The organism is Poseidonibacter parvus (assembly GCF_001956695.1).
GTDB lineage: Bacteria > Campylobacterota > Campylobacteria > Campylobacterales > Arcobacteraceae > Poseidonibacter > Poseidonibacter parvus.
Map to the genome: position 1 here is coordinate 1672474 of NZ_CP019070.1, position 57671 is coordinate 1730144.

Sequence of the window (57671 nt, forward strand, 5' to 3'; positions counted from 1 at the left end):
GACGGTCTTCAATCCTCAGATTTATTGTCACTCTACCTTGCTTAAAAGTTGCGTTTCCTTTCGCCAAATGGGTTGCTTTAGTTAAATTAGGTGTTATTCGACTATCAGGATCAAAATAATCGCTTGATGTTGTTTCAATTTCCTCATCAATCTCTTCCCTCATACTTGGGTCTTCTGTTATAACTACAGTATACGAACAACGAAAAATATTCAAATCAGTAGCGACCATGCCTGACAAGCCTCTCCCTTCCCATGAAGCATATTTTCCGTTCATAGTAACAGTAAAATCAGCAGGATTGTAACCAATTGCTACTTGTTCACTTGAGGAAGCTTCCAGAACATTTACACTGCATATAAGTAACAATCCTAATATCAATTTTTGTATGTATGCAAATATATTATTCATCATAAACTCCTTTATCATATTTTTCAAAGAGACCCTTTAGCATCTCTTCAGCAGTTTTTGTATCTTTTGAATTTTCTTCACTTTGTGAAGCACCTCCATCAAATAAACCTCCAAGAGATTTCAATGCATCATCAGCCGTAACTTTTGATTTTTCAACAGGAACAAACTTACTCAAATCAAATACAGCTTTTGAAAACTCTACTAAATCTACTTTATCATTTCTTGTTGTTGTCATGGTTAGCATGGCATTTTCAAGTCTAATATCCATAGCATCATGTTTAGATTTTTTTAGATACGCAGCCTGATAACGCTTTCCTTGAATCTTTCCTTTTTTGTAGTTCTGTATCTCCATATCATTGATTCTATATTTTGCAACCATTCCTTTTTCATCTTCAATATTAATTGAAAGATTGATATGAATATAGTAATCAGCTTTTTGATAAATAGCATTTTCAATTTTCGTCTTCATCATATTCATACAAGTAGCACTAGAAAGCTGTTTCCAACCATTTGCTTCAGGTTTTAACATTTCTAAGAGTTGTTGGGCTTCTCCATGAGATCCAACTAATGGACAAAGAGATGGTTTCTTTACAGAAACTTCTGTTTTTTTGTCTACATTCATAGAAGCAGGTAAAGCATATACTGAGTCAGAAATTCCCGTATCATCAAACTTCAACAATTCCATACCCTCAAAAGCTATAGTTACATACCCTTTCTCAATGCTCATAATTGAAGAAAGACCATCATCTTCATCTGCACTTCCTTCACTAAATTTCGTCATAACATTCATATACTTATGTACTGCATCTACTACTTTGTCATCGTCTGTAACAACCAAATCTAACTGTTCTTTTTTACCCTCTTCCTCATACTCAACCGTCCAAACCTGACCTTTGATGCCTGCAACAGTTTTACTTTCACCTTTTTTAACTATTTTAAAATCAGGTACTTGAGACTCTTCTTCCTCAACTTCTCCTGGCATACCACCATATTTAGCAGACATCTGTTTCATCTGTTCCATCATGACATCCATATCCATATATTTGCTCTTACTACCTTGTTTCATCACCATATAACGTTTATCACCAAGCAATAACTGAGACGCTTGTTCCCCTTCACCACCTGTTGTAATCATCACATGTTGTGCATCCTTATACTGGACAAGCTGATTCATGTTCTCATCCATTTTATACTCTAAGGTAAAGTCTGCGTATAACATCGAAGTTAGTAACACTGTCGCTAATATTATTTTTGCTTTCATTGTTTCTCCTCTAGGTATTATTTTATAATTCAACAACAAACTCAAACATCTCTTTTATCTCCATTTCATGAGAAATCAAAAATATCTGTCGATACTGTTCTTTTATAGTATGGAAGGCTTCTAGTATTTCTAAACGTCTTGCTTCATCTTGACTTCCAAAAACTTCATCAAAAGCTAAGAACCCTACAGAACTTGTACCACTTAGTTCGCCTAGTGTTTTTGATATGGCGATTCTAAGAACCAAGTTTGCAAGGTCTACTTCACCACCACTGAATCTCTCGATTGGGTATTTTTTCCCTTCATCATAAATAAAGAAGTCAAAATCATTTGATACTTCTATGTGTTGGTATTTTCCTTTTGTGATTATTGCATACATTTCTGAAGCTATTGTAGATATTCTTGGGGCTATTTTTGAGTTTAGTTTTGTTTTAAACTCTCCTAGGCTTACTTTGATTTTTTCGTAGTCAGTCAAATCATCTTTTTTTGTTTGTACTTTGCTTAGTTGTTTTGTATTATCATCTAAGCTTTGTTGGATTGTTTGGATTTGTCCGTTTATTGTGGCTATTTGTACTTTTAGATTATTTAAAATGTTTGATTGTTCTTCTTTTTGTTTTTTAACCTCATCAAAGTTTTTCTCTTTCTCTTTGTGTTTTACCTCATCATAGTTGATTTGTTTATACTCTAGCTCTAAGGCTTCATATTTTTTACTTAAGTCATCTATTGTTGTAGTCACACTATTTAGTTCGTCTTGAACTTTATCTAAACGTAAAAGCATAGTTTCTAATCCTAGAACATACTCGTACTTTGATTTTAACTCTTTTTGTTTTTCTAGTGCGTTAGTATGAGCTGTTTCATCATAGATAAAAGTACTTATCTTTTCTAGTTCACTTTTGTTTTTAAGTCCATGAGCTTTTACTTTTTCAAAGTGTTCTTCTTCTTTTACTAGGTCACGTTTTTTACTCTCTATTAGATTTACACTCTTTGAGGTAGTAAAGTACTCATGATTTGTACTCTCATAACTTTTTTGTACTTCTTCTTTTTGTTTCTTTAAAGCTTCAAGTTCTTCTTTATGTTTTTGTATCTTTTCGTTTTTCGTTTGTTTTACTATATCTTCTAGACTTTCAAGTACATTATCATACTCATCTAGTAGTGGTCTTGTACATGTAGGACAGTTTGATTCACGTCCTAGGTCTTTTATCTTTTTTATTTTTGTATTTACATCTGCTATTAGTTTATCTTCACCTGCTATAGTTTTTTCTATACTCTTTTCTTCTTGTATTTTTAGCTCTAGCTTTTGTTTATACTCTACTATATACTTTTCTAGTTCTTTTTCTTTTTCTATTAGTGTTTTATGCTCTTTAGTTTGCTCTTTTAACTCAACAATAGATTCTTTTGATTTAGTATATTGTTCTCTTAAACTTATCTGCTCAGTTATTAAACCTTCTTTTCTTATATGGTGTTCTTTTAACTTCTCTTGTTCTTTTATACTATCATGTACTTTTACATACTCTTGTTTAATGCTTTCTAAGCCTTTTAGTTCATTTTGTTTTAGCTTTAGAGTATTTACATCATCACTTAGTTTTGCTTGATTTCTTATATGTGAGTTTATACTAGTTTTTAATATCTCACATTGTGAAGCGTGATTTAGTTTTTGCTCTTTTGTTTTTAAGAAAATTGCTAGTTCTTTTTGTATCTCTACTTCTAATAGTTTAGATTGATTTATTTCTTTTGTTTTTATATCTACTTGATTTTGTAATTGTGTTGTTTGTTCTTTATACTCTACTATATGCGATTTCTTAACTTCTACATCTTCACTTGAAAGTAAAACCTCATCAAAAGCCTTTATTTCTCGATTTAGTTGTCTACTTTTTTCTATTAGCTCTTTTTCTACAAAATCTATCTTTTCAAGTCCTAGAAGTTTTCTAATCATCTTCTTTCTATCTTCTGGCTTTTGATTACTTAAAGAGGTTAACTCTTTTTGTGAAGCAAACAGTGTATGTAAAAATGCATCCTTACTCATACGTGTTAGTTTTACAATTGAAATTGTTACTTCTTTTGCTCCTGTAGTTATAAGTTCATTGTTTTTATAAAACTTTGCATTTGCACTTAAAGCCTTTCCTCTAAACTCTCTACTTACTTTATACTCAACACTGTCAAACTCAAACTCTAGTTCTACAATTACAGCTTCTTTAGTACTAGCATTTGCATTTCGTATTACTTCTTTATAGCCTTTGTTTTTAAGCTCACCATATAGTGCAAATAGTATTGCTTCAAATATAGTAGACTTTCCACTACCATTTTTTCCTATGATTCCTACAAGGCCCTCTTTAAACTCTATTGAGTAAGAAGTATATCTTTTGAAATTTTCTAGAGTTAGTTTAGTTAGTATCATTAGTACTTTCCTCATATAAAGAAAACAACTCTTGCACTTTGTTTTTTAATCTATCATATTCTTCTTTTTTACTATCATCTTGTATATGCTCTAAGAAATACTCTTCTAAACTTAAAGCTTCTATATCTTCTACTTTAGAATCACTAGAGCTGTTTTTAAACTCTCTTTTTATATTTACACTCATGGCATCTGGAAATAGTTCTTTTATACTAGAGTTTTGTATGTCTATTGATTGAAGTGAGCTTAGGTTTGTTAGTTTCACATCTACAATAGCATTTAGAGTATCACTAGAGTCAATATTTTGTATTGACTGCTCATAATCACTACAATCAATTTCTTTTACTCTTATAGGTCTTATATTAATTTGTTTATACTCTACATGTAAGGTATTTAATAAATCATCTTCAATATCAAGAACTACAAAACCTTTTTCATTTCTTTTATCGTTTAAACTAGTTCGCTCTAAGCTACCACTATAAAAAACATTTTCGTACTTTTCTTTTGTACCTTTTATACTTACTGCTCCAAAACCATGCCAGTGACCAAGTGCAACATAATCCATCTTTTCAAAGATATATTCTTTATCGCTTGGATATACCCACTCTCCATACTCATTCATAAGATACCAAGCACCAACAGTACAATGCATCATCATAATATTTTTTTTACGAGTATCGATACTACTTTCACATAGTTCTATTTGATCTAGTGCAATACTGTCATCATTCATATGTGGTAGTGTATGAAACACTACATCATCAAACTCTATTTTTTTATATTCTTGAGAGTATGAAGCATATACATTTTTAAAGTTTTCAAATATCTTCAAAATTGGTGAGCTTAGATTTGTACGTGGAGTTGAGTGATTACCTGCTATTAGTATAAAAGGTATATCTAAGTTATCTATTATTTTAAACTGTTCAAGTGCAAAAGTAATAGCTCTATTACTTGGAGAACTTCTATGAAATAAATCACCTGTGTGAATTATGAAATCAGGTTTAATTTTTATGATTTGATTTACTACTTGAGTAAAGGCATCATAAAAGTCTGCTTCTCTTTGGTTTATATTATTTTCATCTAAAATATCAAGATCGTTATATCCTAAGTGGGTATCACTAAAATGAAGAATTTTCAAGTTTTTCCTTTTCCAGCTTTTCTCTTTCTATTTTTTCTCTTTTTCTTTGCTTTTTATCATTTATCTTTTCTAAAAGTGCTGAGGTAAAAATACTTCCAGGAATTGCATAAAAAGCAATACCTAAAAAGCTTACAAAAGTTGTAAGTATTCTTCCCATAAGTGTAATAGGATACATATCTCCATATCCAACTGTTGTAAAAGTAATAACTGTCCACCACATAGTCGTACCCATACTTATGAAAACTTCAGGCTGTGCATCTTTTTCAAAATAATAAACTAAAGGTGTAATAGTAATAAGTAATACGATAAGAGTAATAGCTATAAAAATAAATTCTTCTTTTTTTTCTTTTACTATTGATACAACTAAACCATCGAACTCAGCAAATTTTGTCAATCTAAATAGTTTAAAGATACGAAGAATACGTAAAGCTCTTAAGAAACCAAAGTCAAGATTAAATAAAGATAGATAAAAAGGAAGAATTGCTATTAAATCAATTAGCATCATAGGTCTAGTCATATATTTAAATCTATTTATTCTTGCATTAAAACCAAGAGCATAAACTCTTGCAAGATATTCAAGAGTAAAAAGCATTACATTTGTAAAGTTTATTATTGAAAAAATATCATAATACTCTAATAAGGATTTTTCAGTTTGTAAAAACATGACAATAATACTTATAAAAATATTTGTAAATATCAAAATTTGAATTAACATTCCATACTTATGCCTACGGGGATATTCAAATATCGTGTGTAGTTGTTTTTTTAGATTCATATATTCTCTTTTATTGTAATTATTAATTATATAATAATCTTATAAAAACAAATATATATTATACAAAACTATAAAAACATTTAATAATATAAAAGCTTTTTTATTAAATATTGAGCTAAAAGATAAAAGTACAAAAATAATAAACAACTCAAATGTAATTCCAACCTCAAAGGTATAAAACTCATATGATAAAAAAGAGAGTAAATATTTATCAAAAATATGTGCAAAACTAAATATATGAGCAAAAAGTTCAAGTGGATAAAAAAAAGTAAAAACAATAGTCATAAAAGGAGAGTACAGTTGTTCATAGGTAGTAGTTTCAAAAAAGTAGTGAACAATTGGGTTCATCGCAAAATATATCCAAAAATTAAAAAATAAAAGCTGCAAGACTTTACTTTTCAAATCTTTAAAATACTTAATAAATAAAAATATATAAAATACTCCAAACATAGAAAACCATAAAGATAAAGAAAATATAAATTTTGGGAAAATTGATATTATTATTAAAAAAGCAAAAAATAAATTTGTAAAAGTGATTAGTTTTATCTTCGATCGAAGTAAATATATTCCTAAATATAACATTACAAAAGCCCTTAAAAGTGAAGCTACGACATTTGTAAGAAGCAAATATGAAAATAAAAATACAAGTGCAATTAAAAGCAAATCATATTTTTTATTTCTATATGGGAAATATCTTGTATGAAAAAAACTATAAGGAAAATAGAAAATCCAATAAATCAAAAAAGATAAAACAGCCAAGTGAAAACCAGATAAAGCAACTAAATGACTAATGCCATAATTTGTAAAAACTTCTCTTGTTTGTGTAGATAAAGGAATTGCTAAAAACAGTGCTTCAAATACTTCACTAATTTGAGTATTTTGATGATTAGCTCTTATTTTTTCTATAATTTTATCTTTGAAGCTTGTCTTTTTTGTAAGCTTATCAAAATATATTGTATTAGTATAAAAGCCTTTTAAGTATTTAATAAAATCGATTTTTTCTGTAATTATTGCAATATTTAATAAATCACGTTTTTTTATATCATGAGATTTAGGAAAAGATGTGAAAAAATCAAAATTCTTTGATTTTAATTTTAATACATCATATTTTTCTTTTTTATAAATATTTATAACTTCAACTTTTGTTTCATAAACCTCCTCGTATACTAACTCTTGATACTTAGTATATTCAATAGAAAGGCTTATACAAAAAATCATAAATAACAATAATATAAATTTTAAGTTTATAGACTCAAGCTGTTTTTTATTTAAAATAATCATATAAATTATTATAGTGAGTTTTATATATGTTATACTAATTTGATAACTTTATTATTTATAAAAGGAGCCATAATGAGCGAGAAATTAGTCTTAGGTCCTTTATTATCAGTAGAAGATGATAATAAATATATTGTCTGTTTTTTAAGTAAAACTAATCTTGATTATTCTGTTATATTTAATAACACAATAGTAAAAGCTACAAAATTTGCAAATTTAAATAGTGGATATTTTTATAGAGCAGAATATAATATAAAACAATCAAAAAATTCTAGAATAATCAAATATCAAATACAAAATGAAAAAGGTATTCTAGAAGATTTTAATAAGCGTGATTTTTGGGAGTTTTATATTCCAGCAAAAGATGAAAAACCAAAGTTTGCTTATGGGTCTTGTAATGGTTTTTCAAGTCCTGACCTTCTTGCAAAAATTGATGTTCCATATAAATTATGGGAAAAACTAGAAATTGCTCATAAACAAGAGCCCTTTTCTGTTCTTATAATGGGTGGTGATCAAGTTTATGCAGATGAATTATGGTCAAAAGTTTTAGAACTTGAAAAATGGTCAAAACTTAAGATGAGTGAGAAAGTAAAAAGAAACGCTTCTAAAACTATGATTAGGCAGTTAAATGATTTTTATGAAAAACTCTATATAAAAAAATGGAGTGATAAATCAATGTCCTTAGCACTTGCATCTATTCCAACAGTTATGATGTGGGATGACCATGACATATTTGATGGTTGGGGTTCATACCCTGAAGAACTACAAACATGCAATGTATACAATAATATTTTTAATGTTGCAAAAAAGTATTTTGAAATATTCCAAATTAGAACAATTAAAAATCATACCCTACTTTCTAAAAAAAGAGACCATTTTTCTTTTGCACTAAAATTTAGAAACTATCATATTTTAGGACTTGATAATAGAGCTCAAAGAAGTATATATTCTGTAATGGGAAATGAGCAATGGAAAGATATAAACAATTATCTTGATGAAAATGCTTTGAATGATAACTTACTTGTATTATCAGCTGTTCCTGTTGTTTATAGAGATTTTTCTTGTACTGAAGATTTAGTTGATTTTACATCATGGCAAGAAGAGTTAACAGATGATTTAAAAGATCACTGGAGAGCAAAAGAGCATCAAGGTGAGAGAATGCGACTTATTATGCGTTTATTTATGAATATACAAAAAAGAAAATCAAATAAAAAAAATACAAGAACAGTGATTTTATCAGGTGATGTTCATGTAGGTTCTTTGGGAGTTATTAATGATCATGAAAATAAAGATAAAATTCATCAAGTAGTATCTTCAGGTATTGTACACACACCTCCTTCATATATTGAATGGTTAGGAATTTGTGCTGTTACAAATGATAGAAATGAGTTTTTAAATGAAGATAAAACCATTGAGACTTCAATGCTAACACCAATTGGTTCAGCTAAGTATCTAAGAGTTAGAAATTTTGTAACATTAAATGAAGGAACAGATGAAAAGTTATGGATAAATTGGGTTTGTGATAATAAAGACAAACCTTGTTATGCCTTAAATTAAATAAAATATTTGTTTTTATTAAAATATAAAGTTATAATTTAAAAAAGATAGTATAAGGATTAACATGAAATCTAAAATAGAAAATATACTTAAAAAAAGTATCATAAAATTGAATAATTTAAATAAGAGTGATATTTATTATATAACTGGCGTTGTAAGTGTTTTAACAGCTTTTATAGGTACTTTTGCATTTGTATTTGGAAATATTATATTGTTGTCTTTATCACCATTAATACTATTAACATCTTATCATTGTAATTTTTTAATGGAAAATAAAATTTAAAGTTAAAAGAAAAAAGCCTAAGCTTTTTTCTTCCAAATTGACATTTGAGAAACTGAATGTTGATACTTTCTATTTGTTTCTTTAATTACAAAAGGAACATCAATAGTTTCTTGTAATTCAAAATCTTGAAGTTCAGTTTTTAAAGTTTCTAGCGTTGAAACTTCTTTATTGTCTTTAATATATCCACCTAACCAGTTCTCTTTTGGTGTATACTCTTCAAGCCATGTATATGGGCTTAATAAAACTAATAAACCATTATCATTTACTCTTGAAGGAATATCATCAATAAACTTTTGTGGATAATATAATCTATCTATTAAGTTTGAACAAAAAATCAAATCATATCCAGTATAAATATCTTTTAAATTACAGGCATCACCTTGCATAAAAGATACTTTTTCTTGAGTTTCTTCTAAACCAAAATCTTTTAATGATACTGTTTTTTCAGTTGAGATATCACCTTCATTTTTTACTCTAAAAGTTAATGAATCATATTTCATAAGTTTAACGCCAACGTTTATAAAGTTTGCAGAAAAATCAATTCCTGTTACTTCATCAAAAGTTTTTGCTAATTCAAAAGTACTTCGTCCTACTGAACAACCTAAGTCTAATGCTTTATTCGTTTTATTTTTTTCTAAATAAGGTTTTAATAATTCAACTGAGTTTACACAGAAGTTTTTAACTCCAAAGTTTTCTTCACCATAATGGAACTCACAATATTGAGCTATTGAGTCATCTGTTTCATAAACATTGTCATTTAATTTTGTTCTATATTCGTTATCTGATTTCACGTATCTAAATCCTGCATGTTGGAAGAAATGCTTTCTAAAAGCATATCTAGCTTCTCTTAAGATCTCATTTCCTAAAGAAATAAAAGATCCACCTTTCATAAGTGCGTGTCTATCATCGAATGTTGGAGTTGTAAAGTCATCATATATTGGATGTACTTTAAAATCATCAAATGGATAAGTAGGAGTTAAACTCCACTGCCATACATTTCCTCTAACATCGTAGAATTCATCAAACTTATACTTATCAACAGGACTTTGATTAAATTGTTTTAATCCAATATTTGCGTCTTTTTGTCCTGCATTAACATAATCATATAATCTATAATATTCATCTTCACTTGGAAGTCTTACTTCATATCCTAATTTTGCACTTTTAAATTTACAAAAAGCTTCTGCTTCATAAACATTTATATCAACTGGATAATTTAAAGGTAAAGCAATTACTCTATTTATTTCTCTCAAGAAATATTTTCCGTCAACCTTACTCCAAAAAACAGGATGCTTAGCTTGTGTAAAGTCTAACCATTCTTTTCCTTCTTTTGTAAACATTTCAGGTTTACTGTATCCACCATCTTTTACAAACTCTAAAAACTCTCCATTTGATACTAAATACTTAGAAGCTTTAAAATCTTTTATATATGCTTTGTGGAATGAAAATTCATTATCCCAACCATAGTAAATAGGGTTTTCTCTATTTTTTTCTATTACAACCTCACCTGCTTTTACATCAAGTAATTCATTTTGAGGGAAAGTTTGACTCTCTTCATTTACATATTCAAAAATTTCATTTTCTATTAATCTTTTATTATCAAGTTCTCGAAGTAAAACAGATGATGTTTCTATGTGAATATTTTCATGTTCAATTCCCATTAAAATTATCCACATAGGACTTTCCCAGTTAATTGGCATTGTAAAAGGAATTGTATCAATTAATTCTAAAACCATCTCTTTTACTTGCTGTCTATACTTTTTTGTTTCTTCAATAGTTGGCCAAGCATAATGTTTTGATTCTAAATCATCCCATGACATTTCATCAACGCCAATTGCAAAAATTGATTCAAAATCTTTGTTTACTCTATTTTTTAAAATATTTGCTAATGTTAATTTATTTACAAAAAATGTTGCAGTATGTCCAAAATAAAAAATTAGGGGATGTCTTAAACTATTTGGTTGTTTATATATACATTTTTCATCTTTTAATAAATCAAATAGTTTTTCGTCTAGTGCGTATGTTTGAAGAAAATATTCTTTAATTTCTTCTCTTTTTTCCTCGATTGTTCCTGTAGTTAAATTTATGGTATTTTTTATGTAATCCATTCTTTTCCTTATTAGAAATTGTAAATATTATATTATGTTTAAATTATATTAAAATTAATTATCTAGATAATCTAATCTTGCTATTTTATCGACTTTTATAAACTCTTTGTACAAACTATTTAGTTGTTTAGTCTCATTCTCATCCAAAAATGACAAATGATTTTTTAATCTAATTGATATAGCACTTGTATCTTCTTGTAAAAAACATTTCGCAATATAGTTTTCAATTAAAAGCATTCCTAGTCTTTTTATAGAATTTGTTTTATCTAAAATAAAAATTGCTTCATTTGTAATAGTAACAACTTCTTTGTATAACTTTTCATCTTCATTACTATTTAACATTTTTGATAAAATATTTAAAGCTTGATTATGTAAAACTATTGGCATTTCATCTCTGTCACCAACTGATTGCTTTAAAAATACTCCAAGTTTACCAATACTAATAGACTTATCAATAATATCAAAGTTTTGTGTACTAGATGTTAAATATTTAAATCTATAAGAAATTGCCATATTTACAAAAGTTGCTCCATATTCAAAAGCACCTAAAGTTGGTATTGCTAAACATTTTTTAAAATTTTCTATTGATAAATCATAATCTTCATTCCACTCTGCATAATTTGCTTTTATATTGTAGTAATGCCATAACCAAAGAGGTTCATTATCATCATTATGTGAAAAAATCAACTCTTTTAAATTTTCAAGTGCTTTTAAACCCTCTTCTTTTAATTCATCTTTTCTTTGACTTACAACTATCCAGGCTTTTCTTTGAAAGTATCTAATTTCAGTATCACTTGGTTTACTATTTTTTCCTAAATTTAACTTTAAAGGTAAACTATCATAAGCTTTTTCAAATTGTCCCATTCTTTCATGTAATGAGCAAATTGTAACTGAGTATTTATTTGGATTAATTTCATATAAATACTTACATATTAAAACAGCTTGCTGGTAATATCCATTTCTTTCAAATAAGAAAACTAGTTTATTTAGAGCCTCAATTGAAAGTTTTCTATAAAAAGAACTATTTGTTTTTTCAAAAGACTCCAAAGATGAAGAATCAAACATCTCTCCTGCAATATTAAACCAATAATCTTCTATCAATTCATATTGTTGCTTTTTATCAATTGTTTCAATAAATTTTTCTAGTATTGATATTGTTCTTTTTTCATCTAAAACAATATCTTTTACATAATAATATAAAATTAATAGTGAAATAGGATTATCAAAATATGAAATACAATCTTCAATATGATTTCTTAAGTAATATGATAATCTTTTTTCTTCATCTTCTAAATCTTTAAAGTTTGATTGTTTTGTAAAGTAAATTTGCTGTGATTTTTCTTGAGAAATAAAATTAAAATCATCAAAACTTCTATTTATAAAATTTTGAAAACCTGATATTAATTGTTCTTTTGAACCTTTTTGGTCTTCAAAAAAGTTTCTACCACAGTATTCAAATAACTCTAATGAAATAAAAACACTTTTATTCTGAGTATTTAAAAGCTTTGTTGAACTAAGCTGCATTAATGAGAATAACTTTTGTTCTTTACTTGAAAGAATAAAACTTATATCACCTTTATTTGTTTGTTTTTTTGTTTTAATTACTTCAATATTTAAAACATCAAAGGCTTCAAGCTTTTTTTCAATACTTTTTATTTGGTCATTTCTAATAAATAAATTTATTGTATAAAATCTATTTATTAAGGTTTTAAGTAAAAGTCTATTTATCCAATGTTCTTCATCTTCTAAATCAAAGTTGTATAAATTTATAATAGTTTTTTTATCATAAATTGAAAAACCTAATTTTAATCTTTTTAATTTTCTAATGTCCTTATTAAACCATGAAGATAAATTGTTTTTAAACTCATTTCCTTCTGCATCTAAAAGTGAAGGCATCATCATTAAACCAAAAAAGAAAATCAATACGAAACTTAAAGAAACAGTATCATTTATCTGCCAATCAAAAGGCAAGCTGAAAATCACTTTTTTTAATAAATCCTCATAAATAGAGGCAGAAATCAAAGCAAACATGATTACAAGTACTGAAATTATTGAAATAAATGCAGTTGAAAATCTTTTTTTAAAAAAATAAAGAAAAGAGTTTCCTCGAAGTTCATTTAAATCATTTTCAAATGTTTCTAAAGAATCACCTTCACAAAAAGTAATATGTATTTCATTTTGTTCTTTTGAAATGATTTTGTCGCTTTTTGATTTTCTTTTTGTTTCACAAAGTTTTGAAGTATAAATATTACAACTATTTTGACTTGACAGAATCAACTCCTTGCTTTGCAAACTTATTTTGAACAGGATCACTAAAAGTATATGTTCCTTGTTTTACTTCAAAAGGATAATTTTCTAAACAACTTGAATATTTTGTTTTAAACTCTTCATTATATGAAGGAAAAGCATTTGTTAAAATATCAATATATTTAGCAGGAATAAAACAATTTTCATCACCTTTTTTTGCTATTTTATCTTCTTTTGTAGTCATAAAAGCGATTATATCTTCATCCAATTCTATATTGGCATTTGAAGCTTTTATTGTAATACAAGTATAATTTTTTTCTCTAAGTTTTAATAACTCTAACTCTTCATCTGTAATTTTGATAATGACACCATTTGTAGAAGTATTTGAGTTTTTTTGTAAATTTAAAAAAACACCATTTACATCTAGTCCATCAAATTGAATATTTTCAATCGAATTCCAAACTTTTTCAAAACCATTTATATTTACAGGAAGTAAATCTTCTTGTTTTAAAACTCTTTTAAAAGATTTCTGAGCACTTAATAAATTGATTAAAGAACCATATCCAAAAAGATACATAACTAAACTAACTTCTCTTTTGAAATCACAATTCCATCAGGATCAACATATACATAGTCACCCTCTTTAATATCTACACCATCAATATTTAAAGGTTCATTTATTTTTCCTTCTTGAACTGGAATATACTTTTTAGGACAAGTTCCAATAGCTAACAGTCCAACTTCAAACTCTTTAGTTGTAACAGTATCTCTTACATATCCGTTTACAATAATTCCTTCATAGTTATTATCACTTGCAAATTTCATTAAATTGTCACCAACAACTGCGTAATATTTTTTATCAACGTCTACAACTACAACTTTACCTTTTCCATCTTTATCTTTTAAAAGTACTGCTAAATCTTTATTATTTTTGTCTAATTTAACTGTAATTGCAGTACCTCTAAACTTTACACTTCCTCCATATGATTTAAAATCAGGCCCTAAAACTTCTGTTTTATCACTAAAATCATCACATAAATCTGCTGTAAAAAATCCCATATTAATCCTTGTTATTATAATCTTTAAAATAAGTTATAATTATCTCATTTTACTATTAATCTATTCTTATTAAATCACATTGATTACACAAAAAAGATATAATATCTTTTTAGAAAAAGGAATCTTCATGCAAAATATCTATAAATCCATTTTATTTTTACTATTTTTATTTTTAATAACAGGTTGTAGTTCAAAAAAATTAACTATAAAATCACTTCATCCTTCAAAAATACCAAATGAAAAAATACATTCAATATATATAGAAGATTTTGTAAATGACAATTTATATCAAAGTTTAAAAATTCAAAATAAATTAGCAAACAAAAATATAAATGGAAAGAACGTTTTTAAAGTATTAAATAATTACAATAAAACGGATGCAAGAGTAGAAGGTATAGTTGATTCAAGTTTAAATTATTATACTTATTATGAAGAAGAAATCGATTATAGAAGATGTAGATCATATAGATATGAAGGAAAGAAAGGTAAAAAAGGAAAAAGAAAGTGTATGGAGTATCATGTTCGCTTAATTCCTTGCGAAAATAGAGTTTATAATGTTCAAACAAATATTAAAGTTTTAAAAGACTCTACAAGTGAAATACTTTTTGCAAAAACTTATAATAGATCAAGAAGTATAAGAGAATGTTTTAGACACCACTATTATGCTTATCATACAATTCCTAGAAATAAAAGAGAGATAAATACAAAACTTGCAGACTTAATTGCAAGTGATTTTTTAGATGATATTTCTCCTCATTATGTGTACTTTGATATAAATATGATTGAAGAGTTAAATGAAAAAAATCTAATTTTTACAGATAATCAAAGTAAAAGATTTGAGAAAGTTACTGAATTAATGGAAAATAGAAATTTAGAATTATCTTTAAGTGAACTAGAAAAACTTAATCAAGAATTTAATTACAAAAGTTATGAAGTTCTTTATAATATGGGATTAATTTATGAAGCAAATGCAAACTTATTTCAAGCAAATAAACTTTATAAAGAAGCAAAATTACTTGTAAATGATTTAGATGATTTAAGCCTGATTAACGCTGCAGTATTAAGAACAAAGCAAAACTTAGAGGAAAAAATAAAAGCAAAATCTCAACTGCCGTAACAATACTATTAAGACTTATTTGATAGAATCACAACTTAAAATAAAAAGGTTGTGAAAATTTAATGACTATATATGATTTGAAACCAAAATTTCAAGATTTACTTCGTCCTATTGTAAGGAAATGTGCTAGTAAAGGCTACACTGCAAATCAAGTGACTTTATTTGCACTTTTTTTATCTTTTATCAGTGGGCTGATTATTTTACTAGCTAGTTTTAATATTAAACTTCTTCTTTTAATACCTATTATTATGTTTATTAGAATGGCACTAAATGCAATTGATGGAATGCTTGCAAAAGAGCATGATATGAAAACAAAAAAAGGTGCAATCTTAAATGAATTAAGTGATGTCCTTTCTGATGTTTTTTTATATTTACCTTTTATATTGTTTCTTGATATTTATCTTGTTGTAATAGTTGTTATTCTTTCTATTATCTCTGAGTTTACTGGGGTACTTTTTCAAGCAGTTTACAATGACAGAAGATATGATGGACCAATGGGAAAAAGTGATAGAGCCTTTCTTTTTGGTTTAATTTCACTTCTATTAGTATTTAATGTAAATATTGTTTTTTTAAATATACTTCTAGCAATTAGTATTATACTTCTAGTAATTACAATTTATAACAGATTAAAAGGATGTTTATAATGAATATTTTAAACTCTCAAATTCTTACTACTTTTTCAATAATTCTTGCAATTTTAGCTTTTGCATATTTTTTTATAAAACACCTACAAAAAAAGCAGAATAAACCTTTTACTGAACTTTATAATAGAACAATATCATGGATATATATGATTGGCTTTTTTATTGTTGGTGTTTATATAAATAATACCTTAGCAATCATATTTTTTGCAATGTTAAGTTTCCTAGCTTTAAAAGAATATTTTACATTAATTCCAACAAGACATACAGATAGAAGGATCATGTTTTATGGATATATAGTAATTGCATTTCAATACTATTTTGCATATATTCAATGGTATGAAATGTTTATTATCTGTATTCCTGTTTATTTATATCTTCTTTTACCATTTAGACAAATGTTAATAGGTCAAACTGATGGCTTCATAAATAATACTAGTAAAGTACAATGGGGAGTGATGCTATTTGTATTTTGTATAAGTCATATGGCTTTTCTATTCTTCTTACCAAATATTGAAGTAGTTAGTGGTGCTATGATGGTTTTATATTTAGTATTTTTAACTCAATTTAATGATATTTTACAATATGTTTTTGGTAAAAGATTTGGTAAAAATAAAATCATTCCAAAAGTAAGTCCAAATAAAACTGTTGAAGGTTTTAGTGGAGCTGTTATTACTACAACAATTTTAGCAGTTATATTTTCATACCTAACACCTTTTACAGTTATTGAAGCAATAGGTGCAGGTCTAATTATAAGTATTGGTGGTTTTATTGGTGATGTTGTAGTTTCTATGATAAAAAGAGATGTTGGTGTTAAAGATGCTGGGAATTTAATAGCTGGTCATGGTGGAATTATTGATAGAATTGATAGCTTAACATATACTACGCCTTTATTTTTTCATTATGTTTATTATTTATATTATTAAGGTTTAGAGATGTTTAAAAAACTATTTTTTGCTATTTTTGCAAAGCCTTTTATGTTTATAATTACAGGTCTTAGTATTAAAAATATAGAAAATCTACCAAAAGATGAACCATATGTTATTATTGCAAATCATAATAGCCATCTAGATATTTTAGCCATTATGACAATGTATTCAAATAAAGATATCGTAAATGTATCTCCCGTAGCTGCTAGTGATTATTTTTTTAAAAACAAATATATCAAATGGATTTCAACACAATTAATTGGAATTCTTCCTATTAATAGAAAAGTAAATAGAAAAGATGGACAGCATCCATTAGATGGTGTTTATAAAGCTATAGAAGAGAACAAAACACTTATTATATTTCCAGAAGGAAGTCGTGGGGAAGCATCTGTTATGCAAAAGTTTAAAAATGGAATCGGACATATAGCAAAAAAATATCCAGATTTAAAAATTGTACCAATGGTATTAGAAAACACAGGAAAAGCATTACCTAAAAATGAAGCGCTTTTTATTCCTTTAATAATCAAATTAGAAATAAAAGAAGCAATTTGCTTTAATCAAGTAAATTCAAATGTAAATGACTTTGTATCATTATTAGAAGAAAATTTCAAAAACTAAAGGCAAGAAATGGAAGAAAACATAAATACTTTTAAAAGTTTTGATAAACAAAAACTTTTTTTTCGTAAATGGGAAAATATAAATACTTGGAATAAAAAAGTACTAATTGTGCTGCATAGAGGGCATGAGCACTCAAAAAGATTAGAAGAATTTGCTAAAACAAAAGCATTTGAAAATTATAAAATATATTCTTATGATAATAGAGGTCATGGAAAAACAAAAGTTGATGCAACATATGAATTTATGAATTTAGTTCGTGATTTAAACTCTTTTGTAAACTTTGTTTGTAAAGAAGAAAAGATTAAACAAGAAGATATTTTTGTAATTGCAAACTCTGTTGCAGGTGTTGTTGCATCTACTTGGATACATGATTATGCACCTAAAATTGCAGGAGTTGCTTTAGTTGCTCCTGCTTTTGAAATAAAATTATATTTTCCCTTTGCCAAAGAATTTTTAGATTTAGCAATAAAAATAAAACCAGATTTAAACATCAAATCTTATGTAAAATCAAAGTTTTTAACACATGATAAAAATGAGCAAAAGATATATGATGAAGATAAACTTATAACTCCAAATATTCCAGCAAAACAACTAACAACACTACTTGATACTGCAAAAAGAGTGGTTAAGGATGCGACTTTAATTTCAACACCAACTTTAGTATTAAGTGCTTCAAAAGATTATGTTGTAAACAGTAGTATTCAAGGAGACTTTTATGCAAAACTTTCTTCAAAGATTAAAAAGTTTGTGAAACTAGATGGCTTCTTTCATGGTGTTTTATATGAAGACAAAAAAGATTTAGCAATAGAAGAAATAGTGGATTTTATTGAACTTTGTTTTAAATCAGAAAAAGAAAACTATTTAAATGAAAAAATAAAGATTACTCAAGATGAAATCGATAAGATAGTTTACGGAAGTCAATCTTTATGTGAGAAAACTTCATATTTTACACAAAGATTCATGCTTAATAATCTAGGTTTCATGAGTGATGGAATGAAAAAAGGCTTAAAATATGGATTTGATTCAGGAGTAACTCTTGATTATATTTATGCAAATAAACCAAGTGGAAAAACGAAACTTGGTGAAATGATTGATAAAAACTATTTAAATAGTATTGGTTGGAAAGGGATTAGACAAAGAAAAGTAAATATGATTTCTACTTTAGAAGAAAAAATTGAAGCTTTAAATAAAGAAAATAAAAAAGTAAAAATTTTGGATATCGCTGGAGGACCTGCTAGATATTTAATAGAAATATGTAAAAAATACCCTAACATTCAAGTTTTGGTACAAGATTATCAAGAACAAAATATTAATGAAGGGAAACAATTAGTTAAAGAGTTTGGAATTGGAAATATTGCTTATAAACAAGCTGATGCTTTTGATAAAAATACATATTCAAAGGACATATTTGAACCAAATATTGTAGTAGTTTCTGGGGTATTTGAGCTATTTCCTTCAAATGATTTGATTAAAAATGCAATTGAGGGTATAACAGCAGTTATTGAAGATAAGGGATATTTAGTTTATACAGGACAACCTTGGCATCCTCAATTAGCACAAATTGCAAACGTTTTAGGAAATCATAGAGATAAGCAATGGATTATGAGAAGAAGAAGTCAGTATGAATTAGACTTGTTATTTAATGAATATAATTTTGAAAAAGAAAATATGAAAATAGATGACTGGGGAATTTTTACAGTTTCTTCTGCAAAGTTTAAAAAAGCTAATGACTAAAATATATAATCCATCCCTAGAAGCAAATGCAACTTTAAAAGAAAGAAGTGTTTGGCTTTTGTATCTTGGTGCTTTATTTTTTATTTTATACGGAAGTGCAAATCAGTATGCTTTTTTAACGTCTCCTCATGAATCCTTTTTTATGCAATGGGAAGAAAATATTCCATTTATTGAAATATTTATAATTCCTTATATGTCATCTGATATATTATTTGCAATTGCACTACTACTGACTCAAACTAGGTTTGAGCTTAGAGTTTTAGCGCTTAGGATATTTATTACAATGACTTTTTCTGTTTTTGTATTTGTTCTTTATCCTTTACAATTTTCTTTTGTAAAACCTGAAACTTCAAACTTTCTTTTTTCAATGCTAGAGCTTGATTTAGCTTATAATCAAATGCCCTCTTTACATATTAGTTTAGCTATTGTACTTTGGTTTTCAATGAAAGAACATATTTCAAATATTTTTATAAAATCATTTTTAGCCTTTTGGTTTATACTTATCTGCTTATCTACTTTGTTTGTTTATCAACATCATTTTATTGATATTCCAACAGGTGCGGTTGTTGGCTTTACCGTGGTTTATCTTATATCTTCGAAGAAAAAAACATATTTAACTTCGAGATTTATGACTCCTAGAAGTTTAAAAATGTCTTTGTACTATTTAATAGGTGTTCTTATATCAATAATTTTATATTTTAACTTTAATTCATTTATTTTTATATATTTATTTTTAACAGCTTTAAGTATAAGTTTTATCTATGCTTTTGGTTTTAATTTATTATTGACAAATGAAAAATCAAAACCAAATATATTTCAAAAAATACTATTTGCACCATATTTTATTGCTTCTTATTTTTCTTGGAATTATTATAAAAATAAAATAGATTTTAAATCACAATTAAATGACAATATTTATTTTGGAAGACAAGCTACAAAAGAAGAGTATAAAGAACTTGAAGCACTAGGGATTAAAACCATTATAAACCTTGCAAATGATCAACAATTTCATAAAACAAATATTAAAGAAATACGATATCCATTGTTGGATATGACAATGCAAGATCCAGTGATTTTACATCAAATAATAAAAACAATAGAAAAACATTCAAATGAAAAAATATATATACACTGTACTCTAGGAATGTCAAGAAGTATTTTGGCTATATCATCCTATTTACTTTACAAAAAAAAATCAATAAATGAAGTAAATGAAATTATGAATAAACTAAGACCAATTTATGTTAAATCAAAATATATGAGTATAAATCTTGAGTTATATGAAAAATTTATTTCCAAGAATAACTAATTATCGTAACTATTTGTTAACGTTTATTTGATAATCTTAAATCAAAAATTTAAGGTAAAAGAATGCAAAATAAAAAAGTTATAATAAGCTCACTAATAGTATTAATATTAGTATTTTTAAGTGGTGCATATATTTTTAAAACAAATAAATCAGAACAATTAGCATCAAATGCAAAACAAAACTCCTCAGCCCTTGTACGAGAGAGTTCATTTATTTTAGGTGAAAAAAATGCAAAAGTAGAACTTGTTGAGTTTTTTGACCCAGCTTGTGAAACTTGTGCACAAATGCATCCACATGTAAAAGATATTATGAAAAGAAACAAAGGAAACATAAAACTTGTTTTAAGATATGCACCTTTTCATAAAGGCTCAGTTGATGTTGTAATGATGCTAGAAGCTACAAAAAAGCAAGGGAAATTTTTAGAAACATTAGAACTATTATTTGCAACTCAAAAGTTTTGGACAGTTCATCATGAAGTTGATTTAAATAAAACTTGGGGAATATTAAGCACTTCAAAACTTCTTGATATGACTAAATTAGCAGAAGATATGAAAAATCCTAAAATTATTGAAATAGTAAAACAAGATATAGAAGATGGAAAAGTTTTAAAAGCAAACAAAACTCCAGCTTATTATGTAAATGGCAAACCTTTAGAAGTTTTTGGTTTACAAAACTTAATTGATTTGATAAATTCTGAATTATAAATCATTTGAAGTAGATTTAGATAATCTACTTCAAGCTCTTCTTGTACTATTTTTGTACATCTAATTAAATCCTAACCACAATTTAGATATTATATTTGCCTTAAATAAACTAATAAAAAAAGAATTAGGTACAAATATATGAAAGTAGTTACAGGAGTTGTTGGCAATGATATCCATGTTGTTGCAAACAGACTTATTGATATATCATTACAAGCACGTGGATTTGAAGTATTTAACTTAGGTGTTAATACTTATTTAGAAGAATTTCTTGATGCAGTTGTTGAAACAAATGCTGATATTTTATTAATATCATCATTAAATGGCGAAGCTGAAGGATGGTGTAGAGAAGTTAAAATCTTAAAGTCAAAATATGGAAATCTTTTAGATAATGTAGTATTTATGATTGGTGGAAACTTAACAGTAGGAACAGGAAGTAATGATGAAATTGTTGCTAAGTTTAAAGATTACGGTTTTGATTTAGTATTTCATCAAATTGATTTAAATACAGGACTTGATTCACTAGAAACATACTTGAAGGAGAGAAAATAATGAGTTTACTTCAAGAAGAAAGAGATATTATTATCCAAAATAAATATGCAGATGATTTTGATTTTGCTGAGATTGAAGAGTTTGTAAAAAATGCTTCAAAAGATTTATTTATATCTCATAGATTTAAAAATGCAAATAAAATGCTTGTTCAACCTCGTGGTGGTTTTCCAACTTATCAAAAACAATATGACTTATATGAGTTTTTTGTAAATGCAGATGTTGATATTTTACCCTTAACTATTGATTCTAATACAAGATTAAATGACTATGCAACATCTGCTAAGATGTTAAAACTTTCTGAAGAAAATGAAGTTGATATGTTAAATGGATATCCATTAGTAAATCATGGTTATAAAACTACAAGAAAAATGATTACACATTTTAATAAGCCTGTAAGTCTAAGACACGGAACTCCAGATGCAAGACTTTTAATAGAAACTGCAATTGCATCAGGAATATTTGAAATTGAAGGTGGACCAATTACTTACCTTTTACCATATTCAAAAAACTTTCCATTAGATAAGGCTTTTTTATATTGGAAATACGTTGAACGAGTATGTGCAAATTATTCAAAATTAAATGAACCAATTAATAGAGAATCATTTGGACCATTAACTGCAACACTAGTGCCTCCTTGTGTAACTATTGTAATTCAATTACTTGAAATGCTTTTATCACTTGAAGAAGGTGTAAAGTCATTCTCAGTATCTTTCTCGCAAACTGGTTCTATGAATCAAGATATAGTTACTGGTGCAGTTATTAGAAAAATGGCAAAATATTATGCAGAAGAAATTGGCTGTGGTGATGCATCAGTTCATTTAGTATATCATCAATGGATGGGAGCCTTCCCTACTGATAAAAACTTTGCAGAATGTTTAATTAATACTTCAACTGTAATTGCATCAATGGTTGGTGCTGATAAGATTATTACAAAAACAAGAGAAGAAGCATCAGGAATTCCAACAAAAGAAGCAAATGCTAAAACAGTTGCAAATACTCAATATACTCTAAGAATGTTAAATGGACTTCCAAATGTAGTTGATAAAGAAGAAGAAGAGATTTTAACAGAAGAAGTAATGAGCATAATGGAAGCAGTATTCAATGACCCTGCTGATACTTTATGGAGAAAAGTCTTTAACTCTATTAAAAATGGAACTATTGATGTTCCTTTCTCTCCACATATTATTAATCATAATGAAGTAGTAACAGTAAGAGATAAAAACAAAAATATCAGAATTATAAAAAAAGGTAATTTACCAATTAGTGATAGATGTTTTGAATATGAAAAGAAACACTGTGATTTAAATAAAGATGCCTCATCAATAGTAAATGATATTATTCATGATATAGGAATTATGCAATGGTAGAAAATAAACTTTTAATAGACATAGGAAGTACTTACTTCAAAGTTGCAACAAATGATAAAGTTGAGCAACATTTTAGAGATTTTAATAAAAATATTTATGATGATTTAGTATCAAAATGTGGAAGTAAGATTGAAGGTTTTGCAAAAGATGAAGTATATATTTGTTCATCTGCAAATGGTGGTTTATCAACTTTAGTAATTGGTGTTACAAACTCTTTTTCATTAAAGTTTGCAAAAAATATTGCTTATAATTCTGGAATTAATATTATAGATACTGTTTTATACCAAGATATTAAAAAAGCCTCAGTTCCAAGTGATTTAATCGATGTTGTAATAATTGTTGGTGGAATAAATAGCGTTGATGGTTTATTTGATGAAGATTTATTTAATTACTTAGAAAATGTAAATTACTCAAATGTCGTATTTGCAGGTTCATCTAAAGATGCAAATTACTTAAGTTCAAAAATTGAGAACCTAATTATTATTGAAAATATAATCAATAATAAACTGCATGTTGTAGAAGAGCCTTTAAAAGAATATTTAACTAATCTTTATCAAGCTGATATCATGGGTAAGGAAGATATTAAACACCTTTATGATTTAACATCAAATCAAATTTATTCAACTCCTTATATTGTAAATAAGACATTACCAATGATTGATTCAAAATTTGCAGCAGTTAATCCATTTATTTTAATTGATATTGGTGGAGCTACAACAGATATTCATTATTCAAAAGATTTATCTGATGATAATATCGTTACAGAAAATGAATATGATAGATTAGTATTTAAAAAACTAGGTGTTTTTAAATCACGTGAGTCTTTAATATTTGCAGCACAAAACAATGAATTTGTATATGAATTACTTGCACATTTAAAAGTTACAGAAAATATATTTAATGAAAATAATGAAAAAAGCCTTAGAATTTTAATGCAACTTGCTATTTTCTTAGTAATGTATAAAGTATCAGAAGTTCATCCTTTATATATTAAATTAAAACTAGAATTGTTAAAATCTGTTGTTTTAACAGGTGGAATTACCAAGGTTCTAAGTTTTGAAGAAGTTGAGGATATTATTGCATTTTTCTATAAAAAAATATTAAATAGTGAAGTTCATCCTTCAATTGTTTTAGATTCAAATTATGATATTTGGACTCTTGGAATTACTCAAAAGTAAAGGAAATAATATGTCAATAAATTGTATAAGAACATTAATAGAAGAAGCTAATGTATCAAACCCTGATAAAATAGCAATTATTCATGGCCAAGAAAAATTAACTTATAGTGAATTATTTACTAAAGTTAATCAAATTGCTTATTATTTAGATGAATTAAATATGCCTAGTAAAAGTAGAATTGGTGTTTATTCAAATAAAGGAATTGATCAAGTAATTGCAATGCTTGCTATTTTATCAACTGATTATATTTTAGTTCCATTAACAAAACTTTTAAAATCAGAGCAAGTTGAGTATATAATCAATGATTGTAATATAGAGTGTATTATTACTGATAAAGTAAAATTAGAATCTATTGAAGAGATTAACTTTACAGGTTCAATTATCTCTTATGAAACAACACACAAAGACCTGCCCTCTTTTGAAGAGATTTACAAATATTATAATAAACCTTATGAATGTAATATTTCAGGTCATCAAAATGCAGCTATTACTTATTCATTTGGAATGGGTGGAAAACCAAAAGGTATTGTAATTTCACATAGAAACTTTATTGATTCTGCACGTGTAGTATCACAATATCTAGATTTAAAAGAAGATGATGTGATTTCAGGACTTTTGATTTTTAATCTAGATTATGGATTAAATCAAATCTTTTGTTCATTATATAAAAGAGCTACATTAGCTTTACATAGATTTGTATTACCAAATGACTTCTTTAATCATTTAATAAATGATAAAGTAACTGTTTTACCTATTATGCCTATTACAATTACAGATATGTTTGATGAAGAAGAAAATAGACTTCCAAGTAGTGAACTTTTAGAAAATGTAAGAATTATTACATCTTCAGGTGGAAATGTAACAAATAAAATGATTACAGATATTGAAAAATATTTTAAAACTGCAAAATTTTATTCTATGCATGGGTTAACAGAAGCCTTTAGATCTACTTATTTAGATCCATCTCAGCTTAAAATAAGACCTGATTCAATTGGAAAAGCTATTCCTGATGTTGAATTATATGTAATTGATGAAGATGGGAATGAGTGTCCCCCAAGAGTTGTAGGTGAGTTAATTCATAGAGGTGGATATATATATCAAGGATACTGGAAAGGTCCAAAACAAACTAAGCAAAGATTTAAATCAGCACAAATACTTAAAAACATTATAAACCTTGATGGCGAGTTAAATGATGAAATAGTTGTAGCAACTGGAGATTATGTATATAAAGATGAAGAAGGTTATCTTTACTTTGTCTCAAGAGATGATAATATGATTAAAACAAGAGGTTTTAGAGTAAGTCCTTATGAAATAAAATCTGTAGTTTGTAAAAATATTTCTGAAATTAATCAATGTGCAGTATTTTCAATAGAAAATGAAGAGATTGAAGAAGAAATAGTTTTAGTTTATACAGCAAATAATGAACTAAGTTCAAAAGAGATTATTTTTGAATTAAAAAAACATCTAGCATCATATATGATTCCATCAAGAATAATATATAAAAAATCTTTACCTCTTATTCCTTCTGATAAAAATAAGATAAATATAGACGAATTAAAAAAAGAATTAATTATTAAATAATTATAAATATAGCATCAAGCTATATTTATAAAAAACTCACTTTTTATTGACTAACGTCAATTACTCCTAAAATAAATTATATTATAATTACTACAATATAAAAAAAAGGATCTAACAATGAAAAAAATTATTATTGCAGCATCAGTATTAACAGCATGTGTAGCATTCGCTAACCCTTACGCAAAATGTGCAGGTTGTCATGGAGCAAATGGAGAAAAAGTAGCATTAGGTAAATCAAAAGTTATTAAAGATATGACTAAAGCAGATTTCGTTGCAGCTTTAAAAGGTTACCAAGATGGATCTTACGGAGGACCTATGAAAGGTTTAATGAAAGGTCAAGTTAAAGGTATGGACGAAGCTACTATGAATGCGATTGCAGATAAAATAGCAAAATAATTCTATCAATACTTAATAATAGCTAGCTTTTAGCTAGTCTATTATTTTTACTTACTTTATACAAATTCTATTCTATCACGACCATTATCTTTAGCTTTATACACACCTTTATCAGCTTTTTGTATCATTTCATCAACATTATTACAATCACTTAAAAAAGAAACACCAATACTTACAGTAATTGAAATATCTCGTAAAGGATGATATAATTTTTTTGATTTAATATCTTCTTTTAACTCATTTAACTTTTGTAAAATATGGTTTTTAGTGATAAAACATAATATTATAAACTCTTCACCACCATATCTATAAACTTCTCCATTAAGAACTTCTGCATGTTTTTTTAATTTATTAGCTAAATAAATAAGAGCTTTATCCCCTGCTTCATGTCCAAAGTTATCATTTATACCTTTAAATCTATCAGCATCAATAAATATTGCACTTAAAAAAGAAGAATTACTTTGTCTTGAAAAAACTTTTAAATCATCTTCCATTTTTCGTCTATTATAAACCTTAGTTAAATGGTCTCTATTCATCTGATCTTTTAAAAGTTCTTTTTCTCTTAATAGTTCTTCAATTAGATTATCTTTATAATTTTCTTCTAGGTTTGTATTTTTTTGTTCTATGATTTTTCCTAAAGAAAACTCAAAACAATCTTTTGAAGAAGAATAATCTATTTTTTTACACTCAATTACAAGTAAAGGTGAATCTTTTCCTAAGCCATTTGTAATTGTTAAATTATCAAATTGTTTTATTGAGTATTCAATATTATCATTTACAATTTTAGGTTCAAGAAGTATTTTTTTCCAATATTTATTATTTTCTTTACTAAGAACTAGTATTTTTTTCAATAAAATATCTTCAAACAACTCTTTTGAAACTGAAATCTTTTGCATCTTATATAATTTCCTAAAATAATCTATTAAAACTATATCAAGTAATAACTTAGCTATATATTTGGAATATGTTCAAAAATATATTATAATAAGTTTTTCTTATAATATATTCATAAGTATTTAATATACTATATTGTATTATCTAAAAAATTTATTTAAGGACTTATAATGACTTTAAGAGAAAAATTTTCTCCCATGTGTTTTTTATCAGCATTAGGTGCTGGTGGTTTATCAGTATCATTTTTTATGTATTTAATGTTTTTAGTACCTCATGAAGGTGCTCCAATGGCAACTTTTGATTTTATATACCCTCAACTATTAAAAGGGAACTGGCTATCTTTAGTATCTGCTTTTTCACTTGTATTTATAATTGCTTTTGCATTTTTACATTTTAAACTCTTAATTTGGAATACAAAACAATTTAATATGTATAAGAAATCAGATACATATAAAGAATTAAAGAATTCAAATGCAGAAATTACTTTAATGACAATACCACTTACCTTTACAATGACGATAAATGTATGTTTTGTTTTAGGAGCTGTTTTTGTTCCAGGTCTTTGGGGAATTGTTGAGTACTTATTTCCTTTTGCGTTAATAGGATTTATGATAACAGGATTCTTTGGATTAAAAATATTTTTTAATTACTTTTCAAGAATTATTATAAATGGCGATTTTGATTTTACAAAAAACAATAATCTTTCACAAATGATTTCAATTTTTGCTTTTGCAATGATTGCTGTTGGTTTTGCAGCTCCTGGAGCTATGAGTCATAATATTGAAATAAATGCGATTGGTATTTTTGGTGCATTATTCTTTATGGCTTTATCACTTTTACTATTAGTAATAAAACTTACAATTGGTTTTAAAAATATGTTTGAACATGGTATTTCAGCTGAAGCATCTCCATCTTTATGGATTATTATTCCTATTTTAACACTTTTAGGAATTACAGGTGTTAGAATCTCTTTTGGGCTTGACCATAATTTTGGTGCAACTGTTGATAAGTCTTCATTATTCACTCTTACTTCAATTATTGTTTCTTTACAAATTATATTTGGAGTATTAGGCTATAAAATCATGAATCAACTAGGATATTTTGAAAAATTTGTTGATGGAAAAGATAAATCATCTGTATCATTTGCACTAATCTGTCCTGGTGTTGCATTTATGGTATTTGGAATGTTTTTTATAAACTTTGGACTTACTTTTAATGGTATTATTGATAAATATTCACTTGCATATTTTATTCTTATGCTACCTTTTATTTTTGTTCAATACAAAACAGTTATTTATTTCTTTAAATTAAAGAAAAAGTTCTTTTTTTAATAAATAGAAAAATTATAAAATGGTACAATCTCTATATTAAAAATAGAGGCTGTTACCTATGACAAAAAGCAAAAAACTTAGAAATATTCTTTTACTCTCTACACTCATATTATTTACTGCATGTTCACAAAAAGAACCTCTTGTAAAAGTAAAGAAAAATGATCTGATAAAAAGTACAAAACTTGCAAACAATAACTTTATGAATCAAAATAAAGAAAGTGATAAATATCTATCAAAATATTTTAGACCATGGAATCAAAGTAAAGCTACATACAATTTAAAAGATGCAACTTGGGGTTTTTCATACAAAAATAAAACTGTATATTTAGAAAACCATATAAAAGCAGATGAAAAATGGTTTAATAAACAAATTGATAATTCAAATTTTGAAAAATACAATACTTTACTAAAGAAAGCAATTACACTAAAAAACACTAATATTAGAGTTTTCCCAACATCATCACCAATGTTTTATAATCCAAATAAAGCAGGTGAAGGTTTTCCTTTTGATTACAACCAGAACTCTGCTATTAAAATAAATACTCCAATATTTGTTTCTCATTATTCAAAAGATAAAGCATGGGTTTATATGCAATCTAATAGTGTTGGAGGATGGATTCATATTAGAGACATAGCATTTGTTGATAAAGAATTTATCAATGAGTTTAAAACAAACAACTACAGTGTAGCAATAGAAGAAAAGTTTCCAATATATGACAATACTTTTAGAGAATATGTAAAAGTAGCTACTATTTTTCCAAAAGCAGCAAATAAATATATTATTGCAAAAAAAGATTTTGATAATAATGCAATAATTACATATATTGATATAGACCCAAATTCAGTTGAATCAATGCCTTTAGAATTTAATTCTAGAAATAGAATAAAAATTGCAAAAGCATTACTAGATGAACCTTATGGTTGGGGTGGATTATTAAACAATAGAGATTGTTCAAGTTTTACACAAGATTTTTTTGCTCCATTTGGAAAGTACCTTTCTAGAAACTCAAAAGCACAAACAAAAAATGGTAAATATCATGACATCTCAAGTTTTACAAAAAAACAAAAAAAAGAATATATAAGAAAAAATGCAATTCCTTTTTCTACATTAGTGTATTTAAAAGGTCATATTATGCTTTATATTGGACAAAAACAAAATGAACCACTTGTAATGCACAATATGTGGAGTGTAAGACTTAAGAACAAATATGGAAAGAAATATCGACATATTATTGGAAAAGCTACAATTACAACACTAGAACCAGGAAAAGAGTTAAAAGATTTTGATGAAAACAACAATATTCTTAGACAAGTTAAAGGTATTGTAATATTATAAAACTTATATAAAACACCTACAGAATAATTTCTGTTAGTAATATACTGACATATAAATCGAAAGGAATATATTATGAATGTATTACTAACAGGCTCAAATGGATATATTGGAAGAAGATTAAAACAAAAATTAATTGAAAAAGAAGATATTAATCTAAGACTTTTTGTTCGAGATAAGAAAATTCTATCTTCAAAAAAACACAAAAATATTGAAGTGGTTGAAGGTGATACTTTTGATAAAGAAAAACTAAAAATAGCACTTAAAGACATTGATATAGCTTATTATTTAGTTCACTCTTTAAATAATGAAAACTACAAAGAACTTGATAAAATTTCGGCTCAAAACTTTATTGATATTGCAAAAGAATGCGGTGTAAAAAGAGTGATTTATTTAGGTGGTCTTGGAGTTAAAAATGAGAATACAAGCGAGCATTTATTAAGTAGATTAGAAACAGGAGAAATACTTTCTTCAAGAAAAGAAGTACAAAATATATGGATTAGAGCTGGAGTTATAATAGGTTCAGGAAGTACAAGCTTTGAAATTATTAGAAATTTAACAGAAAAACTTCCAATAATGACAACTCCAAAATGGGTTGAAACAAAAGCACAGCCAATTGGTGTTGATGATGTTATTGCTTATTTATTAGAATCTTTATATATAAAAGAAAAAGATAACCTTGTAGTTGATATTGGAAGTGAACAATTAACTTACAAAGAAATGATGCTTCAATCAGCTAAGGCTTTAGGGCTTAAAAGAGTGATAATTCCTCTTCCTTTTTTAACAATAAATATCTCATCATATTGGTTAAATCTTTTTACTCCTGTTCCATTTGGAGTTGCAAAAGCACTAATTGAAGGATTAAAATCAGAAGTAATAATTCAAAATGACAATGCAAAAAAATATTATCCAAATATAATACCAACAAAATTTATAGATGCAGTAAAACAAGCAGTTGTAGTAATACAACAGAATCAAGTAATTTCTAGATGGAGTGATAACCTTGGAAAAGATTGGAATAAAGACCATTCAAAAGAAATAGCAGATGCAATATTTTTAGATAGAAAAGAATTTGATATTAGTAATATTCCAAAAGAAAAAGTATATGCAAGTTTTATTAGTATTGGTGGGAAAAATGGTTGGTTTGAATTTGATTTTCTTTGGGAAATTCGAGGCTTTATTGATAAAATGATTGGTGGAGTTGGACTAAAAAGAGGAAGAAGAGACCAATATAATCTTAGAATTGGAGATAGCTTAGATTTTTGGAAAGTAGTTGATATCAAAAAAAATGAAAGATTACTTTTATTTGCTCAAATGAAACTACCAGGAAGAGCTTGGTTAGAGTTTAAAATCAAAGATAATAAACTAATCCAAACAGCTTATTATTATCCAAAAGGACTTTTTGGAAGAATATATTGGTATTCACTTGTACCTATTCATTATTTTGTATTTAAAAATATGATAAGTAATATTGTTAAAAAAGCTAAGAGTTCATAAATAAATATTCAAATATCTATTTAGTGAAATAAACCATATTTGAAGATACGTCAGTTTTAATAAAATACCAAGTTTCGTCTCTTAAAATCAATTCTTGGCAAACTAATAAACCAACAAATTGACCTGAATAACAATCATCTTGAGAACAAGCTTTTGTAAAAGCTTCTTCCCAAATAGTATTGCGCCAAGTATTTCTTGGAAAGATACTTCTCACGACAAGTTTTGAATTACTCTTTAGTTTTTCATCAATAATATCATTAATTGTTTCAATCATTATCTGATATGAAGATTTAGACAGTCTAAGTTTACAGATTTCAAAATAGTTTTTATGCCAAACTTCATCTATAGTATTTTCATTAATATTCTTTAACATCATTACTACTTTTTAAATATTATATATAAAGTATAATCTTTTTATATTAATAAGTAAGTATAATATATATACTTTATTCAGATTTTCTTAAATAAATAATTCTATAAATCATAGGTACAAAATAAAGATTTAAAATCGTAGCCCATAATATTCCAAAACCTAAAGATACAGCCATTGGCTGTAAAATCAAGGCTTGACCTGAAGAGAAGAAAATAAGAGTAGAAAGTCCTAGTATTGTTGTAACTGATGTTAATAATATTGGTCTTAATCTCATTTTTGCTAACTCTACCATTTCAGCTAAAGTTTTTGCTTTTTTAATAAAGTCCATCATAATAATTCCATCATTTACAATAACACCCGCAAGTCCTACTATTCCAATTAAACTTGGCATTGAAACATTTATTCCCATTACAACGTGACCTATTAAGACACCTAAAACAGATAAGGGAATTGTACTTAAAATGATTAGAGGTTTTACAATTGAGTCAAACATCCAAACAAGTGCCATAAAGATAAGAATAACAGCTATTAAAGCAGCCTGCCCCATTTCTCTTTGCACTTTCTCATTTTCTTGTTGTTCACCTTTTATTTCTAAAGTAACAGTTTTTCTAAGCTCATCGATATCACTTTGTATTGTTTGAAAAACTTCAGCTGATGTAACTTTGTTTAAAGAAGCTGTTACACTTATAATTTGCTCATTATTCTCTTTAAATATTTGTGAATATGCAGGTACTTTTATAAAATCAACAACTTCACTTAAAAGAACTTTTTGACCACTTGAAGTAGTGATTTCAAAAGTATCTAAACTATTTAAAATATCTTTTGATTTACTCTCAAAAATAATATCAACAATACCTTGATTATCAAACATTTTTGAGTAAGTTCCTTTAAAATAAAAAGGTCTTAATTCATTTAATATAGTCTCTTCACTAATTCCAATATTATTTCCATAAGAGTTTACTTTAAACTTTAATTCATAATTTCCTGTTAGTGCATCATCAGCTATATTTGAAACTCCATTTGTTTTAGAAAAAGAATCTTTTAATTTTTTAACAGCAAGTGCTACTTTTTCTTTTTCTCCTGAAACTGCTATTTCAATATCATTTTTAACAATTCCAGCTTGTGGAACAAATACTTTTAATTCATCATACGTTCCAGAACTAATATCAGCACTTAAAATCTCTTTTAACTGCTCTTCCATATCTTGAGCTGCAATATTTCTAATCATATTAGTATTGTCATATTTTGGCGAAAGATAAGGGTTTACAAACTCTTCAAAAATATTTGTAGGTGCTCTTTCATGTAAGTTTACAAATATATGAAAATAAAACTCTTCATAATGAGGTTGATTTTTACCATCAAGTTTCATTCCCGTAACTGAAGATACTGAACTTACTACATTTTTAAAATCAACTGAGTTTAATATCTTCTTTTCAATATCAAATACAAGTTGTTCTGTTTGTTCAATTTTTTTACCAACTCCAACAGAACCTGTTATATATATTTGAGTTGAATCAAAAGAAGGCATAAACTCAAACTTTTGAGTTTTGAATATAATTACAGATGAACCGATAATTGTAGCTATCATAATGATTATTGCAATATATTTCCATTTTAATAAAAACTCTAAAATATTTCCATATAGCTTATAGTTAAAATCCCAAACTTTGTGAGATTTTCTTTCATCTTTACTTACTTTTAGTATTTCTTGTGCATGTAGAGGTAAAAAGAAAAATGCTTCTACAAGTGAACTTATAAGAAGTATTGTAATCATTACAGGAAGTATTTGCATAAACTTCCCTACTTCTCCTGTCATTAGTAATATTGGTAAAAAAGCAAATATTGTTGTTGCTGTTGCTGTTAAAACAGCAGGGAACATTTCTAATGCTCCATCACGTGCTGCTGTAAACTTATCTTTGCCCATTTCAAGATGTCTATAGATATTTTCACCTACAACAATTGCTTCATCAACAAGCATTCCTAAAGCAATTAAAGCTCCAAGCAAAGAAAGCATATTTAAACTATATCCCATATAATCAGCACCAATTAAACCAATCATAAAGGAAGTTGGAATTCCAATTGCTATTACAATAGCAATTCTTACATTTATAAATATAAATAGTGCAATAAATAGTAAAATTAAACCAAATAAAATATTTGAAACAACAGTATTAAGTCTATTTTTAATCCAAATAGAAGTATCAATATAAGTATCAAACTCTAAATTCTCATACTTTTTATCAAAATCTTTTGCAATTTCTTTGATTTGTTTTACAAGTTCAATTGCATCACCTTCTACACCTTTATTTATTCCTACTGCAATATTTGTTTTTGCATTAAAATGAGAGATATCTGCTACATCACCTAGTGTATATTTAACATTTGCTATATCTTTTAAATAAAGAGAAGTTCCGTTTATTCGTATTAAAGTATTTTTTATTTTTTCAATATCTTTTTCACCATTATATGTAGATAAATAATAGTGCGTTGAAGAGTCTTTAATAGAACCAATTGGAAAAATAGAGCTTAAAGATTGAACTGCGTTTATAACACTTAATTTATTTAAGCCATATGCATCAATTTTTTCATCATTAAAAGTTATTAGAAGCTCTTTATCACTTTTTCCAAAAACTGAAACTTGTGATAAATCTTTTAATTGCATAACTTTTGATTTTACATCTGTAGCAACTTCAATCAAGTACTCTTTTGAAACATCTTGTTTTGATGAAACTGAAATATTTATCAAAGGAAAAGCGTGTTCAAGTGTTTTAACAGTTGGTTCATCCATATCAGAAGGTAAGTTTGTTTTAATTTTTGTAACAATATCTTTTACATCATCAACAATTTCATTTGCTTTATACCCGTCTTTTAAATCAACTTTGATATTAAAACTTCCATTTTTAATAGTAGAAGAAATAGTATCAGCAGAACTTAAACCTAAAAGTTCATCTTCAATATCTGAAACTGCAATTTTATCAAGTAATTCTGAACTTGCACCCGTGTAATAGCCACTAATAGAAACAGCATCTAAAGCAGATGGTGGAAAAATTTCTTTTGGTATTTTAAAATAAGAAAAAAAAGCAAGCAATAAAATAAAAAGAAGAAACATATGATTTAAAATAGGTTTCTTTAATGCAAACTCTATAATGCTTTTTATCATTTCTCATCTTTTAAAGGATTAAATAATAGTGAATCAATAATTTGATTTTTAAATTTCATATCTTCTAATTGTTGTGCTAAGAATTTATTTTCTTCTTGTAGTGAAATATAGTGAGCATATAATTTATTGATATCTTTACTAATATAATAAATATTGTTTCTAAAATATATTTTCGGAAAATACAAAATAACAGCAATAAAAAGTATTGAAAATACAATTACTAAAGAATTAACAGCATTTAATTTAATCAAATTTAAAAATCCTTAATTTAGAACTTCTACTTCTAGGGTTCTTTTTTATCTCTTCTTTTGTAGGAATAATTGGTTTTTTTGTAAGTATTTTTCCTAAAGCATGATTATTACCACATTCACATCTGAAAGCTTCAGGAGGACAAATACAAGACTTTGTCCATTTTTTAAAGTATTGCTTTACAATTCTATCTTCTAATGAATGAAATGAAATAATTGCAACAATACAATTTTCTAATTTTGCATCTGCCAAAGAATCAAATAATCTTTTTAAAACTCCAAGCTCATCATTTACTTCAATTCTAATACCTTGAAAAGGAAGAGTTGCTGGATGTATTTTACCTTTTGACATTTTTTGTGATAGTAATTGTGCTATTTGTTTTGCAGAAGTAAAAGGTCTATTATTAACTATTAGAGATGCAACTTTTTTATATTCTCGCACTTCTCCATACTCTTTAAACACTCTTTCAAGTTCACTTTGAGAATATGTATTTACAACTACAGAAGCATCTAAACTTTGATTTTGATTCATTCTCATATCTAAAGTTTCACTTTCAAAACCAAAACCACGCTCTAGTTTATCAAGTTGTAAAGAAGAAACTCCAATATCAGCTAAAACACCTCTAATATCAAAATCTTTAAAGTTATCAAGAACATGTTCAAAATTCCCTTTATTAAAAGTAACTCTTGACGAAAAAGCCTCTAATCTTTTTGCACAAAAAGCTAAAGCTTCATCATCTTGATCATTACATATTAACTTAACATTTTCATTTTGTTCTAATAATCCATTAGTGTGACCACCAAAACCAGTGGTACAATCAATGATATATCCTTCATTAATACTAGAAAAAGCTTCAAGTGTTTCATTATATAGTACGGGAACATGTGGTATTTGCATTCAAATAGTCCTTATTAAAATTAGTATATAATACCCAAAAATATATTTAAGGCTTTTTAAAATGGTAGATAAGGCTACAGTAAAACAATTAAGTGATTTATCTCTTACAATGTTTAGAAAAAACTTCTTTGGAATTTATCATGGAGCAATCTCTGCAAAACTAGATCAAGAGAACTTTGTAATTAATACAAATGATGCAATTTTTGATGAAATGACATCAAGTTCATTTTGTACACTAAATATCAATAAACAAGATTATAGATGGAAAATTGCAAGTATAGAATCACATATTCATGCAACAATATATACAAATATTCATGAAGCAAAATATATAGCCTTTGGAATGCCTATTTATACTACAGCATATACCTTTGAACATGATTCTATAGTTTTCGAAGATTATTTTGGAAAAACAACTTTTGGAGAAATTCCAATTTATGACCCAGGGGAATGTGAGAATTGGTATAGCAGAAACGCTTTAGAAATCACTAGATACTTAAAAGAATCAAAAAACAATGTAATGGTAATCAAAGGTGTTGGTGCTTATGTTTATGATAGAGACATAAATGAACTTGTAAAAAAAATAGCAATTTTAGAAAACTCTTGCAGATTACTTAGTATAAAAACATCATTTTGCTAATAAAATTTATTAAATCATTATTTTTTACATTATTTTTCAATATAAACCCCCAATTTTAGCTATTTTAAAGCTTAGATAGTATAAAGTTTATCAAATTTATTTTAATTAAGGAGTTCATCCATGAACAAAGCTGAATTTATTGACGCAATAGCTGCAAAAGCTGGTTTATCTAAAAAAGACGCAAAAGGTGCAGTTGATTCTGTATTAGAAACAATTACTGAAACATTAGTAAAAAGAGAATCTGTAAGTTTCATTGGTTTTGGTACATTTACTACTGCTGATAGAGCTGCAAGAACTGCTAAAGTTCCAGGAACTGATAAAACAGTTGACGTACCAGCTACTACTGTTGGAAAATTCAAAGTTGGAAAAGCTTTAAAAGAAGCAATTGCTAAAAAATAATTTATTAACTTAAATTAACCAACTTAAAAAAGGATCTACTTTATGTAGATCCTTTTTTTTTAACTCTATTTGTTGCTACTGCTTCATAAGGATTTTCGGGCCAGTAGTGTTTTTTATACTTTCCTCTTAACTCTTTTCGAACTTCTGAATAAGAGTTTTTCCAAAAACTTTCTAAATCATATGTTATTTGAATAGGTCTTTGTGCTGGTGATAATAAATGTATTTGGAGAAATACAGAATTATTTAATATCATTGGTGTTTTCTTTAATCCAAAAACTTCTTGTATTTTTACTTTTAAAATAGGCGTTTTAATATCACTATAATCTATTTTGATATTAGAGCCACTTGGAACTTTTAATGTATTTGGAAGTAATTTTTCTAAAGTTTGTAAATCATCCCATAAAAGCATTGATTGTAAATAAGAATAAGTATCAATACTTTTTAAATCTTTTAATGAATTCATATTTTGTAAAAAAGGTTCTAAGCTATTAATATTTTTTAGTAAACCTTCTTTTGTAAAATCAGGTAAGTTTAAATTTATAGTATTAACATCTTCACTTTTAATATGATGATTTAAAAAACAAACTTTTGATATTAAATCTTGGGCTTTTTTATTCCAAGATAACAAAGCTAAGCCTTCTTTCTTAATTAACTGTATTAACAATCTTGGATATTTTTCTTTTTTAAACTCAATATTAGCATTTGAAAAGAGTTCAAGCTTTAAAAAGTATGTAGATGTTTTAATATCTAAACTATTTTTTTCTTTCTTATATATCACTTCATCTTTTTGTTTTAAAAAAGAAGAAAAATATTTTTTAATATCATCTAAGTTAATAGGACAGGCATGAAGTATATGTGAGTTTTTTTCTTTTGCATTTATGTTTGGTAAAACTAAATATTCACTATTAAAAAGAGTATCTTTACTGTTTAATATTGCACCCTTTTCATTACTTAATTTATATTTATTATCATTTTTAGCTCTTAGTTTTGCAAGTCTATTAGGATATGCAAATAAAAGTAATACACCTAAAATATTTTCTTCAAGGTATTCATTCTTATTTTCTAAAATCGTTATAATTTTTATAAGTTTTTTATAAATAAACTCTGCTTGTTTTAATACCTGTTTTGCTCTAAATTCATTAATATTAAAAGAATTAAATCTTTTTTGCTTTAAAGCTATATATCTTTCATATAAATTGCAAGAGCTAAAAGTATCTTTAAAAATATCATTTTCTAAAAGCATTGATGTAATTAAACAAGCTTGCTTTGCATAGCCTAATTCATTTGCTTTTAGTATCATATTTGCAAATCTAGGATGAATTCCTAAAGATAAACACTGCTTACCCTCTTTTGTAATATTACCTTTATTATCTAACATATTTAAATTTAGTAGTAAGTTTTTTGAGGAATCAATAATTTCTAAACTTGGGTAATCTAAAAGTTTTAATTCACTTAAATCTTCAACTCCCCATAAAGCAACTTCAAGTAAAAAAGATGATAAATCAGCTCTTAAAATTTCAGGTTTTGATGTTTGCTCTAAAATCCTGTTTTTATGCCAAAGCTTATAACATTTTCCACTACTTAATCTTCCAGCTCGTCCTGCTCTTTGTATTGAAGCTTCTTTTGAAATAAAACAATATTCTAAATGATTCATATCATTAGAAGAATTAAATCTTGTTTGTTTTTGTAAACCTGAATCAATTACTACTTTAATTCCTTCAATTGTAAGTGAGGTTTGTGCTATATTTGTTGAAAGAATTACTTTTCTATTTTCATTTTTCCCAATAGCCTTTTCTTGATCTTTTTGAGTTAAACTTGAATGTAAAGGAAGTATATTAATTTCCTTATTTGATACTTTTAACTTTAATTTTTCTTCTAAATATTTAATCTCTTTTAAACCAGGAAGAAAAACTAAAATATCACCTTCATCTTTGTTTATAGAAGATAAAATAGTTTTTAATAAAATGTCATTTAAAGTTTCAAGTGTTGGATGTTTAATATCTTGATTTAAATAAACATCTTCAATATCATACATTCTTCCTTCACTTTTTATTACTTCTGCATTTTCTAATAAACTTGATATTTCTTTAGTATTTAGAGTTGCTGACATTAAAAGAATCTTTAAATCATCTCTTAATAATTCTTGAGATTGTAAAGATAAAGCTAAGGATAAATCACTATGAATACTTCTTTCATGAAACTCATCAAATATAATCAATGCAATATCTTCTAAAGCTTGGTCATTTTGTAACTTTCTTGTTAATATTCCTTCAGTTACTACTAATATTTTTGTATCTTTTGAAAAGCAAGAATCCATTTTAACTTGGTACCCTACTCTTTGCCCTATTTCTTCACCAAGTAATCTTGCCATTTGCAAAGCAACATTTTTTGCAGCCATTCTTCGAGGTTCAAGCATAATAATCGTTCGATGCTTTAACCAGTTTGCTTCTAAAAATGATATTGGTACTATTGTACTTTTACCTGCACCTGCACTTGCTTGAAGGACTACTCTTTTTTTGTTTTCTAAACTTTTTTTTAGTGTTGGAATTATTTCATGTATAGGGAGTTGTTTCATATTATTTTTTGTCATCAATCCATAATATTCTAGCTACATCAATTAAATTTTTTGAAATACTGTGAGTATAAGTGGAATCATTAATCAAAGATGTTGCCATTGTACTTGTTATTTGATTTTTTCTAATTAATGTATCAATTTTTTCATTGTGTAAATCACCTAACTGCATTATTTCATACTCTAAAATCTCTAAATTTTTAAAAGCTTTTACATCATCTTTATCATTTTTTAAATCATTTATTGTATTTATAGTCTTAGCTATATTAGTTCTTAAATAATTGTATTCTTCTTTTATAAAGCTATTATCTGATTTTAAATAAAAGATTATATTTTTATGAAGATCTCTAATATTCTTGATTGCTTCAACTATGTCTTTTGAAGCTAATTTGTAAGAGTATATTTTATTTTTATAATCATTATCCATATTTTCTTGAGCAAGAACAGAAAAATGTATTATTTCTCCATATAAAGATTTTATCTTGCTTGAATAAAACTCATTAATATCAATATTTATTTGTGCATTTGAATTTTTAACAACTAAAGAAATATCATGGCTTCCTAAATAGTTGTGTCTGTGTAAATATAAAGCATGAGAAATCACTTCAACTGAGTTTTCGTATAAATGTATAGTTTCATTTTTTATAGCTTCTATTGCAGCATCAGGAACTGAAATTACAATATCATCAAGAAATTTTGCTTTTAATTTTGATGTTTTTTCATCTTTAAATAGTGTTGCTAAAAAACTTTCTAATTTATAGGTAAAAGGAGATACAAGTAAAACTCCAATAATATTAAAAATAGTATGAAATAATGCTAATTTCATTGCATAGTTATCTTCTAAAATTCCTATTTTAGAAGCAAGTACAGACACTAAATCTGCTAGTTGATATAAAAAAGCAATTGCTATTATTGCAGTTGTGATATTAAAAATAAAATGTGCAACTGCTAATCTTTTACCATTAGCATTTGATGAAATTGCAGCTACAACAGCAGTAACTGTTGTACCTATATTAGCTCCAATTGCTAATTCTAAAGCATTTATATATAAAATTTGATTAGTCATTAAAGCAGTGATAATTAATGCCATTGTTGCAGCACTTGATTGAATAACTACAGTTGCAAGTAATCCAATTAGAATATAAATTAATATTCCTAAATTGCCTTCTATTGCAAATTGAGATAAGTCAATACCATTTTTTAAAGTATCAAAACCTTCTTTCATATAAGAAATACCTAAAAAGACAAATCCTAAACCTAAAAGAACATTACCTAAACCTTTATAACTTTTATTGTCAGAGAATCTAAAAATTACTCCAAAAATAATCATAGGAAAAGCAAAGGCAGCTATTTTAATTTCCATTCCAAAACTTGAAACTATCCAAGCAGTTGTAGTTGAACCTATATTTGAGCCAAAGATAACTCCAATAGCACCACTTAAAGATATTAACCCTGCACTTAAAAAAGATATTATTACAACTGAGATCAATGAAGAACTTTGAACAATTGAAGTAGATAAAAAGCCTGTAAATATAGCTTTTGGAATATTATTAGTAGTTTTAGATAAAACTTTTTCTAAAATACCACCACTAAAAAGTTTGAAACCATCTTCCATAAAAGTCATACCAATTAAAAAAATTGCGATTCCAGTGATTATAACTTTTGCATCATCATCAACTAAAAGTAAATAAGCTAATGCAATTAAAATTAATGGATAGATGATTTTTCTCAAGATAAAAATTCCTTTTATGAAATAATACCAAATATTTAGATATAATCGCAAAATATATAAAACAAAAGGAATTGTTATCGAAACATTTACTTCAATGGGCATAAATTCTCTATTAATTGACGCATTAAAAGATTTAGAGTTTGAAAAAGCTACGGAAATACAAGAAAAGTCTATACCAATAGCGCTTAAAAAGAAAGACATATTAGCAGCCGCACAAAGTGGTACAGGAAAAACTGCTGCATTTTTATTACCAATTTTAAATGAAATTCATGAAAATCAAGAAGGTCTTAAAGATAAAACATTAAGAGCTTTAATAATTGTACCAACAAGAGAACTTGCTAATCAAATATCAAAAGTTATTGAAGAGTTTTCAAAATACATAAGAATAGAAAAAGCTGTTGTTTATGGTGGAGTTTCATCTACAGACCAAGCTAAAAAAATAGCACGTGGGTTAGATATTTTAGTTGCAACTCCTGGAAGATTACAAGAACATATCAGAAATAAAACAGTTGATTTATCTTCAGTTACAACTTTAGTTGTAGACGAAGTTGATACTATGCTTGATATGGGATTTTTAAATGATATTGAAGTAATTTTTCAAGAAGCAAATCAAAGCAGACAGATTTTAATGTACTCTGCAACAATGACTCAAAATGTTAAAAAACTTGCGAAAGAGTTTTTAAAAGACCCAGTTGTTGTAGAAATTTCTTCACAAAGATCAAGTGTTAAAAAAATTGTTCAAAGAGTTATAGAAGTAGACCCAGACCAAAAAGCTGCACTACTTTCTTATATTATTGGTTCAGAGAACTATTCACAAGTTTTAGTTTTTGTAAATACGAAAAAAGAAGCAGATGGCTTAGTTGAACACTTAAATCTTGATGGTTTACCAGCTTCTTGTATTCATGGAGATATAAGACAAACTGCACGTGCAAAAGCTTTAAGAAAATTTAGATCAGGAGATAATAGAGTTTTAGTTGCAACTGATATTGCAGCACGTGGTATTGATATTCAAATGCTTCCACTTGTAGTTAACTTTGAACTTCCAGAAGGTGTTAGTGATTATACACACAGAATTGGAAGAACAGGCCGTGCTGGTCAATCTGGTTTTGCTATTACACTTTTAAGTGTAAAAGATTATAAAATGATGAAAGAGATTGAAAAAGAGTTAATTCTTGATTTAGGAAGAGAAGAAGTAGAAGGTTTTGAACCAACAGAAAAAAAACCAAGAATATTTGTTCATAAAAGAAGACCTCTTTCTCAGAAAAAAGGTTTAAAAGATAAATATGGAAAACCAAAGCAAACAAGTAAAACAAATAAAAAACCTAATCAAAAAACATCTAAAAAAACAACAAAAAGAGATGCTAATAGAAACTTTAGAAAATAAGATATCATAAGATATCTTATTTAGTTTTCTTTATATAATATTCATTCTTTTTAATATCTCATAAGTTTTCGAAACATCATAAGTAGCACTATGATATTTAACATCATCAAAATCTATTTTATAAAAATTACAAGTTTCATCAAGTTTCGGATTTTTGATATTTCCATTTTTATTTAAAGCTTTTACTATTTTTTTATTCTCTTTCATTGTACAAAAATGATTTTCAAACTTTACCATTCTATCAAGATGTCTTAATTCAAAAGAAATATTATGTGCAACTAAAGTATTTGCATCTTCACAAAACTCTATAAAATCTAAATCTTCAGTAAAATAAGAAGAATAAGTCATATCTTTTCTATGCTCTAATATAAGCTCTGGTGTTAACTTATGTACTTCATATGAGTATGGATTAACACTATATCTTGAAAGATAATATCTATGAAACTTATCAACTAACTCATATTTATCATTTACTTTTTTTAATTTAACAGCTGCTACTTCTATTACATCCCCAATATTTTGTGAATTTGTTTCAAAATCTAAAATTATCATTTTTTTATTTCTTCTCTTTTTTCATATATCATTTTTTGTATTTTCTTATATTCAATTTTATTAATAGAATCTATTTCATCTATTAGGTTCTCATATTTTTTATAAAGTAGCCATATATTTTGTGCATGTTCATACCTTTGCATTTTTATTAGTTCAAAATATGCAAAAGCATTTACAAAAGCTTTTAGTATAAAAGATTCATTTCTTGTTTTTTTATCATTTTTATACTTTCTCCATAACTCTTCTGTTTTATCATGAACATTTATAAAATAATTTTTTTCTAATAAAACGATAAGTTCTTTTAGTTCCATTTTAATATTCATAAACAACCTATATATTGTAGTTGTGTAATTATATCAAAGTAAATTTAAATTTTATAAATAATTTATCTTTTATCTAAAAACAAGTAGTTACTTTATTTAATAATATTTTAATATTACTAGTTATACAATATGTAAAGGTTAATAAAAGGAGTCATTATGCAAATTGGAAATAACTCGCAAATAAGCCAAGATATATACTCAAGTGCAAATCAGTCTTTAAATAAAATTGCAACAGGTGTTACACTTAATCAAGCAAGCAATGATGCTTCAAGTTTAGCAATATCAAATAACTTACAAGCACAAGCTAGTGGTTACACTCAAGCCATTGAAAACTCAAACTCAGCAATTGCTCTAACACAAATAGCAGATGGTGCTATTAGTGAACAATCTAAAATTTTAGATAATGTAAAAGAAAAGCTTTTACAAGCATCAACTGATACAACTAGCCAAGATGGAAGAGATGCCCTTTTAAATGATATTAAAGGACTATTAGAACAGTTTGATAATATTGCTAGCAGTACAAATTACAATGATACTAATTTACTTCAAAATACTAGTAGCGATAATTCTGCTACAAATAGTTTACAATTCCAAGCAGGTGAAGAAAGTAGTGATTTAATTGAAACATCAAGTGTACAATCAAATACTGAAGGTCTTTCTTTATCAGCACTTGTAAATCAAGATGCTTCAAGTTTTTCAAGTTCGGATGCTAGAGGTTTTTTAGATGATGTAGATAATGCTATAAGTTCTTTAAGTGACATTAGAAGTGAATTTGGTTCTGTTCAAAATCAATTAGAAAGTTCAACAACAAATCTTTTATCACAAAGAACTGAAACTTTAGGTGCAAATGCTGTTTATGATACAGATTTTGCCAAAGAATCAGCTAACTTTTCAAAACAAAATGTGTTAGCACAAATTGGAGCTTTTGCAAGTACGCAAGCTAACAATATTAATCAACAAACAGTTGGAAGACTATTAACTTAAAAGTTAATAGTTTCCGTAATTCTAATTCTATTTTTTCTATGCTTTGAGAATTTATAGAACTCTTTATTGTTATAAACAAAATAGTTTTTATATCCTACTAAAATTCTTTGTTTTCTTTTATTGTAATGTCTTTTATTTCTGTTATCATACTCACTATGTCTTACATAATCTGCATTTTGTGAATATGAATTGCTCTCATATCTAGTATTATTAGCAACAGCAGCACCTAATAAACCACCTACAATTTTAGCAGCTGTTTTACCATTTCCTCGCCCAATTTGGTTTCCAATAATAACACCAATAGTTCCACCTACAATCGTATCTAAACCTATTGAATTGTTATTAGAATAGTTGCTGTTATAATTACTTCTATAGTGATTGTTTTTATAAGAATCATTATATCTCTTCTCATATCTGTCATTATGTCTATATTCATATACAGCTTCACTATGAGTTACATAAGCATGCGTATGACTTGTATGTTGCTTAGAAAAAGCAAAACTTACACACATTAAAATTGATAATAAAATTTTATTCATTTGAAATCCTTTTAAATTATTTATAAAAGAATTATATTTTCAAATAGTGAACTTATTGTGAAAGGTTTTTATTTTAATTTACCAAATACTTTATACTTTTCCCAGTAGATATCTAAAGCTTCATATAACTTTTTATCACTAAGTTTAGTTTTCTTTTTAATTCCAAATCTTTTTATAAAAGCATCAGGCATTATAGTCATATCTTTATTTGGTTTTTTTAAATACCAAAACATTGATTCTTTTACACTATTTTCACTACTGTACTTTAATAAGTACCTATAAAAATATTTATCAATTGAAACAGGAAGTTTATTATGACATTTAATACAGTTTGATTCATATATATTTTTACTAGTTTTTTCTGCATTTAAAAATGATATTAAAAGAATTAGTGTTAGTATTATTTTTGCCATTTTACCTCTATTTTTGTTCCAACATTTAGCTTTGATTTTACATCTAGTTTTAAGTTATACTCTTTTGCAATTAAAGATACAATATTAAGCCCTATTCCAAAACCTCCAACACTATTATCAAAACGTGAGTATCTTTCAAAAAGATTACTTAAATTTTCATCACTCATACCTTTTCCTGTATCTTCAATACTTAAATACCCTTCTTTTAAACAAATACTTATTGTTCCTGAAATTTTATTATATTTAATAGCATTAGAAATTAAATTATCTATTAACTTTGAAATCTTTTTTATATCACTATATAAATATATTTCATCTTTAATATCAAGCTCAAAGTTTATTTTTTTAATACTTGCTAAACTTTTAAAATACTCTACTCTTTGCTTTATTATATGTGATAAATTTAAGTGTTCATTTTGAGATATTATCTTATTGTTTAAAGTAAGAAATGTTAAATCTTCATAAATATTTGAAATTGTTTTAGCCCCAATATCAATACGATTAATTTTTCTTGCTAGTTTCTCATCTAAAAGATTTTTATCAATCATTTCTATATTTGTAATAATTGCAGAAATTGGTGTATTTAATTCATGAGTAGTATCTTTAATAAATCTATCTAATAAATGTAGGGCATCACGCATTGGTTTTAAAAATAGTTTTGATATAAAATATCCAATAATAATCATAAAAATAAATGCTATTAGAGAATATATAATTATCTCATTTTTAACTTTTACAAACCAAATATTATCATCAGGAATTTCAATAACTATATACTTTGTTCCTAAATAATAAGATTCAGGTTCTTCAATAAAATGTATCATATTATCGGACGTATAAGCTACTTCATCAAATTTTATATCTTTAGATTCTAAAGTTGAAAAAATTTGTTTTTTATCACTATCAAAAATTGCCGAGTTATATTTATCAGCTCGAGGATAGTATTTATATTTATCAAAATTTACATGTAAATCTTTTAAAGAAAATATAAATTTATTTGAATATTCTTGAAGCACTTGACGTTTTTCTTGTAGCATTAAATCTTTTTGAAACTTGTAATAAATAAAAGAAAAACCTCCTAATATTACAAGAACTAAAAAAGAGTATAAAAGACTAAAGCCTAAAAGGGTTCTAGTCTCACTCTTGGTTAAATCGATATCCAAGCTTTTTAAGACTAACAATTCTTTCTTTTCCTAATACTTTTCTAAGATTTTTAATATATGTTCTTAAAGAGTTATCACTATACTCTTCATCATATTCCCAAACATAATCATAAATTCTATCATGAACTAAAAGTTCATTTGGATTTTGTAAAAAGAACTTTAAAAGTTTTAATTCTTTAAAGTTTAATTTTACCACTTCACCATCACAAAGAAGCTCATTTGCAATTGAATCAAAAGTAATATTTTCACCAATTTTTATTAAATCATCTTTAGCTTGGAACTCTCTTTTAATTATTGTTTGAATTCTAATTAAAAGTTCTTTTAGTGCAAAAGGTTTTCTAATATAATCATCACAACCACTATCATAACCTTCTTCTAAAGAGTCCATTGAGTTTAGAGATGTAATATAAATAGCAGGCGTTTCATTTCCTTCTTTTCTAATTTGTTTTAATACTTCAAAGCCATTTAGTTTTGGAACATTTACATCAAGTAGTAATAAATCAAAGCTATTCTCATAAATAGAGCAAAGTGCATCTTCTCCATCATAGACAGAAGTGACTTCATAACCTTCATCTTCAAAATATTCAACTATAGTTTCATTTAAAGTTAGATCATCTTCTAATAATAATAATTTTGTCTTCATTATTTGTTTAACTTTGGCAAATTATTTTTATAATTTTGTTTTTCTTTTTCACTCATTGTAGAAGTTCTTGAATTTAGTTCTCTTACAAATTGTTTTTTATTTTTATCTTTTACATAGCCCATTATTGCGATTAATTCTTGAGTACTCATTTCAGAGTAATCAACCTTTGCAAAAACAAAGCTAGTTATAAGAAAAAATAATATTATTTTCTTTTTCATGGCTCATACTTTATTTATATTTTTTAATATTATAACATAATAACTGTGGAATAATTGTTTAAGGCCCAAGTATAGCAAAAGTAGCACATTTATATCAATAAAATAGCGTTTTCATAGCATATAAGTAATATGTATGCTTTTTTTGTTTTTTTTACTATTTTTATGGCTATTTTAATGAAATAATGAATTAAAACTCTTAGTACTTATGTATAATATATGTATGAATAAACCAAAGAGTTAGGATAACTTATGACACAATTAGGAAAAATATTCAACAAAACACCATATTTAGTAAGAGATATAGACAATACTTATAAAGATATAGTATATGTTGAGAACATAATAAATACATTAGTAAGCAAATACAAGATAAACGTAGAAAATATTGTAAATGTTTTTTCAAATAATAGAGATAACCTACTACATTTTCATATAGTAATTAAAACTAATATGCCAAAAGAAAATCTTAGTTTAAAATATGAAAACGAAGATATTGAGTTTACTTTTGAAGAGTATAAAGAATCAAAAACTAAAACAAAATATATAAACTCATTTATGTTTATTGAAACATTTAAACATTTAAATGAAAATAGTTTAGTTACAGTATTTGATGATATTATTGGATGTGATGGGAAAAAACTATTTATTTCTGTTGCAAAAGAAAACTTAAAACTATTTCAACCAAGCTCAAAGCACTATTATTATAGAAATATCCTTCTACTTAAAAAAGATGTAGTTTGTGATATTGCAAACTCTTTTAATATTGATACAGAGGAACTTTATGTAGATTTACATCCAAATGTTATAAAGCATGTTTGTAAAGATTTAAACCTAACATACAAAAAACTTTCTTTTGAATTAGGATATAAACCAGACACTATTAATAAAGCTGCTTCAACAGGAAAAGTAAGTGACCAACTAAGCAAAGCAATTGAACTTTATTTAGAAAATTTAAGATTAAAAGAAGAACTTAAAGACTTCGATGTAATCAAACAAACTCTACAAAATGTAATGGTTTAAGGTTTTCTAAATATAATTTTACTACAATCATACGAAAAAAAGAGTTTGAATGTTTAAAAACCTACTATTACTAGCTACTGTTACTTTACTTTTTACTGCCTGTTCTGGAAAAGAAAAAGAAGAAAAGTGGCACTCATTTATTTACCCAGATAAACAAAACACTAAAAGAAATCTTAAAAGTCCTATGATTTTTAAAAGTCTACAACAATGTCAAGATGAATCTGAGAAACAATTAGAAATACTTAAAATCACAGAAGCAGGAACTTACAAATGTGGACTTAACTGTGAGTTTCACGATGGTATGAAACTTGAAGTTTGTGAAAAGATGTTAGCTGCACCTTTAAAATAAAAAGTACATTTATAATTTTAAAAAATACTTTTAAATAATTTTTTATGTTTTTTATGTTATAAATGCGTTAAAAAAACTAGGATTAAAATGAAAGAGTTAAAGTACTTAAATGTACTATATATATCAAATAATTTTATGCAAGATATTGCAATAGAATATTTAAACGCAAATGCAAAAGATTTTATTTTAACACATAACTTAGAAGATGCTTTAGAGATACTAAATACAAAAAAAATAAATATTATATTTTCTGAATACAATGATAATGCATTTTTTTCTAAAATTAGAAGTACAAATAAAAAAGTTCAAATTATTATTGCTACAGATTTAATCAAGAATTCTCATTTAGTTAATGGAATAAATTTACAACTTACTAAATATTTACAAACACCTATAACAAAAGAGAATTTAATATCTACACTAAAAGATTGTATTCAATCTTATGATGCAAATAGATCAAATATACTTAAATTAGAAAACAACTATACTTATGATCATTATAATCAAGTTTTATTAAAAGATGAAGAAATAGTTTTATTATCAAAAAAAGAGAATGATTTTTTTAAATACATGACAATAAGAGTTAATAATACTGTTTCTTATGAGGAAATTGATGAAAATATATGGGAAGGTTCTATGACTCAAGATGCATTACGTTCAGTAGTAAAAGAACTAAGAAAAAAAACATATAAAGAATTAATAAAAAATATTTCAGGTATTGGATACAGATTTAATTTAAATTAAGTTATTTATAGTAAAACTTAACTTATTAAATTAAGAAAGATTACTATGAATAAACACATATCATTTAAATATATATTTAAACTTTTACTAGACAACAAAAAGCACCTAATCATAGGTCAAATAATCACTTTTATTGCTATTTTAATAAGTGTTCCTATCCCTTTAATGCTTCCTGTATTAGTTGATGAAGTATTACTTGATAAACCAGACTTTTTTGTAAATACAATTAACGATACTTTTGGTGTTGGAAATGGTTTTTATTATATTGCAATTGTAACACTTGCTGTAATAATTTTAAGATTACTATATTTTGTTTTTACAGTTGTTATTACTAAAATTTTCACTTATATTTCAAAATACGTAACATATAAATTAAGAGTAAAAGTTCTAACGCACTTAAAACTTGTAAATATGAATGAGTATGAAAGCCTAGGTTCAGGTGCAATATCTTCAAACTTAGTAACTGATATAAATACTTTAGATACTTTTATAATATCAATTGCTAGTAAATTTATAGCTTCTATATTAACCTTAATTGCAGTTGCAATTGTAATAATAGCCATTGACCCAATTTTAGGTTTAATGATTTTATTTATTCAACCTATTATTATGATTCTTTCAAAAAAAATATCAAAAAAAACTGGTGTATTAAAAAAACAAGAAAATCAAGCAATTGAAGAATTCCAAGACAATGTAGGAGAAACACTAGATTTATTTGGACAAATAAAAGCAAGTAACAAAGAAGAATACTTCTTTAATGAAGCTATCAAAAAAGCTAAAAAGATTCAAATCACATCAAATAATTTTAACTATAAAAGTGTAGCTTACGAAAGATTTTCTTTTACAATATTTTTAATGGCTTTTGAGATATTTAGATCAACTGGTTTAATTTTAGTTGAATATGATAGCTTGTCAATTGGTATGATGTTTGCAATGTTTGGATATATTTGGTTTATTATGACACCCGTTCAAGATATATTATCAATACAATACTCTTATGCAAGTGCCGATGCAGCAGTTACTAGAATCAATAAAATATTAGATTTAGATATTGAGAAAAATGGAAATGAAGAGCTTTGTGTAAAAGAAAAAAAAGTTGATATATCTATAAAAGATTTAACTTTTTCATATACAGAAGAAAAAAACATTTTACAAAATATTTCACTTAATATAAAAAGTGGGAATAAAGTTGCCTTAATAGGTGCAAGTGGAAGTGGAAAAACTACTCTAGCCCAGATTATATCTGGATTTTACTCTAAAAAAAGTGGTGATATTTTATATAACAATATTAGTATCGATAAACTAAATAGACAAAGTTTAAGAGAAAATATCTTTTTAGTTCTACAAATGCCAATACTTTTTAATAATACTTTACGATTTAATATCACAATGGGAAATGAAAACATAAGTGATGAAGAAATATTTAAAGCTCTTAAAATAGCTCAATTAGATGATGTAGTATTAAAAATGACAGAAGGTTTAGAAACAATTGTAGGACGGCATGGAATAAGATTAAGTGGTGGTCAAAGGCAAAGACTTTCAATTGCTAGAATGATTATTGCAAACCCAAGTGTTGTTATTTTTGATGAATCTACTTCAGCACTTGATGTTCATACAGAAGCAAAGCTATTTAAAGCCCTTGAAGATGTGCTTAAGGATAAAACAGTAATTACAATTGCACATAGATTAAGTACGGTTAAAAACGCTAATATGATTTATGTTTTAGATGATGGAAAAATTGTTCAAAGAGGAAATCATAAACAATTAGAAGAAGAGGAAGGTCATTATTTAGAGTTTGTGAAAAATCAATTGATTTAGGATTTTGTAATAAGAGACTTAAAGTCTCTTATTTTCCTCTGAATTCTTTTGTACTTGTAGAATCAACTACATTTTGTGCTAAATTTGATGTATCAACTGCAATATCATTTGTTGCACTTGCAATGTTTGCATTTATTTGTGTTTGTTTATCTAAACTATTAATTGCATCACTTATTTGCTCAATTCCAGATTTTTGCTCAATCGACGCATTTTCAACTTCTGAAATTAAAGCTAGTGTACTATTTATATTTTCATTTAAATTGTTATAACCATTTATCATTAAAGATGCAATTTCTTTACCTTGATTAGATTTAGAATTAGCATTTTCAACTAAGGCTTTTATTTCATTTGCCGCATCTGCAGATCTACTTGCAAGATTTCGTACTTCTGCAGCAACAACAGCAAAACCTTTTCCAGCTTCACCTGCAGTTGCAGCTTCAACTGCTGCGTTTAATGAAAGGATATTAGTTTGGAAAGCAATCTGATCAATTACACTAATAGCTTCGCTAATAGCGCTTACTTGAACATTTATATCATCCATTGAAGATACAGTTTTATTTGCTAATTGTTCTCCCTCATTTGCAGATACAGTTAATTCATTAGCATTTTTCGCCATTTTTGCAATATTTTGAGTACTTGAACTAATATTTCCTGTAATTTCTTCAACAGCTGCTGCTGTTTCTTCTAATCTTGCTGCTGCATCATTTGAAGCAGTATTTAATTCATCAACATTTTTTAGTAATTGATTTGAACCATCTTGTAATGTTTCACCATTGTTTTTATTTTCAATTAGCATATTTGTAATTGCTTGGCCTAAACCATTAATTCCTTCAACCATTTGTTTAGATTCACCTTCTAAACCATTAGTATCAATAACACTTAAATAGTTATAGTTTGTGTATTCATTTAATACTTTTAAAATATCATCAATAACTCTTTGTTGAGTATCTAACATTCTATTAATATTTTTAGCTAATATTCTAACTTGTGGATTAGCAGCAACAGAATTTACTCTACATCCATAATAACCTTTTTCCATCTTATCAAGTGTAATAGTAGCTTCTCCAACACAAAGCAAATCTTTTTCTAAAGACCCGTTAATAGTATCAATATTTTGATTTACCATTTTGGCTAAATCCCCAAGAGGACCTTTTGTATCTAATTCAATATATTCTATTTCATTTATCTCTTTATTTAAGTATTTCATAAACTGTTCTATACCATCAGTAATTGTATAGATAAAACTATTTATGTTTTTTATAAAAAACACTATAAAGAAAATAGTTAAAGATATAATTAAAATCATTAACGAAGAAAGTGAATACATTCTACTTTCTTCTTCACTAATTAATGTATTAATTTCTTTAATAATTTCATTTGAAATATAATCATCAATTTCTTTTAAAACATTAATCTTATTTGTAATTGTTTTAAACCAATGTCCTGAGTCAATATTAAATTGAACATCCTCTTTTCCATCACTTGAAAGTAATACCTCTCTCATTTCTTGTACATCATTAAAAACTTGACTATTCATTTTTTTTTCAGAAAAATCAATATATTTAGGACCATAAACATTAAATCCATTTAAAAATAATTCTTGTTCTTTTACTAAAGTTGAAAACCTAACAAACATTCCAGGAGCAAAACTTTTTCTTGCAAAAGTACTTGAACCAATTGCCCTTTCAATCCCAGCTCTTTCTTTTAACATTAAGAAATTATAGTAAGCATTGATATCAGTTATAATATCAGGATTATGTGCAAAAGATGATGTAATAGCTATAAAGTCAAGTAAATCTGAATTCATACTAGTATAATAAGATATTGCTTTTTTCCCTTCTATTTCTAAGCTATCAATTTTTGGTCTAATATTATTAATTACAGATAAATCTTTTAAAGCTTTATCCATAAGCTTTTTACCCTCAACAGAGTGTTCATCAATAGAGAAAGCATTTAAAAAACTATTTAGTTCTTTAATTCTATTATCTGTAAGCACTCTTTGTTTGGATAAAGTATCTTTAAATTTAAGACCTTTACTACCTAAGTAACCTGCACTTGCACCTCTTTCTTTTTGTGTTTCATGAAGTAAAAGTGAAACTTTTGAATTTAATAAAACAATTTGCTTAACAGTATCTAATTGTGTTTTCTTACTATAAGAGATATAAAAAATATCTAATGATAAAACTATAATAAATATCAAAGGAATTATCGTAAGTAATTTTATCTTATTAGCAATAGATAATCTTTTTAAAAATGTAAACATGGTAATTTCCTATTTCATTGTTTTGTATATTGCAGTGTATTTCTCAATTTCAGCAACTGAAGCCATTCTTCTACATGAAATATAGCCTTTTGAACCATCACAAGATTTAAAAGGGAATACTGTTGCAAAAACCCAATAGTATTTTCCAGATTTTGTAGTATTTTTTACAAAACCTTTCCATGGTTTACCACTTTGTACAGTTTCCCACAAATCTTTAAATGCAGCTTTAGGCATATCATTATGCCTAACTATATTATGTGGTTTTCCAATTAACTCTTCAAGTTTATACTCTGCAAACTGACAAAATTCTTCATTTGCATAACGAATAATTCCTTTTTCATCGGTTTCTGATAATAAAAAAGAATCTACTGATAATTTAAGTTCATCTGAATTCATAAAAACTTCCCTTTTCTTATTTTTTAAATTTGTATAATAATTTTATTATACAAATAAAATTCATACTAATTTATATTAATAGTAATATTGACAACTAACGTTAAAAAGCTTATTTTAACTATATTTAAATTATAAATAACAATAAAAATATATTCTTATTAGATTATAGTAATCAAATAATAATAAAAAACATCATAATAATGGAATTTTTAGAAGTAAATTTATGAATTTTGTAAGAAATATTATTTTTAGTAGTTAAAAATTATTAAATTGGGAAGAAAAAGGTAAATCAATAAGCCGAGTTTTGTTTAAATGACGATAATTTATCTAGTTGCTAAATTACTTTAACAATCAAGCAAAGACCAAAAATGTGAAGTTTTTACCAGGTCTTCTTGCTGCAGGTTGGGTTTACATAGCCATTAAGATTACTCAAAATGCTGGTAGGCTCTTACTCTACCGTTTCACCATCACCGAAAATCGGCTGTTTACTTTCTGTTGCACTATCCCTTAGGTTACCCTAGCCATTCTCTAAATGGAACCATACTTCACAGCAGCCCGGACTTTCCTCTTGAACACGAAGTTCAAGCTATCATCTGATTTACCTTTGGCGTATTATATCTAAGTATTCTAAAATTTTACTTTCTGATAATATCGTAGTGTTCTGGGGCAGTGAACTTAAAAATACTATCTTGAATCTCTTTGTTTGTAACTTGATTTTCAAATTTAATTTCTACACTATTATCAAGCTTGTCTTTATACTTGATAAGTTCTATTTGCTTTGAAGTTTCAATTAAATAGTCAATATCATCAATATTTGCTAAATATGTATTTTCATTAATTTTTTTAGATGTTTTTAATAGCTTTATAATATTAATTTCACTTTGTAACTGAGTGTAAATAGCTTGTTCTAGTTCTGGTTCATCTATAATTGCAAAGTCATTTAATATATATACATTTTTTTCAATTGGAGTTTTGTATTTCCATAAAATCTTTCCTGTATTTTTTATAAAAACTTCACCTTTGTATTCGATGATTTTATTATTAATTGATTTAATACTTTGTGTAAAGTCAGCTTTAAAACTCTGTAAATTTTTAATATCTGCTGTTGCATTAATTGCAATAAAAAAAACTATAATTGTAAATATCATTTTATAAAACATATTTTAACCTTTTTTTCTATATAATCTATGCGATTATAACAAAAAGGAATTAATTTTATGTTAAATGTTTTTTCAAAAATTTTTGGTACTAGAAACGATAAAGAAGTAAAAAGATATAGAAAAAGAGCTCAAGTAATAAATGCACTTGAAAGCAAATATGAAGCAATGAGTGATGATGAGTTACAAGATAGTTTAAATGAATTAAAAAATCAAGTACAAAATGAAGAAAAATCTTTAGACGACGTATTAAATGATTCTTTTGCAATTACTAGAGAAGCTAGTAAACGTGTTTTAAATATGAGACCTTATGACGTTCAATTAGTTGGAGCTATGGTTTTACACGATGGTAGAATTGCTGAGATGAAAACAGGTGAAGGTAAAACACTTGTAGGTTCATTAGCCGTTTCTTTAAATGCTCTAACAGGCAAAGGTGTACATGTTGTTACAGTAAATGATTATCTAGCTTCAAGAGATGCAGCTGAATTAGAACCTTTATACAACTTTTTAGGTTTTAGTGTTGGTGCAATTGTTGGAACATTAAAAGATGATGATTTAAGAAAAGAGCAATATGCTGCTGATATTACTTATGGTACAAACAACGAATTTGGATTTGATTTCTTAAGAGATAATATGAATTATGATATCGAAGAAAAAGTTCAAAGAGACCATAGTTTTGTAATTGTTGATGAAGTAGATTCAATTTTGATTGATGAAGCAAGAACTCCTTTAATTATAAGTGGACCAACAAATCAAAAAAGTGCAAACTATCTTCAAGCTCAACAAATTGCAATGACTTTAGAAAAAGGTGAATTAATTGAGCCTAAAAAAGCTGACGAAAAACCAATAACTACAGGTGATTTTACAGTTGATGAAAAGAATAAATCAGTTGTACTAACAGAAGATGGAACTGAAAAAGCAGAAAAACTGTTTGAAGTTGATAATTTATACTCTCTAGAAAATGCATCATTATCTCACAATCTTGACCAAGCTTTAAAAGCAAATTACATTTTTGAAAAAGACGTTGATTATGTTGTTAAAGATAATGAAGTAATAATTGTAGATGAATTTACAGGAAGATTAAGTGAAGGAAGAAGATTCTCTGAAGGTCTTCATCAAGCACTTGAAGCTAAAGAAAATGTTACTATTCAAGATGAATCTCAAACATTAGCAGATATTACATTCCAAAATTACTTTAGGATGTATGATAAACTTGCAGGTATGACAGGTACTGCTCAAACAGAAGCTACAGAGTTTGCTGAAATTTATAGCTTAGATGTTGTATCAATTCCTACAAATGTTCCAATTCAAAGACTTGATAAAAATGATTTAATTTACAAAAGCGAACATGAAAAATTTGAAGCTGTTTGTAATAAAATTAAAGAATTAAATGAAAAAGGTCAACCAGTTCTTGTTGGTACTGCTTCAATTGAAAAATCAGAAGCCTTACACAAAATCTTAAAAAATAAAAAAATACCTCATACAGTTTTAAATGCGAAACAACACGAAAAAGAAGGTAAAATTATTGAAGATGCTGGTCAAAAAGGTGCAGTTACAATTGCTACTAATATGGCAGGTCGTGGTGTTGATATTAAATTAACACAAGAAATTCTTGACCTAGGTGGTTTAGTAATTTTAGGTACTGAAAGACACGAATCAAGAAGAATTGATAACCAATTAAGAGGACGTGCAGGTCGTCAAGGTGATGCGGGTGAGTCTCAGTTTTACTTATCATTAGAAGATAACTTATTAAGAATTTTTGGTTCAGATAAAATCAAAGGTATTATGGAAAGACTTGGTATTGAAGATGGTGAGCATATTGAATCTAAAATGGTTACACGTGCTGTTGAAAATGCTCAGAAAAAAGTTGAGCAAATGCACTTTGAATCAAGAAAACACTTACTTGAATATGATGATGTTGCAAATGAACAAAGAAAAGTAATATATAACTTTAGAAACGACCTTTTAAAACCTGATTACGATATAGATACAAAATTAACAGA

Annotated in this window: 53 protein-coding genes and 1 other RNA gene (2 of these 54 only partly in view); 26 read left to right on the forward strand and 28 right to left on the reverse strand. The window is 26.4% G+C overall.

Features of this window, described 5'->3' with window-relative positions:
* From LPB137_RS08360 to LPB137_RS08385, 6 genes are all read right to left on the reverse strand, one after another.
* On the reverse strand, window positions 1–406 hold the 5' end (the start) of the coding sequence (locus LPB137_RS08360; RefSeq protein WP_156981734.1) for a hypothetical protein. The gene continues 812 nt to the left of window position 1, outside the view; 406 of the gene's 1218 nt are visible here — the first part of the coding sequence; it begins with the start codon at window positions 404–406; its stop codon lies beyond the left edge, outside the window.
* On the reverse strand, window positions 399–1427 hold the full coding sequence (locus LPB137_RS08365; protein ID WP_156981735.1) for a hypothetical protein: 1029 nt from the start codon (window positions 1425–1427) through the stop codon (window positions 399–401). The genes LPB137_RS08360 and LPB137_RS08365 overlap by 8 nt, the downstream gene beginning before the upstream one ends.
* A gap of 262 nt (window positions 1428–1689) precedes the next feature.
* Window positions 1690–4059 (reverse strand): AAA family ATPase, encoded by a 2370-nt coding sequence (locus LPB137_RS08370; RefSeq protein ID WP_076086980.1) that lies wholly within the window; start codon window positions 4057–4059, stop codon window positions 1690–1692.
* The gene (locus LPB137_RS08375) at window positions 4046–5194 is read right to left on the reverse strand and encodes a metallophosphoesterase family protein (protein WP_076086982.1); all 1149 of its coding nucleotides are present in this window, start codon (window positions 5192–5194) and stop codon (window positions 4046–4048) included. The genes LPB137_RS08370 and LPB137_RS08375 overlap by 14 nt, the downstream gene beginning before the upstream one ends.
* On the reverse strand, window positions 5175–5969 hold the full coding sequence (locus LPB137_RS08380; RefSeq protein ID WP_083657198.1) for an ion transporter: 795 nt from the start codon (window positions 5967–5969) through the stop codon (window positions 5175–5177). The genes LPB137_RS08375 and LPB137_RS08380 overlap by 20 nt, the downstream gene beginning before the upstream one ends.
* 39 nt (window positions 5970–6008) lie before the next feature.
* Window positions 6009–7187, reverse strand: a complete 1179-nt coding sequence (locus tag LPB137_RS08385; RefSeq protein WP_228144652.1) for a ComEC/Rec2 family competence protein — start codon at window positions 7185–7187, stop codon at window positions 6009–6011.
* A 135-nt stretch (window positions 7188–7322) separates the two neighbouring features.
* On the opposite strand from LPB137_RS08385, the gene LPB137_RS08390 reads away from it, so the two are divergent.
* Both LPB137_RS08390 and LPB137_RS08395 read left to right on the forward strand, forming a co-directional pair.
* A complete protein-coding gene (locus LPB137_RS08390) occupies window positions 7323–8804 on the forward strand; it encodes an alkaline phosphatase D family protein (RefSeq protein WP_076086988.1) in 1482 nt (493 codons plus the stop codon).
* 64 nt (window positions 8805–8868) lie between these two features.
* Complete coding sequence (locus tag LPB137_RS08395; RefSeq protein ID WP_076086990.1) at window positions 8869–9087, forward strand: hypothetical protein; 219 nt, start codon at window positions 8869–8871, stop codon at window positions 9085–9087.
* 17 nt (window positions 9088–9104) lie between these two features.
* On the opposite strand, the gene ovoA is transcribed toward LPB137_RS08395, so the two are convergent.
* The 4 genes from ovoA to rraA are packed head-to-tail and all read right to left on the reverse strand — an operon-like array spanning window position 9105 to window position 14501.
* A complete protein-coding gene (ovoA, locus tag LPB137_RS08400; protein WP_076086992.1) occupies window positions 9105–11195 on the reverse strand; it encodes a 5-histidylcysteine sulfoxide synthase in 2091 nt (696 codons plus the stop codon).
* Between the two features lie 54 nt (window positions 11196–11249).
* A complete protein-coding gene (locus LPB137_RS08405) occupies window positions 11250–13472 on the reverse strand; it encodes a tetratricopeptide repeat protein (RefSeq protein WP_172802475.1) in 2223 nt (740 codons plus the stop codon).
* Complete coding sequence (locus LPB137_RS08410; protein ID WP_076086994.1) at window positions 13450–14019, reverse strand: gamma-glutamylcyclotransferase; 570 nt, start codon at window positions 14017–14019, stop codon at window positions 13450–13452. Before LPB137_RS08410 ends, LPB137_RS08405 begins: the two co-directional genes overlap by 23 nt.
* 2 nt (window positions 14020–14021) lie before the next feature.
* On the reverse strand, window positions 14022–14501 hold the full coding sequence (gene rraA, locus LPB137_RS08415) for a ribonuclease E activity regulator RraA (protein WP_076086996.1): 480 nt from the start codon (window positions 14499–14501) through the stop codon (window positions 14022–14024).
* A 127-nt stretch (window positions 14502–14628) separates the two neighbouring features.
* Here rraA and LPB137_RS08420 point away from each other — a divergent pair, with 127 nt between their 5' ends.
* The 12 genes from LPB137_RS08420 (at window position 14629) to LPB137_RS08475 (ending at window position 26625) form a co-directional block, all read left to right on the forward strand.
* Entirely contained in the window at window positions 14629–15618 is a 990-nt protein-coding gene (locus LPB137_RS08420) for a hypothetical protein (protein WP_076086998.1), read from the forward strand.
* 62 nt (window positions 15619–15680) lie between these two features.
* A complete protein-coding gene (locus LPB137_RS08425; protein ID WP_076087000.1) occupies window positions 15681–16262 on the forward strand; it encodes a CDP-alcohol phosphatidyltransferase family protein in 582 nt (193 codons plus the stop codon).
* Window positions 16262–17185 carry a phosphatidate cytidylyltransferase gene (locus LPB137_RS08430; RefSeq protein WP_228144653.1) on the forward strand — a complete coding sequence of 308 codons (924 nt, stop codon included), beginning with the start codon at window positions 16262–16264 and terminating at the stop codon, window positions 17183–17185. Before LPB137_RS08425 ends, LPB137_RS08430 begins: the two co-directional genes overlap by 1 nt.
* 9 nt (window positions 17186–17194) lie before the next feature.
* Window positions 17195–17806: a lysophospholipid acyltransferase family protein gene (locus tag LPB137_RS08435; RefSeq protein ID WP_076087004.1), complete on the forward strand. Its 612-nt coding sequence runs from the start codon at window positions 17195–17197 to the stop codon at window positions 17804–17806.
* 9 nt (window positions 17807–17815) lie between these two features.
* The gene (locus LPB137_RS08440; protein ID WP_076087006.1) at window positions 17816–19540 is read left to right on the forward strand and encodes a bifunctional alpha/beta hydrolase/class I SAM-dependent methyltransferase; all 1725 of its coding nucleotides are present in this window, start codon (window positions 17816–17818) and stop codon (window positions 19538–19540) included.
* On the forward strand, window positions 19533–20849 hold the full coding sequence (locus tag LPB137_RS08445) for a dual specificity protein phosphatase family protein (protein ID WP_076087014.1): 1317 nt from the start codon (window positions 19533–19535) through the stop codon (window positions 20847–20849). Before LPB137_RS08440 ends, LPB137_RS08445 begins: the two co-directional genes overlap by 8 nt.
* A gap of 62 nt (window positions 20850–20911) precedes the next feature.
* The gene (locus tag LPB137_RS08450; RefSeq protein WP_076087016.1) at window positions 20912–21553 is read left to right on the forward strand and encodes a DsbA family protein; all 642 of its coding nucleotides are present in this window, start codon (window positions 20912–20914) and stop codon (window positions 21551–21553) included.
* A gap of 138 nt (window positions 21554–21691) precedes the next feature.
* Entirely contained in the window at window positions 21692–22102 is a 411-nt protein-coding gene (glmS, locus tag LPB137_RS08455; RefSeq protein WP_076087018.1) for a methylaspartate mutase subunit S, read from the forward strand.
* Entirely contained in the window at window positions 22102–23469 is a 1368-nt protein-coding gene (locus LPB137_RS08460; protein WP_076087020.1) for a methylaspartate mutase, read from the forward strand. Before glmS ends, LPB137_RS08460 begins: the two co-directional genes overlap by 1 nt.
* Window positions 23463–24647 carry a glutamate mutase L gene (locus tag LPB137_RS08465; protein ID WP_076087022.1) on the forward strand — a complete coding sequence of 395 codons (1185 nt, stop codon included), beginning with the start codon at window positions 23463–23465 and terminating at the stop codon, window positions 24645–24647. The genes LPB137_RS08460 and LPB137_RS08465 overlap by 7 nt, the downstream gene beginning before the upstream one ends.
* A gap of 10 nt (window positions 24648–24657) precedes the next feature.
* A complete protein-coding gene (locus LPB137_RS08470; RefSeq protein WP_076087024.1) occupies window positions 24658–26229 on the forward strand; it encodes an AMP-binding protein in 1572 nt (523 codons plus the stop codon).
* 117 nt (window positions 26230–26346) lie between these two features.
* Complete coding sequence (locus LPB137_RS08475) at window positions 26347–26625, forward strand: c-type cytochrome (RefSeq protein ID WP_076087026.1); 279 nt, start codon at window positions 26347–26349, stop codon at window positions 26623–26625.
* Window positions 26626–26681: 56 nt separating this feature from the next.
* Here the strand turns inward: LPB137_RS08475 and LPB137_RS08480 are convergent, their stop codons facing one another.
* Window positions 26682–27521, reverse strand: coding sequence for a GGDEF domain-containing protein (locus tag LPB137_RS08480; RefSeq protein ID WP_076087028.1), 840 nt, complete (start codon window positions 27519–27521; stop codon window positions 26682–26684).
* Window positions 27522–27689: 168 nt separating this feature from the next.
* Between LPB137_RS08480 and LPB137_RS08485 the strand changes: the two genes are divergently transcribed.
* The 3 genes from LPB137_RS08485 (at window position 27690) to LPB137_RS08495 (ending at window position 31680) form a co-directional block, all read left to right on the forward strand.
* Window positions 27690–28850, forward strand: coding sequence for a TsoY family (seleno)protein (locus LPB137_RS08485; protein ID WP_076087030.1), 1161 nt, complete (start codon window positions 27690–27692; stop codon window positions 28848–28850).
* Between the two features lie 58 nt (window positions 28851–28908).
* Window positions 28909–30186 carry a C40 family peptidase gene (locus tag LPB137_RS08490; RefSeq protein ID WP_076087032.1) on the forward strand — a complete coding sequence of 426 codons (1278 nt, stop codon included), beginning with the start codon at window positions 28909–28911 and terminating at the stop codon, window positions 30184–30186.
* Window positions 30187–30258: 72 nt separating this feature from the next.
* The gene (locus LPB137_RS08495; protein WP_076087034.1) at window positions 30259–31680 is read left to right on the forward strand and encodes an SDR family oxidoreductase; all 1422 of its coding nucleotides are present in this window, start codon (window positions 30259–30261) and stop codon (window positions 31678–31680) included.
* A gap of 16 nt (window positions 31681–31696) precedes the next feature.
* On the opposite strand, the gene LPB137_RS08500 is transcribed toward LPB137_RS08495, so the two are convergent.
* The 4 genes from LPB137_RS08500 to rsmH all read right to left on the reverse strand — a co-directional run bounded on the left by LPB137_RS08500 (window position 31697) and on the right by rsmH (window position 36359).
* The gene (locus tag LPB137_RS08500; RefSeq protein WP_076087036.1) at window positions 31697–32053 is read right to left on the reverse strand and encodes a hypothetical protein; all 357 of its coding nucleotides are present in this window, start codon (window positions 32051–32053) and stop codon (window positions 31697–31699) included.
* A gap of 73 nt (window positions 32054–32126) precedes the next feature.
* Complete coding sequence (locus LPB137_RS08505; protein WP_076087038.1) at window positions 32127–35213, reverse strand: efflux RND transporter permease subunit; 3087 nt, start codon at window positions 35211–35213, stop codon at window positions 32127–32129.
* Window positions 35210–35464 (reverse strand): hypothetical protein, encoded by a 255-nt coding sequence (locus tag LPB137_RS08510; protein ID WP_076087040.1) that lies wholly within the window; start codon window positions 35462–35464, stop codon window positions 35210–35212. Before LPB137_RS08510 ends, LPB137_RS08505 begins: the two co-directional genes overlap by 4 nt.
* Window positions 35457–36359 carry a 16S rRNA (cytosine(1402)-N(4))-methyltransferase RsmH gene (gene rsmH, locus LPB137_RS08515; protein WP_076087042.1) on the reverse strand — a complete coding sequence of 301 codons (903 nt, stop codon included), beginning with the start codon at window positions 36357–36359 and terminating at the stop codon, window positions 35457–35459. The genes LPB137_RS08510 and rsmH overlap by 8 nt, the downstream gene beginning before the upstream one ends.
* A gap of 61 nt (window positions 36360–36420) precedes the next feature.
* Between rsmH and LPB137_RS08520 the strand changes: the two genes are divergently transcribed.
* The gene (locus LPB137_RS08520; RefSeq protein ID WP_076087044.1) at window positions 36421–36999 is read left to right on the forward strand and encodes a class II aldolase and adducin N-terminal domain-containing protein; all 579 of its coding nucleotides are present in this window, start codon (window positions 36421–36423) and stop codon (window positions 36997–36999) included.
* A gap of 120 nt (window positions 37000–37119) precedes the next feature.
* A complete protein-coding gene (locus LPB137_RS08525; protein WP_076087046.1) occupies window positions 37120–37398 on the forward strand; it encodes an HU family DNA-binding protein in 279 nt (92 codons plus the stop codon).
* Window positions 37399–37438: 40 nt separating this feature from the next.
* Here LPB137_RS08525 and hrpB read toward each other — a convergent pair whose 3' ends face one another.
* Window positions 37439–39988 (reverse strand): ATP-dependent helicase HrpB, encoded by a 2550-nt coding sequence (gene hrpB / locus LPB137_RS08530; RefSeq protein ID WP_083657202.1) that lies wholly within the window; start codon window positions 39986–39988, stop codon window positions 37439–37441.
* On the reverse strand, window positions 39975–41702 hold the full coding sequence (locus LPB137_RS08535; protein ID WP_337251430.1) for a Na/Pi cotransporter family protein: 1728 nt from the start codon (window positions 41700–41702) through the stop codon (window positions 39975–39977). Before LPB137_RS08535 ends, hrpB begins: the two co-directional genes overlap by 14 nt.
* A gap of 94 nt (window positions 41703–41796) precedes the next feature.
* Between LPB137_RS08535 and LPB137_RS08540 the strand changes: the two genes are divergently transcribed.
* Complete coding sequence (locus LPB137_RS08540; protein WP_076087048.1) at window positions 41797–43086, forward strand: DEAD/DEAH box helicase; 1290 nt, start codon at window positions 41797–41799, stop codon at window positions 43084–43086.
* Window positions 43087–43116: 30 nt separating this feature from the next.
* On the opposite strand, the gene LPB137_RS08545 is transcribed toward LPB137_RS08540, so the two are convergent.
* On the reverse strand, window positions 43117–43638 hold the full coding sequence (locus LPB137_RS08545; RefSeq protein ID WP_076087050.1) for a 3'-5' exonuclease: 522 nt from the start codon (window positions 43636–43638) through the stop codon (window positions 43117–43119).
* On the reverse strand, window positions 43635–43961 hold the full coding sequence (locus LPB137_RS08550) for a DUF309 domain-containing protein (RefSeq protein WP_076087052.1): 327 nt from the start codon (window positions 43959–43961) through the stop codon (window positions 43635–43637). The genes LPB137_RS08545 and LPB137_RS08550 overlap by 4 nt, the downstream gene beginning before the upstream one ends.
* A gap of 156 nt (window positions 43962–44117) precedes the next feature.
* Here LPB137_RS08550 and LPB137_RS08555 point away from each other — a divergent pair, with 156 nt between their 5' ends.
* Entirely contained in the window at window positions 44118–44945 is an 828-nt protein-coding gene (locus LPB137_RS08555; protein WP_076087054.1) for a flagellin N-terminal helical domain-containing protein, read from the forward strand.
* Here the strand turns inward: LPB137_RS08555 and LPB137_RS08560 are convergent.
* The 5 genes from LPB137_RS08560 to LPB137_RS08580 form a co-directional block, all read right to left on the reverse strand.
* Complete coding sequence (locus LPB137_RS08560) at window positions 44942–45484, reverse strand: glycine zipper 2TM domain-containing protein (RefSeq protein WP_076087056.1); 543 nt, start codon at window positions 45482–45484, stop codon at window positions 44942–44944. The two genes, LPB137_RS08555 and LPB137_RS08560, sit on opposite strands and share 4 nt — an antisense overlap.
* Window positions 45485–45552: 68 nt before the next feature.
* Window positions 45553–45897: a hypothetical protein gene (locus LPB137_RS08565; RefSeq protein ID WP_076087058.1), complete on the reverse strand. Its 345-nt coding sequence runs from the start codon at window positions 45895–45897 to the stop codon at window positions 45553–45555.
* Complete coding sequence (locus LPB137_RS08570) at window positions 45885–46934, reverse strand: sensor histidine kinase (protein ID WP_337251431.1); 1050 nt, start codon at window positions 46932–46934, stop codon at window positions 45885–45887. Before LPB137_RS08570 ends, LPB137_RS08565 begins: the two co-directional genes overlap by 13 nt.
* 100 nt (window positions 46935–47034) lie before the next feature.
* Window positions 47035–47703 (reverse strand): response regulator transcription factor, encoded by a 669-nt coding sequence (locus LPB137_RS08575; protein ID WP_076087062.1) that lies wholly within the window; start codon window positions 47701–47703, stop codon window positions 47035–47037.
* A complete protein-coding gene (locus LPB137_RS08580; protein ID WP_076087064.1) occupies window positions 47703–47921 on the reverse strand; it encodes a DUF1104 domain-containing protein in 219 nt (72 codons plus the stop codon). Before LPB137_RS08580 ends, LPB137_RS08575 begins: the two co-directional genes overlap by 1 nt.
* A gap of 249 nt (window positions 47922–48170) precedes the next feature.
* Between LPB137_RS08580 and LPB137_RS14615 the strand changes: the two genes are divergently transcribed.
* The 4 genes from LPB137_RS14615 to LPB137_RS08600 all read left to right on the forward strand — a co-directional run bounded on the left by LPB137_RS14615 (window position 48171) and on the right by LPB137_RS08600 (window position 51852).
* The gene (locus tag LPB137_RS14615) at window positions 48171–48941 is read left to right on the forward strand and encodes a hypothetical protein (RefSeq protein ID WP_228144654.1); all 771 of its coding nucleotides are present in this window, start codon (window positions 48171–48173) and stop codon (window positions 48939–48941) included.
* 49 nt (window positions 48942–48990) lie between these two features.
* Window positions 48991–49290, forward strand: a complete 300-nt coding sequence (locus tag LPB137_RS08590; RefSeq protein ID WP_076087066.1) for a hypothetical protein — start codon at window positions 48991–48993, stop codon at window positions 49288–49290.
* A gap of 87 nt (window positions 49291–49377) precedes the next feature.
* Window positions 49378–50034, forward strand: a complete 657-nt coding sequence (locus tag LPB137_RS08595; protein WP_076087068.1) for a winged helix-turn-helix domain-containing protein — start codon at window positions 49378–49380, stop codon at window positions 50032–50034.
* 45 nt (window positions 50035–50079) lie between these two features.
* Window positions 50080–51852, forward strand: coding sequence for an ABC transporter ATP-binding protein (locus tag LPB137_RS08600; RefSeq protein ID WP_076087070.1), 1773 nt, complete (start codon window positions 50080–50082; stop codon window positions 51850–51852).
* Window positions 51853–51880: 28 nt separating this feature from the next.
* Here LPB137_RS08600 and LPB137_RS08605 read toward each other — a convergent pair whose 3' ends face one another.
* From LPB137_RS08605 to lolA, 4 genes are all read right to left on the reverse strand, one after another.
* Window positions 51881–54115 carry a nitrate- and nitrite sensing domain-containing protein gene (locus LPB137_RS08605; protein ID WP_076087072.1) on the reverse strand — a complete coding sequence of 745 codons (2235 nt, stop codon included), beginning with the start codon at window positions 54113–54115 and terminating at the stop codon, window positions 51881–51883.
* 9 nt (window positions 54116–54124) lie between these two features.
* Window positions 54125–54511 (reverse strand): PAS domain-containing protein, encoded by a 387-nt coding sequence (locus LPB137_RS08610; protein ID WP_076087074.1) that lies wholly within the window; start codon window positions 54509–54511, stop codon window positions 54125–54127.
* A gap of 277 nt (window positions 54512–54788) precedes the next feature.
* Window positions 54789–55116: RNase P RNA component class A (gene rnpB, locus LPB137_RS08615), an RNA gene on the reverse strand.
* A gap of 30 nt (window positions 55117–55146) precedes the next feature.
* A complete protein-coding gene (gene lolA, locus LPB137_RS08620) occupies window positions 55147–55671 on the reverse strand; it encodes a LolA-like outer membrane lipoprotein chaperone (RefSeq protein ID WP_076087078.1) in 525 nt (174 codons plus the stop codon).
* A gap of 57 nt (window positions 55672–55728) precedes the next feature.
* Here lolA and secA point away from each other — a divergent pair, with 57 nt between their 5' ends.
* A protein-coding gene (gene secA, locus LPB137_RS08625) for a preprotein translocase subunit SecA (RefSeq protein ID WP_076087080.1) crosses the window boundary here: on the forward strand, window positions 55729–57671 show its 5' portion. The gene runs 676 nt beyond the window's last position; 1943 of the gene's 2619 nt are visible here — the first part of the coding sequence; its start codon is at window positions 55729–55731; its stop codon lies beyond the right edge, outside the window.

What these genes read in the sequence shown, in the direction of transcription:
- LPB137_RS08505 (WP_076087038.1), bottom strand. Translation starts at nt 35,213, where the DNA reads ATGATAAAAAGCATTATAGAGTTTGCATTAAAGAAACCTATTTTAAAT.
- LPB137_RS08555 (WP_076087054.1), top strand. Translation starts at nt 44,118, where the DNA reads ATGCAAATTGGAAATAACTCGCAAATAAGCCAAGATATATACTCAAGT.
- LPB137_RS08500 (WP_076087036.1), bottom strand. Translation starts at nt 32,053, where the DNA reads ATGTTAAAGAATATTAATGAAAATACTATAGATGAAGTTTGGCATAAA.
- LPB137_RS08410 (WP_076086994.1), bottom strand. Translation starts at nt 14,019, where the DNA reads ATGTATCTTTTTGGATATGGTTCTTTAATCAATTTATTAAGTGCTCAG.
- rsmH (WP_076087042.1), bottom strand. Translation starts at nt 36,359, where the DNA reads ATGCAAATACCACATGTTCCCGTACTATATAATGAAACACTTGAAGCT.
- LPB137_RS08435 (WP_076087004.1), top strand. Translation starts at nt 17,195, where the DNA reads ATGTTTAAAAAACTATTTTTTGCTATTTTTGCAAAGCCTTTTATGTTT.
- LPB137_RS08475 (WP_076087026.1), top strand. Translation starts at nt 26,347, where the DNA reads ATGAAAAAAATTATTATTGCAGCATCAGTATTAACAGCATGTGTAGCA.
- LPB137_RS08520 (WP_076087044.1), top strand. Translation starts at nt 36,421, where the DNA reads ATGGTAGATAAGGCTACAGTAAAACAATTAAGTGATTTATCTCTTACA.
- LPB137_RS08570 (WP_337251431.1), bottom strand. Translation starts at nt 46,934, where the DNA reads ATGCTACAAGAAAAACGTCAAGTGCTTCAAGAATATTCAAATAAATTT.
- LPB137_RS08580 (WP_076087064.1), bottom strand. Translation starts at nt 47,921, where the DNA reads ATGAAAAAGAAAATAATATTATTTTTTCTTATAACTAGCTTTGTTTTT.
- LPB137_RS08390 (WP_076086988.1), top strand. Translation starts at nt 7,323, where the DNA reads ATGAGCGAGAAATTAGTCTTAGGTCCTTTATTATCAGTAGAAGATGAT.
- LPB137_RS08575 (WP_076087062.1), bottom strand. Translation starts at nt 47,703, where the DNA reads ATGAAGACAAAATTATTATTATTAGAAGATGATCTAACTTTAAATGAA.
- LPB137_RS08450 (WP_076087016.1), top strand. Translation starts at nt 20,912, where the DNA reads ATGCAAAATAAAAAAGTTATAATAAGCTCACTAATAGTATTAATATTA.
- LPB137_RS08495 (WP_076087034.1), top strand. Translation starts at nt 30,259, where the DNA reads ATGAATGTATTACTAACAGGCTCAAATGGATATATTGGAAGAAGATTA.
- LPB137_RS08425 (WP_076087000.1), top strand. Translation starts at nt 15,681, where the DNA reads ATGACTATATATGATTTGAAACCAAAATTTCAAGATTTACTTCGTCCT.
- LPB137_RS08395 (WP_076086990.1), top strand. Translation starts at nt 8,869, where the DNA reads ATGAAATCTAAAATAGAAAATATACTTAAAAAAAGTATCATAAAATTG.
- LPB137_RS08605 (WP_076087072.1), bottom strand. Translation starts at nt 54,115, where the DNA reads ATGTTTACATTTTTAAAAAGATTATCTATTGCTAATAAGATAAAATTA.
- LPB137_RS08420 (WP_076086998.1), top strand. Translation starts at nt 14,629, where the DNA reads ATGCAAAATATCTATAAATCCATTTTATTTTTACTATTTTTATTTTTA.
- LPB137_RS08590 (WP_076087066.1), top strand. Translation starts at nt 48,991, where the DNA reads ATGTTTAAAAACCTACTATTACTAGCTACTGTTACTTTACTTTTTACT.
- ovoA (WP_076086992.1), bottom strand. Translation starts at nt 11,195, where the DNA reads ATGGATTACATAAAAAATACCATAAATTTAACTACAGGAACAATCGAG.
- LPB137_RS14615 (WP_228144654.1), top strand. Translation starts at nt 48,171, where the DNA reads ATGACACAATTAGGAAAAATATTCAACAAAACACCATATTTAGTAAGA.
- LPB137_RS08445 (WP_076087014.1), top strand. Translation starts at nt 19,533, where the DNA reads ATGACTAAAATATATAATCCATCCCTAGAAGCAAATGCAACTTTAAAA.
- LPB137_RS08480 (WP_076087028.1), bottom strand. Translation starts at nt 27,521, where the DNA reads ATGCAAAAGATTTCAGTTTCAAAAGAGTTGTTTGAAGATATTTTATTG.
- lolA (WP_076087078.1), bottom strand. Translation starts at nt 55,671, where the DNA reads ATGTTTTATAAAATGATATTTACAATTATAGTTTTTTTTATTGCAATT.
- LPB137_RS08430 (WP_228144653.1), top strand. Translation starts at nt 16,262, where the DNA reads ATGAATATTTTAAACTCTCAAATTCTTACTACTTTTTCAATAATTCTT.
- hrpB (WP_083657202.1), bottom strand. Translation starts at nt 39,988, where the DNA reads ATGACAAAAAATAATATGAAACAACTCCCTATACATGAAATAATTCCA.
- LPB137_RS08600 (WP_076087070.1), top strand. Translation starts at nt 50,080, where the DNA reads ATGAATAAACACATATCATTTAAATATATATTTAAACTTTTACTAGAC.
- LPB137_RS08545 (WP_076087050.1), bottom strand. Translation starts at nt 43,638, where the DNA reads ATGATAATTTTAGATTTTGAAACAAATTCACAAAATATTGGGGATGTA.
- LPB137_RS08440 (WP_076087006.1), top strand. Translation starts at nt 17,816, where the DNA reads ATGGAAGAAAACATAAATACTTTTAAAAGTTTTGATAAACAAAAACTT.
- LPB137_RS08365 (WP_156981735.1), bottom strand. Translation starts at nt 1,427, where the DNA reads ATGGAACAGATGAAACAGATGTCTGCTAAATATGGTGGTATGCCAGGA.
- LPB137_RS08565 (WP_076087058.1), bottom strand. Translation starts at nt 45,897, where the DNA reads ATGGCAAAAATAATACTAACACTAATTCTTTTAATATCATTTTTAAAT.
- LPB137_RS08380 (WP_083657198.1), bottom strand. Translation starts at nt 5,969, where the DNA reads ATGAATCTAAAAAAACAACTACACACGATATTTGAATATCCCCGTAGG.
- LPB137_RS08550 (WP_076087052.1), bottom strand. Translation starts at nt 43,961, where the DNA reads ATGAATATTAAAATGGAACTAAAAGAACTTATCGTTTTATTAGAAAAA.
- LPB137_RS08470 (WP_076087024.1), top strand. Translation starts at nt 24,658, where the DNA reads ATGTCAATAAATTGTATAAGAACATTAATAGAAGAAGCTAATGTATCA.
- LPB137_RS08465 (WP_076087022.1), top strand. Translation starts at nt 23,463, where the DNA reads ATGGTAGAAAATAAACTTTTAATAGACATAGGAAGTACTTACTTCAAA.
- LPB137_RS08490 (WP_076087032.1), top strand. Translation starts at nt 28,909, where the DNA reads ATGACAAAAAGCAAAAAACTTAGAAATATTCTTTTACTCTCTACACTC.
- LPB137_RS08525 (WP_076087046.1), top strand. Translation starts at nt 37,120, where the DNA reads ATGAACAAAGCTGAATTTATTGACGCAATAGCTGCAAAAGCTGGTTTA.
- LPB137_RS08540 (WP_076087048.1), top strand. Translation starts at nt 41,797, where the DNA reads ATGGGCATAAATTCTCTATTAATTGACGCATTAAAAGATTTAGAGTTT.
- LPB137_RS08485 (WP_076087030.1), top strand. Translation starts at nt 27,690, where the DNA reads ATGACTTTAAGAGAAAAATTTTCTCCCATGTGTTTTTTATCAGCATTA.
- LPB137_RS08460 (WP_076087020.1), top strand. Translation starts at nt 22,102, where the DNA reads ATGAGTTTACTTCAAGAAGAAAGAGATATTATTATCCAAAATAAATAT.
- rraA (WP_076086996.1), bottom strand. Translation starts at nt 14,501, where the DNA reads ATGGGATTTTTTACAGCAGATTTATGTGATGATTTTAGTGATAAAACA.
- LPB137_RS08595 (WP_076087068.1), top strand. Translation starts at nt 49,378, where the DNA reads ATGAAAGAGTTAAAGTACTTAAATGTACTATATATATCAAATAATTTT.
- LPB137_RS08385 (WP_228144652.1), bottom strand. Translation starts at nt 7,187, where the DNA reads ATGATTTTTTGTATAAGCCTTTCTATTGAATATACTAAGTATCAAGAG.
- LPB137_RS08610 (WP_076087074.1), bottom strand. Translation starts at nt 54,511, where the DNA reads ATGAATTCAGATGAACTTAAATTATCAGTAGATTCTTTTTTATTATCA.
- glmS (WP_076087018.1), top strand. Translation starts at nt 21,692, where the DNA reads ATGAAAGTAGTTACAGGAGTTGTTGGCAATGATATCCATGTTGTTGCA.
- LPB137_RS08560 (WP_076087056.1), bottom strand. Translation starts at nt 45,484, where the DNA reads ATGAATAAAATTTTATTATCAATTTTAATGTGTGTAAGTTTTGCTTTT.
- LPB137_RS08370 (WP_076086980.1), bottom strand. Translation starts at nt 4,059, where the DNA reads ATGATACTAACTAAACTAACTCTAGAAAATTTCAAAAGATATACTTCT.